Source organism: Promicromonospora panici (assembly GCF_900608595.1).
GTDB lineage: Bacteria > Actinomycetota > Actinomycetes > Actinomycetales > Cellulomonadaceae > Promicromonospora > Promicromonospora panici.
Genome location: NZ_UWYY01000001.1, coordinates 1 through 57671, shown reverse-complemented (window position 1 = coordinate 57671; position 57671 = coordinate 1). Strand labels below are relative to the sequence as shown.

General features: G+C 71.3%; 50 protein-coding genes (1 of these 50 running past the window's edge). 16 read left to right on the top strand and 34 right to left on the bottom strand.

Translation table 11 applies throughout. The annotated features are described in order from the left end of the window. From EW117_RS00250 to EW117_RS00240, 3 genes are all read right to left on the bottom strand, one after another. Nucleotides 1-879, bottom strand: partial view of an RNA polymerase sigma factor gene (locus tag EW117_RS00250; protein WP_129782722.1) — the 5' portion only. Its footprint begins 378 nt before the window's first position; only the first 879 of its 1257 coding nucleotides appear in the window; the start codon lies at nucleotides 877-879; its stop codon lies off the left edge, out of view. Further along, entirely contained in the window at nucleotides 867-1238 is a 372-nt protein-coding gene (locus EW117_RS00245) for a YciI family protein (RefSeq protein WP_129782721.1), read from the bottom strand. Before EW117_RS00245 ends, EW117_RS00250 begins: the two co-directional genes overlap by 13 nt. Before the next feature lie 184 nt (nucleotides 1239-1422). Continuing rightward, entirely contained in the window at nucleotides 1423-2127 is a 705-nt protein-coding gene (locus EW117_RS00240; protein WP_242503986.1) for a hypothetical protein, read from the bottom strand. 296 nt (nucleotides 2128-2423) lie between these two features. Here EW117_RS00240 and EW117_RS00235 point away from each other — a divergent pair, with 296 nt between their 5' ends. The 7 genes from EW117_RS00235 to EW117_RS00205 all read left to right on the top strand — a co-directional run bounded on the left by EW117_RS00235 (nucleotide 2424) and on the right by EW117_RS00205 (nucleotide 10564). Next, complete coding sequence (locus EW117_RS00235; RefSeq protein WP_129782720.1) at nucleotides 2424-2666, top strand: hypothetical protein; 243 nt, start codon at nucleotides 2424-2426, stop codon at nucleotides 2664-2666. A gap of 65 nt (nucleotides 2667-2731) precedes the next feature. Then, entirely contained in the window at nucleotides 2732-5761 is a 3030-nt protein-coding gene (locus EW117_RS00230; protein WP_242503985.1) for a helix-turn-helix transcriptional regulator, read from the top strand. A gap of 91 nt (nucleotides 5762-5852) precedes the next feature. Then, nucleotides 5853-8048, top strand: coding sequence for a SpoIIE family protein phosphatase (locus EW117_RS00225; RefSeq protein WP_129782718.1), 2196 nt, complete (start codon nucleotides 5853-5855; stop codon nucleotides 8046-8048). Nucleotides 8049-8137: 89 nt separating this feature from the next. Then, complete coding sequence (locus EW117_RS00220) at nucleotides 8138-9160, top strand: sigma-70 family RNA polymerase sigma factor (protein ID WP_129782717.1); 1023 nt, start codon at nucleotides 8138-8140, stop codon at nucleotides 9158-9160. Nucleotides 9161-9184: 24 nt separating this feature from the next. Next, complete coding sequence (locus EW117_RS00215) at nucleotides 9185-9646, top strand: universal stress protein (protein ID WP_129782716.1); 462 nt, start codon at nucleotides 9185-9187, stop codon at nucleotides 9644-9646. Between the two features lie 50 nt (nucleotides 9647-9696). Beyond that, the gene (locus tag EW117_RS00210; protein ID WP_129782715.1) at nucleotides 9697-10164 is read left to right on the top strand and encodes a fluoride efflux transporter FluC; all 468 of its coding nucleotides are present in this window, start codon (nucleotides 9697-9699) and stop codon (nucleotides 10162-10164) included. 4 nt (nucleotides 10165-10168) lie between these two features. Beyond that, complete coding sequence (locus tag EW117_RS00205; protein ID WP_129782714.1) at nucleotides 10169-10564, top strand: fluoride efflux transporter FluC; 396 nt, start codon at nucleotides 10169-10171, stop codon at nucleotides 10562-10564. Between the two features lie 57 nt (nucleotides 10565-10621). On the opposite strand, the gene EW117_RS00200 is transcribed toward EW117_RS00205, so the two are convergent. After that, nucleotides 10622-11020, bottom strand: coding sequence for a hypothetical protein (locus EW117_RS00200; protein ID WP_129782713.1), 399 nt, complete (start codon nucleotides 11018-11020; stop codon nucleotides 10622-10624). Nucleotides 11021-11159: 139 nt separating this feature from the next. Between EW117_RS00200 and EW117_RS00195 the strand changes: the two genes are divergently transcribed. Beyond that, nucleotides 11160-12092, top strand: a complete 933-nt coding sequence (locus EW117_RS00195; RefSeq protein ID WP_165362396.1) for a 5'-3' exonuclease — start codon at nucleotides 11160-11162, stop codon at nucleotides 12090-12092. Between the two features lie 61 nt (nucleotides 12093-12153). On the opposite strand, the gene EW117_RS00190 is transcribed toward EW117_RS00195, so the two are convergent. Beyond that, nucleotides 12154-12948 carry a sirohydrochlorin chelatase gene (locus tag EW117_RS00190; protein WP_129782712.1) on the bottom strand — a complete coding sequence of 265 codons (795 nt, stop codon included), beginning with the start codon at nucleotides 12946-12948 and terminating at the stop codon, nucleotides 12154-12156. 232 nt (nucleotides 12949-13180) lie between these two features. Then, nucleotides 13181-15868, bottom strand: a complete 2688-nt coding sequence (locus EW117_RS00185) for a phosphoenolpyruvate carboxylase (protein ID WP_165362395.1) — start codon at nucleotides 15866-15868, stop codon at nucleotides 13181-13183. A gap of 95 nt (nucleotides 15869-15963) precedes the next feature. Here EW117_RS00185 and EW117_RS00180 point away from each other — a divergent pair, with 95 nt between their 5' ends. Beyond that, nucleotides 15964-16839 carry a DNA/RNA non-specific endonuclease gene (locus EW117_RS00180; protein ID WP_129782711.1) on the top strand — a complete coding sequence of 292 codons (876 nt, stop codon included), beginning with the start codon at nucleotides 15964-15966 and terminating at the stop codon, nucleotides 16837-16839. 78 nt (nucleotides 16840-16917) lie between these two features. Here EW117_RS00180 and EW117_RS00175 read toward each other — a convergent pair whose 3' ends face one another. The 9 genes from EW117_RS00175 to EW117_RS00135 all read right to left on the bottom strand — a co-directional run bounded on the left by EW117_RS00175 (nucleotide 16918) and on the right by EW117_RS00135 (nucleotide 29437). After that, on the bottom strand, nucleotides 16918-17781 hold the full coding sequence (locus EW117_RS00175) for an NAD-dependent epimerase/dehydratase family protein (protein ID WP_129782710.1): 864 nt from the start codon (nucleotides 17779-17781) through the stop codon (nucleotides 16918-16920). 34 nt (nucleotides 17782-17815) lie between these two features. Continuing rightward, entirely contained in the window at nucleotides 17816-18601 is a 786-nt protein-coding gene (locus EW117_RS00170; protein WP_129782709.1) for a deoxyribonuclease IV, read from the bottom strand. A 50-nt stretch (nucleotides 18602-18651) separates the two neighbouring features. Further along, nucleotides 18652-20340, bottom strand: coding sequence for an outer membrane protein assembly factor BamB family protein (locus EW117_RS00165; RefSeq protein ID WP_129782708.1), 1689 nt, complete (start codon nucleotides 20338-20340; stop codon nucleotides 18652-18654). 71 nt (nucleotides 20341-20411) lie between these two features. Beyond that, entirely contained in the window at nucleotides 20412-22097 is a 1686-nt protein-coding gene (locus tag EW117_RS00160; protein WP_129782707.1) for an outer membrane protein assembly factor BamB family protein, read from the bottom strand. A 32-nt stretch (nucleotides 22098-22129) separates the two neighbouring features. Further along, on the bottom strand, nucleotides 22130-23773 hold the full coding sequence (locus tag EW117_RS00155) for an outer membrane protein assembly factor BamB family protein (protein ID WP_129782706.1): 1644 nt from the start codon (nucleotides 23771-23773) through the stop codon (nucleotides 22130-22132). A gap of 51 nt (nucleotides 23774-23824) precedes the next feature. Next, nucleotides 23825-25423, bottom strand: a complete 1599-nt coding sequence (locus EW117_RS00150) for an outer membrane protein assembly factor BamB family protein (RefSeq protein ID WP_129782705.1) — start codon at nucleotides 25421-25423, stop codon at nucleotides 23825-23827. An 83-nt stretch (nucleotides 25424-25506) separates the two neighbouring features. Beyond that, nucleotides 25507-27261 carry an outer membrane protein assembly factor BamB family protein gene (locus EW117_RS00145; protein ID WP_129782704.1) on the bottom strand — a complete coding sequence of 585 codons (1755 nt, stop codon included), beginning with the start codon at nucleotides 27259-27261 and terminating at the stop codon, nucleotides 25507-25509. Continuing rightward, nucleotides 27258-28496: an ABC transporter permease gene (locus EW117_RS00140; RefSeq protein WP_207211702.1), complete on the bottom strand. Its 1239-nt coding sequence runs from the start codon at nucleotides 28494-28496 to the stop codon at nucleotides 27258-27260. Before EW117_RS00140 ends, EW117_RS00145 begins: the two co-directional genes overlap by 4 nt. Continuing rightward, on the bottom strand, nucleotides 28493-29437 hold the full coding sequence (locus tag EW117_RS00135; protein WP_129782703.1) for an ABC transporter ATP-binding protein: 945 nt from the start codon (nucleotides 29435-29437) through the stop codon (nucleotides 28493-28495). Before EW117_RS00135 ends, EW117_RS00140 begins: the two co-directional genes overlap by 4 nt. 414 nt (nucleotides 29438-29851) lie before the next feature. Between EW117_RS00135 and EW117_RS29260 the strand changes: the two genes are divergently transcribed. Next, entirely contained in the window at nucleotides 29852-30604 is a 753-nt protein-coding gene (locus EW117_RS29260; protein WP_165362393.1) for a hypothetical protein, read from the top strand. 337 nt (nucleotides 30605-30941) lie between these two features. Here EW117_RS29260 and EW117_RS00125 read toward each other — a convergent pair whose 3' ends face one another. The 3 genes from EW117_RS00125 to EW117_RS00115 form a co-directional block, all read right to left on the bottom strand. Then, complete coding sequence (locus EW117_RS00125) at nucleotides 30942-31634, bottom strand: response regulator (RefSeq protein ID WP_129782702.1); 693 nt, start codon at nucleotides 31632-31634, stop codon at nucleotides 30942-30944. Further along, nucleotides 31631-33184, bottom strand: a complete 1554-nt coding sequence (locus EW117_RS00120; RefSeq protein ID WP_129782701.1) for a histidine kinase — start codon at nucleotides 33182-33184, stop codon at nucleotides 31631-31633. Before EW117_RS00120 ends, EW117_RS00125 begins: the two co-directional genes overlap by 4 nt. A 141-nt stretch (nucleotides 33185-33325) precedes the next feature. Then, nucleotides 33326-34495 carry a hypothetical protein gene (locus tag EW117_RS00115; RefSeq protein ID WP_129782700.1) on the bottom strand — a complete coding sequence of 390 codons (1170 nt, stop codon included), beginning with the start codon at nucleotides 34493-34495 and terminating at the stop codon, nucleotides 33326-33328. A gap of 252 nt (nucleotides 34496-34747) precedes the next feature. Here EW117_RS00115 and EW117_RS00110 point away from each other — a divergent pair, with 252 nt between their 5' ends. Together EW117_RS00110 and EW117_RS00105 are read left to right on the top strand one after the other, a co-directional pair. Then, complete coding sequence (locus EW117_RS00110) at nucleotides 34748-35563, top strand: MBL fold metallo-hydrolase (RefSeq protein ID WP_129782699.1); 816 nt, start codon at nucleotides 34748-34750, stop codon at nucleotides 35561-35563. Between the two features lie 77 nt (nucleotides 35564-35640). After that, on the top strand, nucleotides 35641-36591 hold the full coding sequence (locus EW117_RS00105) for a TIGR03621 family F420-dependent LLM class oxidoreductase (RefSeq protein WP_129782698.1): 951 nt from the start codon (nucleotides 35641-35643) through the stop codon (nucleotides 36589-36591). A gap of 65 nt (nucleotides 36592-36656) precedes the next feature. On the opposite strand, the gene EW117_RS00100 is transcribed toward EW117_RS00105, so the two are convergent. After that, a complete protein-coding gene (locus EW117_RS00100) occupies nucleotides 36657-37208 on the bottom strand; it encodes a TetR/AcrR family transcriptional regulator (protein WP_129782697.1) in 552 nt (183 codons plus the stop codon). 103 nt (nucleotides 37209-37311) lie between these two features. On the opposite strand from EW117_RS00100, the gene EW117_RS00095 reads away from it, so the two are divergent. Next, the gene (locus EW117_RS00095) at nucleotides 37312-38283 is read left to right on the top strand and encodes an aldo/keto reductase (protein ID WP_129782696.1); all 972 of its coding nucleotides are present in this window, start codon (nucleotides 37312-37314) and stop codon (nucleotides 38281-38283) included. A gap of 72 nt (nucleotides 38284-38355) precedes the next feature. On the opposite strand, the gene EW117_RS00090 is transcribed toward EW117_RS00095, so the two are convergent. Continuing rightward, nucleotides 38356-38601, bottom strand: a complete 246-nt coding sequence (locus EW117_RS00090) for a YbdD/YjiX family protein (protein WP_242503984.1) — start codon at nucleotides 38599-38601, stop codon at nucleotides 38356-38358. Next, nucleotides 38598-40781 (bottom strand): carbon starvation CstA family protein, encoded by a 2184-nt coding sequence (locus EW117_RS00085; RefSeq protein ID WP_242503983.1) that lies wholly within the window; start codon nucleotides 40779-40781, stop codon nucleotides 38598-38600. Before EW117_RS00085 ends, EW117_RS00090 begins: the two co-directional genes overlap by 4 nt. Nucleotides 40782-41042: 261 nt before the next feature. Here EW117_RS00085 and EW117_RS00080 point away from each other — a divergent pair, with 261 nt between their 5' ends. Next, nucleotides 41043-41861 carry a CPBP family glutamic-type intramembrane protease gene (locus EW117_RS00080; protein WP_129782694.1) on the top strand — a complete coding sequence of 273 codons (819 nt, stop codon included), beginning with the start codon at nucleotides 41043-41045 and terminating at the stop codon, nucleotides 41859-41861. 49 nt (nucleotides 41862-41910) lie between these two features. Here the strand turns inward: EW117_RS00080 and EW117_RS00075 are convergent, their stop codons facing one another. The 3 genes from EW117_RS00075 to EW117_RS00065 all read right to left on the bottom strand — a co-directional run bounded on the left by EW117_RS00075 (nucleotide 41911) and on the right by EW117_RS00065 (nucleotide 45917). Next, nucleotides 41911-42684 (bottom strand): DUF305 domain-containing protein, encoded by a 774-nt coding sequence (locus EW117_RS00075; protein ID WP_165362392.1) that lies wholly within the window; start codon nucleotides 42682-42684, stop codon nucleotides 41911-41913. Between the two features lie 200 nt (nucleotides 42685-42884). After that, entirely contained in the window at nucleotides 42885-44138 is a 1254-nt protein-coding gene (locus EW117_RS00070) for an LVIVD repeat-containing protein (protein WP_242503982.1), read from the bottom strand. Nucleotides 44139-44510: 372 nt separating this feature from the next. Next, on the bottom strand, nucleotides 44511-45917 hold the full coding sequence (locus EW117_RS00065) for an LVIVD repeat-containing protein (RefSeq protein WP_242503981.1): 1407 nt from the start codon (nucleotides 45915-45917) through the stop codon (nucleotides 44511-44513). A 224-nt stretch (nucleotides 45918-46141) separates the two neighbouring features. Between EW117_RS00065 and EW117_RS00060 the strand changes: the two genes are divergently transcribed. Further along, nucleotides 46142-46852, top strand: a complete 711-nt coding sequence (locus EW117_RS00060; RefSeq protein ID WP_242504022.1) for a DUF305 domain-containing protein — start codon at nucleotides 46142-46144, stop codon at nucleotides 46850-46852. Between the two features lie 62 nt (nucleotides 46853-46914). On the opposite strand, the gene EW117_RS00055 is transcribed toward EW117_RS00060, so the two are convergent. From EW117_RS00055 to EW117_RS00035, 5 genes are all read right to left on the bottom strand, one after another. Further along, the gene (locus tag EW117_RS00055; protein ID WP_165362389.1) at nucleotides 46915-49011 is read right to left on the bottom strand and encodes a hypothetical protein; all 2097 of its coding nucleotides are present in this window, start codon (nucleotides 49009-49011) and stop codon (nucleotides 46915-46917) included. Between the two features lie 218 nt (nucleotides 49012-49229). After that, nucleotides 49230-50384: an ROK family transcriptional regulator gene (locus EW117_RS00050; RefSeq protein ID WP_129782689.1), complete on the bottom strand. Its 1155-nt coding sequence runs from the start codon at nucleotides 50382-50384 to the stop codon at nucleotides 49230-49232. A 28-nt stretch (nucleotides 50385-50412) separates the two neighbouring features. After that, nucleotides 50413-51279, bottom strand: a complete 867-nt coding sequence (locus EW117_RS00045) for a carbohydrate ABC transporter permease (RefSeq protein WP_129782688.1) — start codon at nucleotides 51277-51279, stop codon at nucleotides 50413-50415. After that, a complete protein-coding gene (locus EW117_RS00040; protein WP_129782687.1) occupies nucleotides 51279-52172 on the bottom strand; it encodes a carbohydrate ABC transporter permease in 894 nt (297 codons plus the stop codon). The genes EW117_RS00045 and EW117_RS00040 overlap by 1 nt, the downstream gene beginning before the upstream one ends. Before the next feature lie 109 nt (nucleotides 52173-52281). After that, nucleotides 52282-53685 carry an ABC transporter substrate-binding protein gene (locus EW117_RS00035; protein WP_129782686.1) on the bottom strand — a complete coding sequence of 468 codons (1404 nt, stop codon included), beginning with the start codon at nucleotides 53683-53685 and terminating at the stop codon, nucleotides 52282-52284. Nucleotides 53686-53745: 60 nt separating this feature from the next. Here EW117_RS00035 and EW117_RS00030 point away from each other — a divergent pair, with 60 nt between their 5' ends. Then, nucleotides 53746-55080 carry an MGH1-like glycoside hydrolase domain-containing protein gene (locus EW117_RS00030; protein WP_129782685.1) on the top strand — a complete coding sequence of 445 codons (1335 nt, stop codon included), beginning with the start codon at nucleotides 53746-53748 and terminating at the stop codon, nucleotides 55078-55080. 200 nt (nucleotides 55081-55280) lie between these two features. Here EW117_RS00030 and rplI read toward each other — a convergent pair whose 3' ends face one another. From rplI to EW117_RS00005, 5 genes are all read right to left on the bottom strand, one after another. Next, nucleotides 55281-55730 (bottom strand): 50S ribosomal protein L9, encoded by a 450-nt coding sequence (rplI, locus tag EW117_RS00025; RefSeq protein WP_129782684.1) that lies wholly within the window; start codon nucleotides 55728-55730, stop codon nucleotides 55281-55283. A 17-nt stretch (nucleotides 55731-55747) separates the two neighbouring features. After that, nucleotides 55748-55984 (bottom strand): 30S ribosomal protein S18, encoded by a 237-nt coding sequence (gene rpsR, locus EW117_RS00020; RefSeq protein ID WP_108492916.1) that lies wholly within the window; start codon nucleotides 55982-55984, stop codon nucleotides 55748-55750. Between the two features lie 79 nt (nucleotides 55985-56063). After that, complete coding sequence (locus EW117_RS00015) at nucleotides 56064-56612, bottom strand: single-stranded DNA-binding protein (RefSeq protein WP_129782683.1); 549 nt, start codon at nucleotides 56610-56612, stop codon at nucleotides 56064-56066. Between the two features lie 110 nt (nucleotides 56613-56722). Then, nucleotides 56723-57013: a 30S ribosomal protein S6 gene (gene rpsF, locus EW117_RS00010; protein ID WP_207211701.1), complete on the bottom strand. Its 291-nt coding sequence runs from the start codon at nucleotides 57011-57013 to the stop codon at nucleotides 56723-56725. Between the two features lie 210 nt (nucleotides 57014-57223). After that, nucleotides 57224-57671, bottom strand: a 448-nt coding sequence (locus EW117_RS00005) for a PASTA domain-containing protein (RefSeq protein ID WP_129782682.1), incomplete at its 5' end; no start/stop codon positions are given.

The following is a 57671-nucleotide window of genomic DNA, read 5'->3' as shown; positions in this document are numbered from 1 at the left end:
GGGCAGCCCGGCGGGCCGGCCGTCGGGGCCCGTGAGGGCGCGCCGGAGCAACGCCTCGCCGCGCTCGATGAGCGCCGCGTCCCAGCGGGCGGCGTCCTGCTCGTCGAGGGGCACGAAGGCGCCGTCGACCTCGCGCGCGTCCGCGCGCGCCACGGAGAAGCACAGCAGTGCGACCAGCCCGAGCACCTCGGGCTCCGGGAGCAGGCGTGCCAGCAGCAGGGCGAGGGTGAGCGCGTCGCCGGTGAGCGACCCGCGCACCTCCGGCGCTGCGCCGCGCCAGTCGATCGCGTAGGCGCCGTACACGGCCTCCAGCACGGGTGGCAGCCGGTCGGGAACCTCGTCGCGGCCGGGGACCCGGAACGGGATGCGCGCGTCGCGGATGCGTCGCTTGGCGCGGACCAGGCGCTGCGCCATCGTGGGTGCGGGTACGGCGAACGCCGCGGCGATGTCGCGCGCCTCGACACCGAGCACGGTCTGCAGCATGAGTGGCGTGCGGATGCCCGCCTCGATGGCGGGGTGGGCGCAGACGAACATGAGCTCCAGCCGGCGGTCCCCGATGGCGTCGGGATCGGGCTCGTCGGGCGGGACCGCGGGCTCGGGCCCTTCGTCGGCGGGGGCCCTGGTGCGCTGGGCCGCGGAGCGGTACAGGTCGCGCAGCCGGTTGCGGGCCACGGTGAGGAGCCAGCCGTCGGGGTTGTCCGGTACGCCGTCGTCGGGCCAGTGCCGCAGGGCGCGCTCGAAGGCCTCGGCGAGGGCGTCCTCGGCGCGCTCGATGTCGCCGTCGCGCGCCGCGAGCAGGGCCAGCAGGCGGCCGTACGACGTGCGGGCCGCCGCTTCGGCGGCAGCCCGCACGTCCTGGCGGTCGGTCAGCTCGTCCACGCGCCGTTCTCGAAGTGGGTTGCCGACGGGCGCACCTCCACGGTGCCCCACTGGACCGACGGCGCCTTCTGCGCCCAGGCGAGCGCGGCGTCGAGGTCCGGCACGTCGAGCACGAACGTGCCGCCGAGCTGCTCCTTGGTGTCGGCGAAAGGACCGTCCTGGATGCGCAGCTCACCGTCGCGTACGGCCACGGTCGTGGTGGACGACGACGGCTGCAGCACCTCGGCCGAGATGAGCACCCCGGCCTGGTCGAGCGCCGTGGCGTAGGCGTCGAACTCGCGCTCGCCCTCTTCCCAGCCACCTTCGCCGAGGTCCTCCGGCGTCATCTCCGGGTAGTGCAGCAAGATGGTGTATCGCATGGTTCTGTCCTCCGGTCGGCGTCTGTCTGACACCGGGGTGACGATCTCGGCGGCGCTCGATCGACAGGTCCGCCGAACTCGCGGGACATGAGTCGCCGGACATGGTTCAGCCCGCCGGACATGGTTCGGGTCGGGGCGACCCCCTGGTGCGCCCCGACCCGTTCTCCCTTGTCCGGTCGATGTGTCAGGCGGTCGGCGCCGCCTTCACCACCGGTCCCCACGCCAGCGGGTCGAGCATGCGGGCATCGTCGTCCGCATTCCCGGCCCACTGGCGTGCGTCGGCGATAGTGGCTTCGAGCAGGTTGCGGAGGCGCGCGTCCACGTCGGGGACAAAGGCCTCGGAGATGCCCTGCACCGCTGTGGAGACGACGCTCGGCGCGGCGTCACGCACGAAGCGCTTGGGCCGCACGCTGGTGCCCGCGCAGAACCGCTCGGCCCAGGCCGCCGTCTTCGGCACGGCCGCCAGCGCGTCCTTGCTCTCCGGCGCGAGCGTCCCCGCCGGGCGGTCCTCCAGGACGTCGAGCATGCGCTCGGAGCCGAGGATCGCGACGGCCAGCGTCTGCTGCCGGTCGGCGGGCGAGACCGGCAGCGCCGTCTGCGCGGCGCGCAGCGCGATGCGCACGTCCCAGCGCGGGTCGGTGCTGGTCAGGCCGATGACCGACGGGATGAGTGGCGCGAGCTGCGGGCGGGCGTGGTCTGCCGTGAGGTCGTTCACCGCGCGGGCCAGCATCGCGATCAGCGGGTGCGTACAGGCGGGGTGGTCGCTCCACTTCTCGCCTGCGAGGAAGGAAGCGAGCTCCATGAAGCACGCGCCCTTCTTGGGGTTGCGGTGCTTCCCACGACCCAGCATGGGCAAGATGTCGTACGTTCCAGCTTCGGTTCCGGTCACGATTCCACCCCCGAATTGGGTCCGCTACTGGTTCCAGTGTGCGTCCGTTGTGACGTAGATCGCAATAGTGAGCCTGTGAACTGGCTGAATTCCGCCCGTCGCGGCGCCACACGCGAGTGCGTCACGGCACCTCAGGCCACCTCAGACCACCTCAGGCACCCCCTGAGGCACCGGTCTGAGGTACCCCGCCGCTCAGGACTGCCCGACCTCCCGATCCGGGCTCCCGCGCCTCAGGACGAGTGTCTTCCTCATCAGCCGGACGGGCACACGGCCCGCCGGGGACATCCGGAGGAATCATGTCGCTGTGGGGACCCGCGCTCGACGCGGAGATCGAGTACCGCCAGACCGAGGCCAAGAAGGCCTGGGGCGGCAAGCGGACGAGCTGGTCGGACCGCAAGGACCGCACCTCTCGTGACGAGAAGTCTCAGAAGAAGGCCCCGGAGAAGCACTCCGAGCGGCCGAGCCGGACCGAGCAGATCAGGAAGGGCATCGGGGGCATGCGTCCGGCGAGCAGCCCTCGGCACGGCCTGTTCGCATGATCGGGACGAGCGCCGGGACGCAAAAGGCTGGGGGGAGTGTCAGTGACCGGTGGCACGATGTGCAGGTGCGACGGTCCACGGCGATCCCCTTGGTCTCCCGGCAGGAGCAGGTTGCCTCCCTCCTGCTGGCAGTGGGGCGCGCCTCGGCGGGCCGTCCCGGCTTCGTCCTCGTGGGCGGCGACGCCGGCGTGGGCAAGACGCGTTTGATCAGCCATGTCGCCCAGGCCGCCGAACAGGCGAGGGCGAGCGTCGTCGTCGTGCACTGTGTGGACCTGGGGCAGGTGGGCATCCCGTACCTGCCGTTCACGGAGGCGCTGACCCAGCTGCAGGCCGGTGCGGCAGGGCCGGACGCCGCCGCGCGGGTCGCCGAGCTGGTGGCGGAGCGGCCGGCGCTGTGGCGGCTCCTGGAGCCCGGCGGGACCGGCGACGCCGAGCACGACGAGCGGCTACAGCTCTTCGAAGGCATCGGGCGCAGTCTCGCGCTCTCCGGTGCACCCGAGCATCCGCTCGTGCTGGTGATCGAGGACGCGCACTGGGCCGACGCGTCGACGCGCGACGTGCTGCGGTTCCTCGCGGCCCGCGCCCGCTCCGAGAACGTACTGATCGTGGTGACCTACCGGTCGGACGACGTCGACCGGCGCCACCCGCTGCGCCCGCTGCTCGCCGAGCTGTCCCGGCTGGAGCACGTCGAGCGGATAGACCTGCAGCCCTTCAACGAGGACGAGCTGCGCGAGTTCACCACTGCCCTGGCCGGCCGGCCGCTGGCGCCCGCGGGATTCGCCGAGGTGCTGGACCGGTCGGAGGGCAACGCATTCTTCGCGGAGGAGCTCCTGGACGCGGGCCCGGACTCGGCCAGCCTGCCCTGGACGCTCACCGAGGTGCTGCGTACCCGGCTCGAACGGCTGGACCCCGAGGTGCAGCAGGTGCTGCGCATCGCGTCGGTCGCCGGACGCCGGGTCCGTGAGGAGCTGCTCCGAGCCGCCGCCGCACGGTCGGGCGCGCTGGACGTCGACGCCGCACTGCGCGAGGCCGTGACCGCGCAGGTCCTCGTCGTGTCAGGCGCGCACCTGGAGTTCCGGCACGCGCTGCTCGCCGAGGCACTGTACGCCGACCTCCTGCCGGGTGAACGGTCCGCGGTACACCGCGCCTACCTCGCGGTGATCGAGCAGGACGGGCCCGACGGCATGCCGATCGGCAGCGCCGCCGAACGTGCACACCACGCCTTCGAGGGCCACGATCTACCCGCGGCGCTGAGCGCTTCCCGCGCCGCGGCGCTCCGGGCTCGTGAGCTGCTCGCCCCGGAGGAGGAGCTGCGGCACTGGGAGCAGGTGCTGGCCCTCTGGGAGTCGGTGCCGGACGCCGAGGAGCGGACCGGCCGTGACCGGGTCGCCGTCGCGCTCCTGGCGGGCGAGGCGGCGGCGCGGGCGGGTGACCCGAAACGCGCGGTCAAGCTGACACGGCGCGCGGTCGACGGCGTCGACGACCCCGTGCGGCGGGCAGGCCTGCAGCACGTGCTCGTGCACCGGTATCTCGACCTGCCGGACTGGGACGAGATACCAGGCCGGCTCGAGGCCGCCGTGGCGGACCTGCGCGCCGCGCTCGACGTGCTGCCGGAGCGCAGCCCGGACCGGATCTGGACGAACGCGCTGCTGGCCCGGGTCACGATGATCATCGACCTGGACGACGACGCCCGCGGGCACGCCGCCTGCGCCATCGAGGAGGCACGGGAGACCGGGCAGTCGGGCGCCCTCGCCGACGCCCTGTCCACGCTCGCCGTGCTCGACGTCGCCGACCCCGACCGGGCCGCGGCGCTCCTCGACGAGGCCCGCACCGCCGCCGCCGACGCCGGTGACGTGCTCACCGAGATGCGGGCGCTCTACAACGCCGCGGCCAACCGCTTCTACGCGGGCGACCTCGCCCCCGCCGAGCAGCGCGTGGGGCAGGCGCTCGCCCGGGCCGAGGAGCTGGGCCTGGCGTGGAGCACGTACACCGTCAACCTGCGGATCCTGCAGGAGATCATGCTGTACTTCCGCGGCGACCTGACACCGCGCTCGGCCGACGGCGTCCCCGCGACGTCCAAGCAGGTGATGGACGCGAGCCGGATGTACGCGGCGGTCGCCCGCGGCGACGACGACGTGATCGCCCGCGGCGAGGCCCTGTTCGACCACTGGAAGAGCGACGGCATGATCGCGCTCCTCGGCGGCGGCTGCCTCGTCGACGCCCTCACCTGGGCCGGCCGGTACGACGACGCGGCGGCGCTGGCCGAGCGGATCACCAGCCACCTCGGCGAGGTGTGGTCCGAGCTGTTCCTCGCCCGGATCTGGCTGTCCGCGCTGGCGATCGCCGCGCTGGCCGACGCCGCGGAGGCGGACCGGTCCGCCGGACGCGTCGGTGCCCCGGGCTCGGCCGCGGCCACGGCTGTCGAGACGCGAGCCGCCGAACGGCTGGACCGGGGCGACTCGCTCCTCGCGATCGCTCGGGAGACGGCTGACCGAGGACGCCCGCGCGGCGGCGTGCTCGGGCCTGAGGGCCGTGCCTGGCTGCAGCGAACTGCCGCGGAGAACGCCCGTCTCCACGCGGTGGTGGGGAACGCACACGGAGCGACAGGCGCCGAGAGCAGCGATCCGACGTCGGCCGCGCTGTGGCGGGAGGCGGCCGCCACCTGGCAGGACACGGTGAACGCGTTCGACTTCGGCTACCGCTACGAGGTGGCCCGCTCGCGCTACCGCTGGGCCGAGGCCCTGCTCGGCGCCGGCGAACGGCAGGCGGCGGAGGTCGAGGCGGCCGAGGCACTCTCGGAGGCGGAGGGGATGGGTGCGAGACCCCTGGCCGACGCCGTCCGTGCGCTGGCCCGGCGGGCCCGGCTCGACCTGCCCGGAGTACGCCGCGCGACGGCGTCAACGCTCACCGAACGCGAGGAGGAGGTGCTCGGTCTGGTCGCGCAGGGCCTGTCGAACCGGCAGATCGGTGAGCGGCTGTTCATCTCGACCAAGACGGTCAGCGTGCACGTGTCCAATCTGCTGGCCAAGCTCGGCGCCTCGGGACGCGCCGAGGCGGTGAGCCTCGCGCACCAGCGCGGCCTGCTCGAGGTGTGACCGCGAGCGCCGGAGACTATCTGCCCGGCGCAAAAGGGACACATCCGGTACATCTGTCGCGCACGCGCCCTTCTCTGGCAATACTGAGCAGATGCCGACGGACCTCCAGGCGTTGCGAGACCTCGAGCACGTCGGTCTCGGTTCACCCACTGCGGACGAGGCATTCGACCGGTTCGCTCGTCTGGTTCGACGCCACCTGCGCGTGCCCGCCGCCGTCGTGTACTTCGTGGTCCGCGAGGGGCAAGTGCTCGCGGGCGCGTCGGGGATGCCGGAGCCCATGCAGTCGAACCGGATGCTGCAGCACCCCGGCACGCTCACCAACGTCATCACTACTCGCGGCGAGCCGGTGGTGACATCTGACGCCCGCGAGGACCCCGTGCTGCGCGACAGCTACCTGGTGCGCGAGATGGGCCTGGTCGCGCTCGCCGGTTATCCGGTCTTCGATCTGCGGGGGCGCGCCGTCGGGGCGCTCTGCGCGGTGGTGGATGAGCCGCGCGAGTGGTCCCAGGACGACCGGGACTCGCTCGCCGACCTCGCCGCGGCGTGCACCGCCGAGCTACGCCTGCGCGCCGAGCGCGAGCGAGCGCGGCGCATCCAGGAGACCGCGGTCCGGGCCAACCGCCGCAGCCGGTTCCTGCTGTCCTTGAGCGAGGCGTTCGCCAACGCGAACACGATGGACCAGGTGGAAGAGGTCATCATCGAGGTCGGCACGGCGGGCATCGGCGCGCGGTACTGCGCGTTCGCCGTGGCCGACGCGGACGGCCGGGGCATCACCTACCGCTCCCTCGTTCACGCGGAGCCGCAGTTCCCCCAGCGGCTCCGGCAGGCCAAGCTGGACGAGCAGCGGCCGCTGGCCGAGGCGGCGCGCACCGGGCAGCCCTTGTTCTTCCGGACGGGCGACGAGATGTTCTCGGCATACCCCGAGGTCAAGGACCTGTGCGACCCGGAGATCGGCGCCCGGGCATTCCTCCCCGTCGTGACGGCCGGGGCCGTGGTCGCCGTCATCGCGCTGTCGTGGGACCACGACCGCGGACCGGACAAGGACTCGTACGCGCTCCAGACCGGCCTCGCGCACTACACGGGACACGCTCTCGAACGCGCACGCCTCCTGGAGGAGCGCCGCGAGTCCGCGAAGACCCTGCAGCGCGCGATGCTCAGCCGCCTGCCCGAGGTACCTCACCTCGACATGGCGGCCACGTACGCGCCGGCCACGCGCTCCGACCAGATCGGCGGCGACTGGTACGACGCCGTGGCGGTCGACGACGACGTGACCATGTTCATGATCGGCGACGTGACCGGCCACGACATGCGCGCAGCGGCCAAGATGGGCCAGCTCCGGTCCCTGCTGCGTGCGTTCGCATGGAGCCACGACGAGTCGCCGTCGGCCCTGCTGTCCCTGCTGGACAAGGCCAACTCGGGCCTGGGGCTGCTCGCCAGCGGGACCGCCGTGGTGGCCCGCCTGGAGCGGGTTCCAGGGGCTTACCACCTCACCTGGTCCACGGCCGGTCACCCGCCGCCCCTCGTGCTCCGGCAAGACGGGAACGTGGAGCGCCTGGCGGTGCTGCCGGACATGATGCTCGGCGTTCGCCCGACGTCGAAACGCACCGACCACGTCACCACCCTTTATCCCGGCGACACCCTCCTGCTCTACACGGACGGCCTCGCCGAGCAGCGCGGCACGACGCCCGACCAGTGGCTGAACCGCCTGCAGAAGACGCTCGGCGTGCTAGGCGACACGGCCACCGCCGCGCTGCCGGTCACCCTGGTGCGCCGCCTCGCATCGGACGACCAGCGGGACGACGTCGCCGTGCTCGCCGTCCGGGTGCGGGCCGCGGCGCCGTCGGGCCCGCCGTCGCTCGGGCGTCCCGCCACGGCGGAACGCAAGCTCGCCCCCTCGCTGTGCGACGTCGGCCCCGCCCGTATCTGGGTCGACGACGTGCTGGAGAGCTGCGGCGTGCCGATGCCGCTGCGCCGCACGGTGATGCTGCTGACGTCGGAGGTGCTGACCAACGCCGTCGACCACGGGCAGGCGCCGTTCACCGCGACCGTCGAGGTCGACCTGAAGCGGCTGCGGATCGGTGTGCGCGACTCGTCGACCGTGCAGCCCGAGCTGCGCGACCCGACGGTCACCGAGTTCGGCGGGCGCGGCGTGCAGTTCCTCGAGCGGCTCGCGTCCCGTTGGGGCGTGGACCGGCACGGTGAGCCTCCGGCGGCGCAGCGCCCGGGGGGCGTACGCACGAACCGGCGGATCGGCAAGACCGTCTGGTTCGAGCTCGACTTGGCGTGACCCGCACACCAGGGTGAACTTCGGCAAGCTGCTTCGGCCAGGGTCGAATCCCGGCCGGCGTGTCAGTGGTCCCGCGTACGGTGTGATGCATGGCACAGACAGCGTCACACCCAAAGCAAAGTACCGGCGGAGACCTCGCCCCGGACGAGCTATCGGCCGAACTTGAGGTCTACCGCCGGGAGCTCACCGGATACTGCTACCGGCTGCTTGGCGGCGCGTTCGACGCCGACGACGCGGTACAGGAGACACTCCTTCGCGCGTGGCGGTCGTACGAGCGGTTCGAGGGCCGCTCCTCGCTGCGCACGTGGCTGTACCGGATTGCCACCAACGTGTGCTTCGACCAGCTTGGCTCCAGCCGGGCCAAGCGCGAGCGGCCCATGGGCCTCGGCGCCTCCGTCGATCCGGTCGAGGAGAGCCTCGCGACGGTGCTGCCCGAGTACGCCTGGGTGGAGCCGGTGCCGACCGAGCACGTGCTGCCCGGAGCCAGCGATCCCGCCGACACGGCCGTCGCGCGGGAGTCGGTGCGGCTCGCGTTCGTCGCGGCCCTGCAGCACCTGCCGGCCAAGCAGCGCGCGGTGCTGATCCTGCGGGAGGTGCTGCGGTGGCCGGCCACGGAGGTCGCCACGCTGCTCGACACCTCGGTGGCCTCGGTGAACAGTGCGCTCCAGCGCGCACGGGCCACCCTCGCCGACAAGGCACCGGACCGGTCGGACACCTCGGGGTCGTCGGCGCCTACGTCGGCGGACGAGTCGAAGCTGCTGGAGCGGTACGTCGAGGCGTTCGAGCGTTACGACATGACGGCGCTGGCCAACCTGCTCCGCGAGGACGCGGTCATGAACATGCCGCCCTACGCCATGTGGCTGGAGGGCATCGAGAACATCCAGGCGTGGCTGCTCGGGCCTGGCAGCGCATGCGAGGGTTCGCGCTGCGTGCCCATCCACGTCAACGGCACGCCGGGGTTCGCGCAGTACAAGCAGGACCCGAAGGGTGGCCACTACCCCTGGGGTGTCGTGGTGCTGGAGAACGACGGCACGCACATCACCGGCATCACCACTTTCCTCGACACGGAGAAGTGGTTCCCCCGATTCGGCCTGCCGAGCCACCTCGACTAGGCATTTGGCAATACCCTCACGAGGGTGACTGTGCGATCCGTGGTGGTCGGCGTCGACCACAAGCACCCAGACCTGGCTCGGCGGGCAGCGTCGCTCGTCCAGTCGCTGGGTGGAAGCCTGATCGAGCTCGTATGTGTGTGGGTGGACGAGACAGCCGTCTCGGACTCACGAGGATTCACCGTGTCGGTGGACCCGGACATTGCCGTGTCCTCCGACGCGTACGGTGCCGACGTCCTGGACGGGCTGAACCGGGCGATGGCCGACGTCGGCCTGCCATGGAGCGCCCTGCGGGGCGCCGGTGACCCGGCCGCCGAGCTGGGTCGCGTGGCCGACGAGGTGGGGGCCGCGATGATCGTCGTCGGCGCCGCACGGCCCGGCCTGCGCGGCTGGGCGACGAACCTCGTGGGCGGGACCGTCGCCGGCCGGCTCATCCATAACCAGCCGCGCCCTGTCGTAGTCCTCCCCGAGACGACGTCGGCCCCGTGAACGATAGGTTCTCCCAAGACCTGTCGAGCGCTCACGAGGGAGCACGCCGCGTGACACGAGCACCGCACCGCGACTGGCGGTACGTCGGGCTGGTCGCGCTCGGCGGGGCCGGCGGCTCAGTTGCCCGGTACCTGCTGAGCATCTGGGCGGGCGTGCTCCTGACGCCGCTGACCATCCTGTTCCCGAGCACGGCCGAGACGGTGCTCTGGTTCCCGATCGGGACGCTCGTGGTCAACGTGGTCGGCGCGCTCGCCCTGGGATACCTTCTGGAAGCCCTCTCCCGCCGCGGCCGCGAGACCGTGCGACGTCGCAAGATCCGACTCGGCATCGGCACGGGCGTGCTCGGCGGGTTCACCACCTACTCGGCGTTGGCCCTGGAGACGCAGCGGCTGCTCGTCGATGTGTCCGCCTGGCTCGCCCTGCTGTACGTGGTGCTCACGCTCGTGGGCGGCACCGCTGCATGTCTCGGCGGGATCGCGATCGCGGCGCGCGCCGATCAACGTCGGAAGCGTAGGTGACGGGATGATCGAGCTGCTCGTGGTGGCCGTAGGGGGTGGCATCGGCGCCGCCGCCCGGTTCGTGGTCGACGGCGAGATCCGCTCCCGGCACAGCGGCGGGTTCCCGTGGGGGACGTTCGTCGTGAACGTCGTGGGCTCGTTCCTCATCGGGGTGTTCTCGACGCTGTTCTTCGCGCTGATGCGCTTCGGTGTGTCCGCCGACACCGCCACGGTGCTGCAGCTCGCCGTCACGGTGGGACTGTGCGGCGGGTTCACCACGTTTTCCACAGCCACCGTGGAGTCCGTGCGTCTGGCCCAGTCCGGCCGGATGCACCTCGCGGTGGCGAACACCCTGGGCACGCTGATGATCACCGTCACGGCAGCCGGACTGGGCGTGGCGGTGGGCAGACTGTTCGGCTGACCGGGCTCGAAGCGTCGCCTGCGATCGCCGTCATCCGTGTGCCGTGGGCACCGTCCCTCACACAGGCACCCCGCCGGGGTCGAGCGCGCCGAGGAAGAGCTCTGCGAGCTGCGTCCACTCCTCGAGCGGCCGATCGCCGACGAAGCGCGCCGCTTCCTCCGGCGTCCTGTTCACCAGCGTGACGTCGACGACGAACCGGCCGTCGACCTCCCGCCAGACGACTGCCGCGTTCGTCCGCCGGTTCGAGCCCTGGATCCCGGACCGGAGCTCGTTCTCCGGCTTCTGCACCCGGTCGATCAACGGGTAGTCGCTCGTGTGCGCCCAGCTCGACCAGGCGTGGCGCAGTGCGCGCTCGAGGTCCGCCCTCGCGGAGGTCACGCTCGTCTCGCCGGCCGCTGTCATGCCAAGGCCGAGGCCCTCGATGACCTCGGTCACCTGTTGTTCTTTGCTTGCCATGTTCGGACACTACGGGCACACCGGCCCGGAACCGGCTTTCGGCGCGTATTTCATCGGGATCAGTCCTGCAACGCGCCACGACGGCGGACGCCGGCGCCTCGAGCACACGCGTGTCAGAGGGTCGTGGCAGGCTTCCTGCATGAGCCTCATGCTCCTCGATACCGCCTCGCTGTACTTCCGCGCGTTCTTCGGCGTCCCCGACTCGCTGCGGGCGCCCAACGGCATGCCGGTCAACGCCGTCCGCGGCCTGCTGGACACCATCGCGTGGCTCACCACGACGCACGGTTCCGACCGCATGGTCGCGTGCTGGGACGACGACTGGCGACCCGCCTTCCGGGTCGAGGCCATCCCCAGCTACAAGGCGCACCGGGTCGCGCAGGAGGTGCCCGGCACCACCGGCATCGAGGAGGTGCCCGAGGTGCTGCTCGCGCAGGTGCCGATCATCGTGGACCTGCTCGCGGCGCTCGGCATCGCGCGCGTGGGGGTACCCGGCTACGAGGCGGACGACGTCATCGGCACCCTGACCACCCGCGCGGTCACGGAGCAGACCGGGCCGGTGGACATCGTCACGGGCGACCGCGACCTGTTCCAGCTGGTCGACGACGCCGCCGGCGTCCGGGTGCTGTACCCCGCGCGCGGCATCCGCGACCCCGACGTGGTGAACGAGAAGCGGCTGGCCGAGAAGTACGGCGTGGCCTCGGGGCAGGCCTACGCCGACATGGCGACCCTCCGCGGCGACCCGAGCGACGGCTTGCCGGGCGTACCCGGCGTCGGCGAGAAGACGGCCGCAAGGCTGCTCGCCCAGTACGGCACCCTGGCAGGGATCCTCGCGGCCCGGGACGCCGGAGACCCTGGCCTGACCTCGACCCAGCGTCGTCGCCTCCTGGAGGCCGACGCCTACCTTCAGGTCGCGCCCGTCGTGGTGCAGGTGGCGCGGGACGTGCCGCTGCCGGAGTTCGATCCGAAGGTGCCCACGGCGCCCGCCGATCCCGAGGCGCTCGCGGCGCTGACCGAGCAGTGGGGCCTGAGGTCCAGCGTGGAGCGGGTGCGCATCGCGTTCGGCTGGGCCTGAGCGCTCCCGGACCTGTCAGACCCACGGGTCACTCCGGTGACCTGTGCGTCTGACAGGTGGATCAGGAGCTGATCGCCGCGTCGTAGCGGTCCAGCACCACCTGGACCAGGCGCGGGTCCGCCTTCTCGGCTCCGGCCGGGCCGGCGACCGGTTCGGTCACGACGTCGGCGCCCGCCTCCAGCACGCGGTCCAGGAAGTATCCGGGCGCGAGCAGGTAGGACACGACGATCACGCGCGCCGCGCCTGAGACAGCGGTGCCGGCGGCAGCCCGTGCCGCGGCCACCGCGGCAGGGACGCGCGGCTCGGCGCCCGCCCCGTACGACGGCGTCACGGGCCGCCCCAGCCGCTGCGCCAGCGCGCTGGTGACCTCCTCGACGGCGATCGCCGCGGCCGCCACCGAGGAGCCGGCGGCGGCGAGCACGACGGCGTCGTCGGACCGGAAAGGGCCGTGCGCGGCCTCGGCGGCGGCGTACCGGTCGGCGAGGATGTCGACGAGCAGCGGGTGCGGCCCAAGTGGCTCGGCGGCGACCGCGACGCCCTCGCCCGCCGCGTTCACCGTGCCAACGGCCTGCGCGATGTCGTGCCGCACGTGATACCCGGTCGACAGCAGCAGCGGCACGACGACCGCCGTCGGCCCTACCGGGCCGGACCCGCCGCCGTAGCCAGCGGCGGTGTGTGCGTCCCGCACCGCCCTGGTCAGCACCTCATCGACCTCGGGCTGCTGCACGTCCACGAACGCCTCGCGCACGTCGAGCTCGGGCCGCGCCGCGCGGACGCCGTCGAGCAGTGCACGAACGGCGGCCTGACCTGCAGGATCGTCGGTCCCGTGGGACGTCCCGACCAGTACTGCGCTCATCGTCTTCCCATCGTTCGCTGGATCCTTCCGTGCCCGACGCTGCCCTGACGTCCGCGAGACGCCGCCAGTTCGGTCAGTTGCATCGCTGCCTCGTCGAGATCGGTCCGATGCTTCGAGATCGGTCAATCGTTGGACCGATCTCGAAGCAACCGACCGAACTCACGGCCGACACCCGCGCGACCGACCGAACTCACGGACAACGCCCGCGCAACCGACCGCACCCCACCTCAGCTCACCCCGTGTTCTGCAGGCCCGCCGAGACCCCGTTGACCGTCAGCAGCAGCAGATGCTGCAGCCGGCCGGCGTAGTCGCCGTCGACCGCGGATCCGCCGTCGGACCCGGTACGCAGGCCGCGCAGCGCGCGGACCTGCAGCAACGAGAGGGCGTCGACGTACGGCGACCGCAGCTGGACGGCGCGGCCGAGCACCCGCTTGGAGGCCAGCGGCCACTCGTTGCCGCTGATCCTCAGCACCCACTCGCGCGTGAGGCGCAGCTCGTCGAGCACCATCGCCGCGAGGTCGTCGCGCGAACCCAGCGCGAGGTACTGCGCGGCGATCCGCTCGTCGGTCTTGGCGAGCGACATCTCGACGTTGTCGAGCAGAGTCGCGAACAGCGGCCACTCCTTGCGCGCCGACTTCAGCAGCTCGACGTCGCCGACCGCGGCCAGCGCCGTACCCAGGCCGTACCAGCCGGCCAGGTTGATCCGAGCCTGGGACCACGAGAAGACCCAGGGGATCGCACGCAGGTCGTCGAGCGAGTTGACCGAGAGGCCGCGCTTCGCGGGGCGCGACCCGATGGGCAGCAGGCCGACCTCCTCCAGGGGCGTGACCTGCGCGAACCACTGCGGGAACCCGTCGGCCTTCACGAGCTCGTGGAACCGCTCTCGGGACGTGGCGTCCAGGGCCTTCGCGAGCGGGGCGAACTTCGCGGCAGCGCTCTCGTTGACCGACTCGACAGACGGCGCCGACGCCAGCAGCGTCGCCGCGGCGACCTGCTCGATGTGCCGGGACGCGATGACGGGGTCGCCGTACCGGGCGAGGATGACCTCACCCTGCTCGGTCAGCTTGAACCGGCCGTCCACCGAGTGCGGCGGCTGCGCGAGCACCGCCCGGTTGGCCGGACCGCCGCCGCGGCCGAGCGCACCGCCGCGGCCGTGGAACAGGGTGAGCTTGAGGTCGTTGTCCCGCGCCCACTCGGCGATGCGCGACTGGGCGTCGTGCAGGGCGAGCGTCGCCGCCACGGGGCCGACGTCCTTGGACGAGTCCGAGTAGCCGAGCATCACCTCGACGCGCCGGCCGTTCTCGGCCAGGCGCTTCTGCACGGCGGGCAGGGTCAGCATCGCGTCCAGGATCGGCACCGAGTTCTGCAGGTCAGCAAACGTCTCGAACAGCGGGATCGCGTCGATGACGGGCCCGGCCTCCGGGTCGTCCGCGAAGGCGTACGAGGCCAGCTCGTAGACGGCGGCGAGGTGCTCCGGCGCCTGCGTGAACGAGACGATGTAGCGGCGCGCGGCGCGCTCGCCGAACCGGCGCTGGATCGCACCGAGGGCCCGGTAGGTGTCGAGCACCTCGCGGGTCTTGTCGCTCAGCGCGCCGTCGACCCCCAGCTCACGGATCTCGGCGAGCGCCGCTGCGTGCACCTGGGAATGCTGCCGCACCTCGAGCTCCGCCAGGTGGAACCCGAAGGTCTGCACCTGCCAGACCAGGCGCTGCAGGTCGCCGTACGCGGCGCGGGCCGCGCCCGTCGCCACGAGCGAGTCCTGCACCACGAGCAGGTCCGCCTCGAACTGCTCGGCATTCGCGTACGCGAGGTCGGCGTTGCGCGTCCGGGTGGCGGCGAGGCGCTCCGCGAGCGCGAGCATGACCGCCCGGTGCGGCTCGTTGGGCGAGGCTTCCTGGGCCCGCCGGGCCACGTCCTCGGACATCTGGCGGATCCGCTGCCACAGGGCATTGAGGTCCGACGACGGCGCGGTGCCCTCGGCGTCGAGCGTCAGCTTGCGCCCGGTCTCGACGGCCAGGCGCTCCAGTGCCGCCAGCGCGTGGTCCGCCGCGAGGGTCGCGGCCTGGCGGGTGACCTCGGCGGTGACGTTCGGGTTGCCGTCGCGGTCGCCGCCGATCCAGGTGCCGAGCTTCACGAACGGCTTCGCGACGGGGGTGGCACGGCCGGCGTCGTCCGCCAGGAGCCAGTCGTCGAGGCGCCGGTACACGTCGCCGAAGACGTCCACCAGGACGGCGTCGAACACGCCCATGACCGTCTTGACCTCGTCGAGCACCGAGGGCTTGCTGGTCCGCACGGGCGCGGTGCGCCACATGGTGTCGATCTCGGCGAGGATGCGCCGCTCGTTCTCGGCGAGCGTCACGCCGCCGAGGCGGCGCGCGTCCCGCTCGGCGACGAGGTCCGAGATGCGGCGGATGGTCCCGCTGATGGCCCGACGGCGGGCCTCGGTCGGGTGCGCCGTCAGGACCGGCCGGAACTCCAGCTCGCCGAGCCGACGCAGGGCCTCTTCCCGTCCCACCTCCTCGGTGAGCCGGGCAAACGCCGCCGGGATCGTGTCCTCGAGGACGGCCGGGCCGGTGGTCGTCTCGGCCTCGCGCGACCGCAGCACGCGGACTCGGTGGTACTCCTCCGCGAGGTTCGCGAGGTGGAAGTAGCAGGTGAAGGCACGGGCGACCTGCTCGGCGCGCTCCACGGAGAAGGACGCCACGACCTCGGCGGCCTCGTCCAGGGCGTGCGGCGACGGGTCGCCGTAGGCACGGATGGTCAGCTCGCGGAGACGTTCGACGTCGTCCAGGAGATCCTGGCCGCCGTCCTCGCGGAGAATCCTGCCGAGAAGTCCGCCGAGCAGGCGCACGTCCTCGCGCAGCGGGTCGGGTACCTCGTGCCGGGCGTTGCCGCGGACGGTCTGAGTTGATTCACTCACGGGCTAGAGCCTAGGACCAGATTGCCATTCCCCGTTCATCGCGTCCGATTGTTGGTCTGGCCATGACCTGTCCGACTCTGGTTGGCTGTCTGTCTGTGACCGGCTACGACGCAGAGTTCCTCGGTTTCACCGTCCCGCTCCCCGTCTCGCCCGTCGAGGTACGTGTTCTGGATTACACCCACTTCTCGGTCCTGCTGGACCCGAGCCGGCGGCTGGCCGCGGCCACCGCCTGCATGGTCGACGGCTCCACACTGCTGGCCCTGCGCCGTACCGGCCGGTGGCGGCTGGACGGCCGCGTCCCGACCGGCGAGCAGTCGGGCAGCGAGCTCTACTCGGGCAACCCGCTCGACCGCGGTCACCTGGTGCGCCGTCTCGACCCCGTCTGGGGCGACGCCGAGACGGCCGCCCGGGCCAACCACGACACGTTCACGTATACGAACGCCGCGCCGCAGGTGAACAGGTTCAACCAGTCCAAGGAGCTGTGGAACGGGCTCGAGGACCACGTGCTCACCTACGCCGCCACGCACGACCACCGCCTCGCGGTCCAGACCGGCCCGGTCTTCACCATCGACGACCCGCTCTACCGCGGCGTCCGCATCCCGCGCCTGTTCTGGAAGATCGTCGCCTGGGTCGGGCCGGGCGACCTGCTGCAGGCGACCGGGTTCGTGCTGGACCAGACCCCGCAGCTCGACGACGCCCGTCTCCAGGAGATCACGGCACAGGCACTGGCCAGGGACGACATCCCGCCGCTGGGCCCGTTCCGGACCTACCAGGTGCCGGTGGAGGACATCGCCGCGCTGACCCGCCTGGGCCTCGGCCCGCTGCCCGGGGCGGACGTGCTCGCGGAGCCGCCCCCGACGCCGTCGGGCGTCCGGCCTCCTGACATCACCATCCACCGCCTGCCGCGGGCGCGCGCCTGGTCGGAGATCCGAACCCCCGACCAGATCACCCTCCCCCTCCCGCCGAACTAGCCCCCTTTCTTGTTGTGGGCGTGATCGTTGCGACTACCCGCCCGTTTTAGGCGCAACGATCACGCCCACAACAAGGCGTCAGAGGTTGTCCTGCCAGTGGTGTTGCGGGGTGTAGCCGAGGATGCGGCGGGCCTTGTCGATGCTCAGGAGCGTCTCGCGCCCCTGCAGCGGACGCTTGAGCGGCACGTCGGGGAACACCTCGGCCACCAGGTCGGCGGAATCCCGCCGCATCACGGTGTCCTCGTTCGCGATCACGAACGCCTCGAACCCCGTGAAGTCGGCCTCCAGGGCCCGGCGCACCGCCTGCGCGCCGTCGCGGCCGTCGATGTAGCCCCAGAGGTTCCAGCGTCGGGCGGCGGCGTCGTCCTGCCAGGACGGGAAGCTGGAGTAGTCGCTCGGCCGCATCACATTCGAGAACCGCAGCGCGGCGACCTTCAGCTCCGGGTCCCAGCGCGTGAAGTGCTTGCCCATCTCCTCCTCGAGCGACTTGCCGAGCGAGTAGGTCGACTGCGGCAGCACGTCGTACTCCTCGTCCACCGGGATGTATGGCGGCGGCACGTCGAACGGCAGGCCCAGCACCGTCTCGGAGGACGCCGTCACGACGTTCCGGATGCCGACCACCTGGGCGGCCCGCAGCACGTTGTACGTGCTGGGCACGTTGTTGCGGAAGGTCGCGGCGTTGGTCGCCAGCCCGGGTGCGGGGATCGCGGACAGATGCACGACGGCGTCGGCGGCCTGCCCCTCGTCCACGCCGGACAGCAGCTCGATCACCTGGCCGAGGTCAGTCAGGTCGGCGACCGTGAAGTTGCCCGGGCTGCCCTGCGGAGGCGCCACCCGGTCCGTCGAGACCACGTGGTAGCCCGAGTCCGCCAGGTGCTCCACCACGAACCGGCCGAGCTTCCCGCTCGCTCCGGTGACCACTACTCGCTGCGTCGTTGCCATGCGTCAGATCCTGCCAGTCATCCGGCTGAGAACATCAGCCCAGCCGCTCCCGCAGCCACGCGATGTCCGGCGCCATGTCGCCCTTGGTCTCACAGATGACCGGGGCGTCCGCCGCAGCGATCACGCCCACCAGCAGCTCCTCGGGGATCATGCCCTTGCCGAAGTTGATGTGCCGGTCGGCGCCGGACCCGGCGGCGTCGCGCGAGTCGTTCGCGTGCACCAGGTCGATGCGGCCCGTGATCGCACGGATGTCGTCGACGGCCGTCGCGAGGTCGAACCCACTGGCCCAGGCGTGGCACGTGTCGAGGGTGAACCCGACGTTGTCCCCGCCGTTCGCCGTGGTGACCGCCGCCCACAGCCCTTCGATCCGCTCCAGGCGGCGCGACATGGAGTAGTCGCCGCCCGCCGTGTTCTCGATGAGCACCGGGACGTCGGTCTCCAGGGCGTCGATCGCCTTGCGCCAGTTGTCGAAGCCCTTGGCCGGCTCGTCCTTGGCGGTCACGTGCCCGCCGTGCACCACCACGCCCTGGGCGCCGATCGCTTCGGCGCCGTCCATGATCTGCTGCAGCAGCTTGCGGCTCGGGATGCGGATGCGGTTGTTGGTGGACGCCACGTTGATGACGTACGGCGCGTGCACGTAGAGGTCGATGCCGGCCGCGGCGGCGTCGGCCCGGAGCGCCTCCGCGCCGCCCTCGTACGGGAGGTCCGGGACCTTCCAGGCCTGGGGGTCGCTGAGGAACACCTGCACCGTGTCCGCGCCGAGCGTCTTCGCCGCACCGATCGCGTCGGTCAGGTCCACGTGCGCGCCGATCTTCACCATGGCCCCACCCTAGGACGACCCACTGACACGCACGATGGCGGACGGCGCGGTCAGCCCAGCCCGCTGATGCCCTCCGATGTCATGGCGACCAGGCGACCGCCGACCGCGAGCAGCATGGCGCCCGGGGGCAGGTTTTCGTCGCCCGCCGGCCTCCCGTCCCAGACGAGCTCTCCCGACGTGGCGTCGAGCGACGCCAGCCCCATCGTGCCGTCCCCGCCCTGCAGCACGAGAAGCACGAACCGGCCGTCGGTGAACGCCTGGACCGCGTACTCGCTCCCGTAGGACGAGCTGCCCTCGACCTCGCCGATGTCCCATGACCACTGCTCCGCACCGGTGGCGAGATCGAACCCTCGGACACTCCCGGTCCAGGTCGCGGTCACCGCGATGCCGGCCACCTGCGCGAGGAAGCCCGAAGAGCTGCCCGCGCTGTCGACGTTCCAGCGTTCCGCCCCGTCCGTCGCCGCGTAGGAACGCAGGCCATATCCGGACTCGTCGGACACGAGCAGGGTCAGCGCTTCGCCCTCGTCGGTGGTCTGCGGAACGCTCGCACTCCCGGGAATCTCGCGGACGACGTCGCCGTCCGGCCCGAACAGGATGGTGCGCGGCGGACCGCCGGACTCGATCACCGCCATGGTCGTCGCCTGCCCGGCATGCCGGGCGGTGCCGAGGCTGAGCACCGTGGCCGGCCCTGCCTCTTCGTGCACCCTCACCAGGGCACCACCGGTGGTCACAGCAGCCGCCGTGCCACAGCCCCACAGGTCGATGAGCCCGGTCCCGAAGTAGGCACCGAACACGTCGGGGGCCAGTGCCTCGTCGGCAGGCACGTCCTCCCACCCGTTCCACGGCTCACCGAACCAGGGGTTGCACTGCTGGGCGGCCGTCGCCCGGAACGGGATCGTCACGCTCCAGCGCTCCTCGCCGGTGGTCGCATCCTCCGCACGGAGCTGGAGGTCCCGCCCGGCCTCGACGGTCCCGCTGCATTCCCCCGTCGTCTCCGTGCACCGGGCGTCTCCCACGTCGATCGCGGACTCGAGGCCGATCCGCTTGGCCCGCAGCACCATCCCGTCGGGGCCGGGCCGCGCCCTCCCGTAGCGGCGGTCGTCCGCCGTGTCGAGCGCTCGGGGCTCCGACGCGACACCGTCCGGCCCTACCGTGAAGGCCTCCCGCGCCGCGCCCGCATCCTGGACGCAGACCAGGACCGACGTCGCGAGCCCCGTCCCACCCGGGTAGCCGAGCGGCCCGCACTCCGAGTCCTCGCGGAGCCGCACGGACCACGCCCGCTCGCCCGACGCCGGGTCCAGCCCGATGAGCTCTTGCTCCGAGCGGAAGGCGAGCATGCCCTCGAGATCAGCTACCCCGAACCACCCCATGGCGTCGGCGGCATCCATCGGCGCTTCCCAGGCCCAGGCCTCCTCGAGCGGCGCGGACACGTCCACGACGCCGCCGGGCACCTCGCGGATCCGCTCGGTCCGCGCGGCGTCCCGCATGCTGTCGACGGCGAACCCCGTGCCCAGGACGACGGCCAGCACCGCCGCGACCGGCGCCAGCGCGCGCAGCCTCAGGCCGAGCGCACCGTGAGGCAGCGGCCCGCCCGCCTCAAGCCCGGCGCCATCCGGCCCGACGCCGTCCACGTCACCCTCCGCGCCGGCGTCAGGGCCCAGCGGGGACGTGGGCACATCCCCGTCGTCGTCGACGAGGTCGAAGACGAACGCCTCGCCCTCGCCCGGATCGCGTGCCATGCGGCTGAGAGTATGCCCACGCGGGCCCGCATTTCCTCCAAAAGCGACGCAGGCGCCGGCCTGCCATCCGCTCAGCCGAGCCCGCGGACGCCGCCCGGCGCGACCTCCAGCAGGTTGCCGTCGACGGCGACCAGCCCCGAGCTGGGTCCCAGGGCCTTGTCGGACGAGCTCACTTCGAAGCCGTGCTGCTCCCAGGCCACCTCGCCGGAGACCGCGTCGAGCGCCACCAGCCCTTTCCCGCCGGCCGAGGTCTCGACGACCAGCAGCACGAACTGCCCGTCGGTGAAGGCCCGGGTCACGTACAGATCGTTCGGGTACGCCTCGTCGGGCTCCGCCGGGTCCCAGGTCCACTGTTCCGTCCCCGTCGCGAGGTCCAGCGCGCGCACCTGCCCCGCCCCGGTCTGGAAGATCGCCGCCCCGCCCACCTGCGCCAGGAACAGCTGCATCTCCCCCGGGGCCGCGTCGTCCCAGCGCGAGGTGCCGTCCAGGGCGTAGGACCGCACCGACGGGCCCGACGCCCCCGAGGCGAGGAGCGTCTCCGGCTCCGACCCGTCGACCGCGGTCGGTTCGAGCACGTACCCGTCGATCTCGCCGACGAGACCGCCGTCGGCGTCGTAGAGGGTGCTGCTGACCGCGCCGTCGAAGGTGTACAGCATGTACCCGCCGGTGCGAAGGCTCTCCACGCCGCGTGTCCCCGGTTCGCTCTCCGCGCCGAGCAGCACCCCGTCGCCGGTGACCGCCGACTCGACGCCGCAGCCGTACAGCTGCACCACGTCGGCGGTGATCCGTGCGCCGAAGCCGTCGTCGTCGACCATGTCGTCCAGGTCCATCATGTTGCTCGACCCGTCCCAGTGCGTGGCGTACCAGTTGGTGCACTGGTCGGCGCGCGTGGACCGGAAGGGAACGGTCACGCGCCAGCGTTCCTCGCCCGTGACCGCGTCCTCGGAACGGATCCGCACGGCCCGGCCCACCTCGACCGTGCCGGTGCATTCACCCGGGCTGGTGCACACGCCGTCGTTCGCGCCCGACGGCGGCTCGGGACCCACGCGCTCGGCGCGCAGCACGGTCCCGTCCGGCCCGGGACGGGCCGCGCCGTACCGGCGTGCGTCCGCCGCGCCGAGGGTGCGTTCGGCGGAGGCGACACCGTCCGGCCCGACCACCACCGCCACCCGGTCCGGTCCGGCGTCCGCCAGGCAGACCAGCTGCGACGTCACGGCCTCGGCCCAGCCCACCGAGCCCTGCGGCCCGCAGTCCGGGTCCTCGCCGAGCCGGAGCCGCCACGCCTCGTCACCCGTCGCGGGATCCAGGGCCACGAGGTCTTCGCCCGACTGGAACGCGAGCAGGTCGCCGAGCACGGCCACCTCGTTCCACCGCCCCTCGTCCGCGACCCCGACGGGACCGACCCGGCCGTCCCACTCCCACGTCTCCCGGAGCGGTGCGGACACGTCGACGACGCCCCCGTGGACGTCGCGCATCCGCTCCATGCGCGCTCCGTCCCGCACGCCGTCGACCGCGAAACCCGTGCCCACCACGACCGCCAGGACCGCCAGGACCGGCGCGAGCACACGCAGCCCCCGGCCCAGCGTGCCCGACAGCACCTCACCGGGCGCCAGGTCGACGCCGTCGGGATCACCCTCGCCGTCCGCGCCGGACGGGCCGTCCGCGCCGGACGGAGTGAGCGGCGCCTCGAGATCGGCCACGTCGTCGTCGACGAGGTCGAAGACGAACGCACCACCCTCGTCCGGATCACGTGCCATGCGGTCGAGCGTATGCCGGGTGCGTGTCGGTTTCATCCGAGGCCACGGACGCCGCGCGGGGTGACTTCCAGCAGGTTCCCGTCCACCGCCACGAGGCCTCCGACGATCCCCTGCTCGACGAGGCCGCGGTCCGTCGGGTCGAACGAGGTGACGGTTCCGCCGCCGGCACGCTCCCAGACCACGGCGCCCGAGGACGCGTCGAGCGCGACGAGGCCCTGAGTGCTGCCGGTCTCGCCCTCCGTCAGCAGCAGGACGACCTCTCCGTCGGTGAAGGCCTGGACGACGTGGGCGCTCCCGAAGTACCCGACGTCGTCCTCGGCCGACGGGTCCGAGCCGTCCCAGACCCACCGCTCCTCGCCGGTGGCGAGATCCAGGCCGCGCACCTTCCCCGCCCCCGTCGTGATCACCGCCGTGTCGCCCACCTGCGCGAGGAAGTCCTGTCCGCCCGACTGCAGCGTGACGTCCCAGCGCGGCGTGCCGTCCGCGGCGTAGGCCCGCAGACGGCGCCCGGGCTCGTCCACCCCGAGCACCGTCGCCGGCTCGGACTGGTCGGTCGCCCGGGGCCGGCGCGGGTACCCGGTGATCTCGCCGACGACGTCGCCGTCGGCGGCGTACAGGGTGGCGCCGGCCGCGCCGTCGAAGCTCGTGCCGGCGTAGCCCCCCTCGCGGAGGCTCATCACGAGGCTCGTGCCGGGTTCGAGCTCGGCGCCGAGCACCGTCCCGTCGGGCGTGACGGCAGCCTGCACGCCGCAGCCGCTGAGGTCGATGAGGTCGGCGGTGACGCGCGCGCCGAAGGCATCGGGGGCGAGCTGACCGCTCAGCACCAGGCGGGTCTCCGAGCTGCCCCACGACGCGCCGTACGTGCGGGTGCACTGCGTGGCGTCCACCGTCCGGAACGGGACGGTGACGGTCCAGCGCTCCGCGCCGGTCGCCGCGTCCTCGGCCCGGAGCACGAGGTCCCGGCCCTCCGTGATCATCCCCGTGCACTCGTCGGCGCTCGTGCACACGGCGCCGCTCAGGTCGACCGCCGACGCCGGCCCCACCCGTCTCGCACGCAGCACGGTCCCGTCCGGACCGGTATGGGGCACCCCGTACCGGCGCGCGTCCGCGGCGTCGAGGGCCCGCGGGGCCGACGTCGGACCGTCGGGTCCCACCGCGACGACCTCCCGGTCGCGGCCCGTTCCCTGGAGGCAGACCAGCAGCTCCGTCGTCGGGTCCAGCCACGCCGCGGGGACCATCGGGCCGCAGTCCGCCTCCGCGCGGAGCGGGACGGTCCACGCCACGTCGCCCGTGGCCGGGTCGAGCGCCACCAGCCCGTCGTCCGACTCCACCGCCAGCACGTCCCCGAGCACCGCCACGTCGGTGGTGCTCTCGCCCGGGCCGACGGCGTTGCTCCACGCCCACGTCTCCGCCAGGGGTGACGACAGGTCGGCCACTCCCCCAGGGATGTCGCGCATCCGCTCCATCCGCTGGTGGTCCAGCGCGCCGTCGACGGCGATGCCCGTGCCGAGCACTATCGCCAGGATCCCCGCGACCTGGGCGGTGAGCCGCCGCTTCCGGCCCGGCATGACCGGGCTCGCCGAGCCGTCCTGGACCTCCGGCGCGTCACCGGTGGGCGCGTCGTCCTCGACCAGGTCGAAGACGTACGCGTCGCCCACATCCGGGTCGCGCGCCATGCGGCCGAGCGTAGTGCCGGGCGTCGCGCGGATCAGCCCCTCGCGGCCACCTCACCCCAGGCCGCGCACGCCGTCCGAGGTGAATTCGACCAGCTGCCCGTCGACGGCGACGACGGCGCCCGTCAGCGGGACCTCCCAGAGCTCCTCTCCCGTCCCCAGGTCGATGGCGACCAGCACGCCCTCGCCGACGCCGTCCTGCGGCAGGAGCTGCACCGCGATGGCCTCCCCGTCGGTGAGCGTCCGGAAGTTGGCCAGGCCGCGCGGGTCGTCGTCGGCCCAGCCCCACATCTTCGCGCCGGTCGCCCGGTCCAGACCCAGGAGCCGGTTCTCCCGGTTCACGACCACCACGTCCCGCGCGGCGAGCGCCACACGCGACTCCTGCAGCGCCGTCCAGGCCTCCGAACCGTCCTCGCGGACGGCGGCGAACCCGACGCCGGACGTCCGCGTGACGAACCACAGGTCGTCGGGTGCGTCGGGCGCGGCGGGGCCGGAGCTCATCCGGCCCTGCACGGTACGCAGGATCTTCCCGTCAGCGTTCACGACGACGGTCTGCGCCGCGTCGCCCTCCACCGCGAAGCGGCCCGAGCCCAGCTCCGTGACCCAGACCTGTGCCGGATCGAGGAGATCGCCGGCCAGGTCCAGCCGCGTCCCGTCCACCGACAGCGTCGCCGCCAGGCCGCACCCGGCGACGACGACGCTCTCGGCTCCTACGCTGACCGTGGTCAGGTCCGGGTCGTACGTCGGTTCGTCCGGCGTGGAGTCGATGTCCGCGGGCCATGTCTGGCAGCTGTCCGAGATCGTCGGGTCGAACTCGATGACGCTCGTCCAGCGCTCGGCGCCCGTCCCGGCGTCCTCCGCGGCGACGCGCAGGCTGCGACCCTCGTCCAGGATCCGGGGCGGGCAGTTCCCCGCCTCGTCGCACGCCAGGTATCCGATGGGGTCTCCGGTCCGCACGGTCCGGACGACCATGCCGTCGGGCCCGGGGAACACACGCTCGCCCTCCACCAGGTCGAGGGGCCGCGACCGGGTGGTGCCGTCGGGCGTGATCGTCAGCACCTGCCGGTCGACGTCCGGGCCGTGCACGCAGACGAGCACCTCGGTCGAGATCGACGCGTCGTAACCCGACGGGCCGCACTCAGGGTTCTCGTCCACGGGGATTCGCCACGCCACCTCGCCCGAGCCCGGGTCGACGGCCACGACGCCCGTGAACCGGGGCGGGGCCTCGAACACCCCGGTGGCGGAGTCGGCCGGGTAGCCCGGTGTGCTCGTCGGCGGGAGCACCAGCAGCCCGTCCATGACCACGAGCTGCTGGCCCAGATGGGCGTCCGAGGCGCGTCCGGTGGGGACGTCGAACGGCACGGTCCAGGTCGGCTCGGGCGGATCGGCGAGCGACGCCACGCCCACGGACGAGGTCCGCATCAGCTCCGCCCGGCGGTGGTCCCGCACCAGGTCGACCGAGACCAGCGTGACCGCCACGGCGGCGACCACCGCGGCCGCGATCACCCAGGTGCGTCGCGACGGCCTGGGCAGCCGGGACAGGAGCGAGGGTTCGGTGCCGGCGGCGTCGGGCCCGCCGTCGGCGGCATCAGCCGGCCCGTTGTCCTCGACCAGGTCGAAGACGACGGATTCCTTTTTGTCCGGCCGCGGCATGGCGGGAGCCTACCCGCGTGACCTGCGAGCTCAGGGGGCGCCCTGCCGACGAGGGCGCTCTGCCGACGAGGCGGGATCGGCTGTCAGCCGAGGCCCACGACCCCCTGCTGCGTGATCTGCGCCAGGTATCCGTCGACGCTGACGAGCTGGGTGTACGGGGTCTCCTGCTCGATCTCCCAGCGCACGGAGCCGTCGCGGAGGTCGATCGCGAGCAGCCGCAGGCCCGACGCCTCGCTGTCCGGGCTCGCGGACACCGGAAGCAGCAGGGTGTCACCGTCCGTGTAGGCCCCGAAGACGAGCGACTGCGCGACCCACGCCATGTCGCCGAGCGAGAGGACCTCCGGGTCGAGGGTCCAGCGGTCGGCACCCGTGCCGAGGTCGATGGCGCGTACCGCGCCCTCCTCGTCCACGACGACGGCGGTGCCGGACACGCGGGCCAGCAGCGTCGTGGCCGCGAGGCGGGGGGCCGTCCAGAGGCGCGCGCCGGCGTCGCCCTCGTCGGTGGACCTGGCCTCCGTCCCCGGACCGACCCGCTCCAGCACCAGCCCTGGGTCGCGGCCGTCCGAGACCCACGGCACGAGGACCTGGCCGTCGAGGGTCACGCTGCCGCCGTCCTGCAGGTGCACCACATCGTTGGGCACGCCCGAGTCGGCCGACCCGCTGCCCGGCTCGACCCAGCCGCCGTCCGGCAGCGGCGCGAACGACGCGACGTCCATGCCGTCGGCCGGCGGGTCGTCCGGGTCTTTCGGGTCGTCGAGCCGCGTGCCGTCGCGCAGGAACGCCGCCGAGACACCGCAACCCTGCACCTCCACGACGGCGTCCCGCACGTCCCAGGCGAGCGCCCCGGCGACGTCCAGCATCGGTTCGTTCTGGTCGTAGCTGACGCAGCTCTCGGGCCGCGGGGCAGCGAACGGGACGGTCTCGCTCCAGCGCTCCGCGCCGGTCCGGGCGTCCTCGGTGCGCACCACGAGGTCGGGCCCGACGAAGCCCTTCGGGAGGTGAGGGACGCCGAGCTTGTCCACCACCACGGGCCGCCGCTCCTGATCGCCGCCGGCCAGCTCGAAGGAGACCAGGCCACCGCCGGCGGCCGGGACGACCACGCCGGAGTCGACCTCGCGGGTCTTCGCGGCACCGTCCGGGTCGATCACCGTGACCTCCTGCTTGCCCGCACCAGCCTGGCTGACACAGACCAGGGGGTCCGCCGGTTCCACGGCGCCCGGCCCCGCGCTGCCCAGGCCCGCCACCGGGCCGCAGCTCGCGTCATCCCCGACGTCGGCGGTCCACCGCACCTCGCCCGAGGCGGGGTCCACACCGCGGACCTCTCCCCCGCCGGCGACCGCGAGCACACCCGGCATCCGGACCAGGGTCGCCGAGATCGGGTCGTCGAGGCCGATCGACCACTGCTCGGCGGGCTTCTCCGCCAGGCTCCGCACGCCGCCGGGCGTGGCGAGGAGCGCCCGGTGCCGGAGCTGCGTGTCCACCAGCACCCCGGCCGCGACCACCAGCACGACGACGGCCGCCGTCCCCACGGCCAGCATCGCCTTGCCGCGGCGCGTCGCGGGGATCCGCCGTCGGACTGCCGCCGCACCACGCCGCGCCGTCCGCCCGACGGCGGAGCGGGCGCCCGCGAGCGCCACCGCGAACCGGCCGGGCTCGCGGGGGCCGGGCTCCTCGGTCGGGGCGGGCTCGGGGTCGGGTGCGTCGCCGTCGCCGCCGCCGTCCGGGCCCTGCGCGCTGTCGGACACCCCGGGCACCTCGTCGATGAGGTCGAAGGTGTGCACCTTCTCGGGATCGGGGGTCCTTGGCCCGGTGGCATCGTGCTGGGTGCGTTCGGTCACGCCCCGAGGGTAGTGCCCCGCTCTCCGGCCATGGCAGTCCTCCAGGTAACCCGGCCGCCCGTCTGCATGAGCGCCCCGCGGTAGGCGCGCTCGCTGAGAAGCACGGCCCCGACCGTGGCCGCCACGAGGACGAGGAGCGACACGAGCGGCTCCCACCACAGGGCGTCCCCGTTGAGCACCCGCACGGGCATCGACACGATCGACGCCGGCGGGATGTACGACAGGACGCGTTCGAGCACGCCGTCTGCCGAGAACGTCACGATGTACACGCCCATGAGCAGCATCATCAGGGGGCTGGTCGTGTACTGGAGGTCCTCCGTGCGCGACGCGAGGGAGCCGGCGACCGCGTACAGGGCTGCCACCGCGACGAACCCGACGGTGAAGAAGACGACGAACCAGACCATCGTGGCCGTCATCGCGGGCAGGATCGCCGAGAGGTCGGTGAACGAGACCCCGACGAGCCCGACTCCGGCGAGCAACAGGTTCTGTCCCAGTGCGATCGCCGAGCTGCCGATGATCTTGCCCGCCAGCAGCTGCCGCAGCGGCACGGCGGTCGCGATGATCTCGACGAGCCGGGACTGCTTCTCCTCGATCACGCTGCCCGCGATCATCGCGCCCGACCCGACGGCGCCTATGAAGAACAGGAACGCGAGCACGAACCCGGCCATGAACACGATCTGCGGGTCCACCGGGTTGCCGTCGAGCCGTTCGGTCTCGACCTCGCTGCCCGCGGTGAGGGCGGACATGGTGGTCCCGGCGTCGGACGCGTGGCCCGCCAGGACCTGGTCGCGCACCGTGGTCTCGATGAGCTGGGCGAGGTCCGAGTCGGGGTCCCGCCAGCCGGACAGGGTCCAGCCGTCGGTGCCGGTCACGCCGGCGCCGGAGCTGAGCCACGCGTCGGCGGTCTCGTCCTCGAGGGCGGCCTCGGCTGCCGCCGCGTCGTCCACCCGCACCACGGTGAGCTCTACCCGGTCGTCGGACGCCGACGCGGCGCCCCGCCCGTCGGCCGCCGACTCCAGCGCGGTCGCCGCCGACTCGTCCCCGGCGACGACCGCGACGTCGAACGACTGGGTGCGGCTCTCCATGTAGGACGTGAAGCCGATCAGCCCGCCGATCATCGCGATGGTGACCGCGAGGCCGATCAGGAAGCCCTTGTTGAGCGCCCGCACCACGATCTCGCGGGTCGCCACCACCATCCAGGCGTTGCGCACGCCGTCTCCTCTCTCGCGGCTCACACCGTCTCCTCGTCCGCGTGAGCCTGCGGCTCCGCTCCGGCTTGCGCGGTCATCTCCCGGTAGATCTGGGCCAGCGTCGGCCGGACGGGGGAGAACTCGTGGACGGCGCCCCGCTCCAGGGCGGCCGACAGGAGGCGGGTGGCCGCGCCGTCGTCCCGCACCTCGACCAGCGCGGACGGGCCGTCCACGTCCACGGCCAGGACACCCGGTACTCCGCGGACGAAACCCGCGTCGCCCGACAGGATGAGCCGGTGCCGGGTCACGCCCTGGGCGCGCAGCTCGTCGGGGCTGCCGTTCGCGAGGACCCTGCCCCCGCCGAGGATGACCAGCCGCTCGCACAGGCGCTCCACGAGGTCGAGCTGGTGCGAGCTGAACAGCACGGGCACCCCGCGCCGCGTGTGCTCGCGCAGCAGGTCGACCATGGCGTCCACGGCCGCCGGGTCGAGGCCGCTGAACGGCTCGTCGAGGACGAGCGCCTTGGGCTGCCCCATGACCGCCGCGACGATCTGCACGCGCTGCTGGTTACCGAGCGACAGCTTCTCCACGTGCTCCTTCGCCCGGTCCGCGAGCCCCAGCCGGTCGAGGTGCTCCAGCACCTCGCGGCGCGCGGCCGACGCGGCGATGCCCCGCAGCCGCGCCAGGTAGACGAGCTGGTCCAGCACGGGCTGCTTGGGGTAGAGGCCGCGCTCCTCGGGCATGTACCCGAACTCGCGGCGGTCCTGCCGGGTGACCGGGGCGCCGTCGAACAGCACCTCGCCGCTCGTGATCGCCAGGACACCCATGATCATCCGCATGGTCGTCGTCTTGCCCGCTCCGTTGCTCCCCACGAACCCCGTGAGCAGGCCCGACGACGCCGTGAAGCCCGCGCCGTCCACGGCTCGCCGGGGTGTGCCGCCCGACACGAACACGCGGGTGAGATCCCGCACCTCCAGATCGCTCATGGCGGCCACGCTAGAGGCCGGCCTCCGGCCGCGGATCCACCGAGAGGTGGAACCCGCTCCCCCTCTCGAATGGGCCGCCCCGGGCCGCCCACCTGGTGCGTTCGGCAAAATGTCAGGAGATCGGCATTTCGAGTTGCCGATGTCCTGACATTCTGCCGACCACTCCGGCTTGCCCTCCGCACCCCCACCGGGGTTGACCTGGTATTACAGGTTCCGGTTGCCAATGGTGTTCTGCCACGTATTGTCCCGTCCGGAACGCCGCACGAACAACAGCGGCGCTGAATGGTTCGACAGTCCGTCCACGGAGAGATGAGCACTGCGCTCCGGGGGATGTTTCGAGTTTCGATCACGAAGACCGAAGCGTCGCCGCAGATGGGCACAAGGCAGTATCTGAACCCGCAGGGGGAGCTAAGCGTGCGCAACCGTTTGATCGTCACTGGAACAGCCGCGGCCTTCGTGCTGACGGCGGGCATCGTGGGTGCCGTGGCGGTGCAGCCGCCCGGGCCCGAGCAGGACCGGGACACGACGGCAGCGCCCGCCGTGCCGGACGCCCTGCAGGGCCTGCCGCCCATGATGCTGAAGCGCGAGCCGGTGCCGGGGGAGAAGGGCACGGTCGACGTGCACTCGAAGCCGGCGCCGCAGAGCAGCCCGTTCACGTACACGCCGGCGCCCAAGCCGGCGTACACGCCCCGGCACATGGCCGACCCGGGCGCCGGTCAGCCGACCGGGAACTTCACCATGGCGCCCCTGCCGGGCATCGACTTCGGCCAGGGTTCAGGGCCCAGCAGCCCGTCCAAGCCCTCGGTCCAGCCGACACGGCCGCCTTCGCAGAGCCCCACGCCGCCGCCGTCGCAGAGCCCGCGGCCGACGCCCGAGCCCACGCCTACCCCGACGCCGACACCTACGCCGTCGCCGGATCCCACGCCGACGCCGACCCCGACGCCCACGCCGGAGCCGACGGACCCGCCGTCCGAGGAGCCGACCAACCCGCCGTCGGAAGAGCCCACTACTCCTCCGCCGTCGGAAGAGCCGACCGAAGAGCCGACGGAAGAGCCGACAGAAGAGCCGACGCCGGAGCCCACTGAAGAGCCCACGGAGGAGCCGACCACGGAACCCTCACCGGAACCGACAACGGAGCCTTCGCCCGAGCCCTCTCCGAGCAATTAAGCAGATTCCACCTAATAGTCCGTTTCTCCCGTCGCATTTCCGCGGACGATGAGAAGCGGGGCCGCACCAGCCCCGCTTCTCGCGCATATCCAAGGAAGGCAAAGAAGCGGACATCCCGCCAGGGACACATTCGCCAGAGCGGATAAAGGCCAACTTCTCCATGGCACGCCAGCCGATGCGCCGGATCCCGTACTGGTCACCGAATTTCATCGCGAGCTTGCCCTGGTAGAAGGCCTCCTGCTCGTCCATGACGAGCGCAGCGGACTAATGTCACCGATCGCTGACATTGGCTCTCGGTGTCGACGATCGTTGACACCCGCGGGCGCGCTGGCCGACCTCAGACGAGGCCCACCCTGTGCGCGAGCACCACCGCTTGGACGCGGTCTCGCAGGTGCAGCTTGGACAGCACGTTCGAGACGTGCGTCTTCACCGTGGCCTCGCCGAGGTACAGGGTCGAGGCGATCTCCGCGTTCGACAGCCCCGTGCCCACGAGCTCGAACACTTCGCGCTCGCGCGGTGTGAGGAGGGCGAGTCCGGCGGGGGCCGGGTCCTGAGCGGGCCGGGTCTCGACGGGCTCGACCAGCGGGTTCCGCTCGGCCGACGACAGCCGCTCCCCCGCCACCATCTGCTCGATTACCCGCCGGGTGATCTGTGGTGCGAGCAGCGCGTGCCCGGCCGCCAGCGTCCGCACCGCCTCCACGAGGTGCTCCGCGTCCGAGTTCTTCAGGAGGAACCCGGACGCGCCGGCCGCGAGGCCGTCGAACACGTACTCGTCGTGGTCGAACGTCGTCAGCACCAGCACCTTCGCGAGGTCCTCGGCGACGATCCGGCGGGTGGCCTCGATGCCGTCCATGACGGGCATCTGGACGTCCATGAGCACGATGTCGGGCCGGAGCTCGCGGGTCAGCTCGATCGCGGCGGCGCCGTCACCGGCCTCGCCGACGACCTCGAAGTCGTCCTCCACCGACAGGATGAGCGAGAAGCCGGAGCGCACCAACGCCTGGTCGTCGACCAGCAGCACGCGCGTCATCGAGCCGCCTCCGGACGGATGGCCGACAGGGTCTGGGCGGGGGCCTCCGGCCGGCCCTCCGCCGCCTGTTCCGCCGGAGAGACGGCGGGGACCGGGCCCGGGTCGGGTGCGGGCAGCGGCAGCCGCATCCTGACCCGGAACCCGCCGGTCGCCCGCGGCCCGATCTCGACGACGCCCTGGTGGGTCACCGCGCGTTCCCGGATCCCGAGCAGTCCGAGTCCGGAGCCGGACGTCCCGTGGCGGGCGCGACCGTCGTCGAGCACCTCCACCTCGGCGAAGCCGTGTGCGAACTGGTCACCCGCCGATATCGCGGCGTCGCGCACCACGCGGAGCGTGACCGTTGCCGAGCGGGCGGTCGAGTGCTTGCGCACGTTCGCCATCGCCTCCTGGGCGGTGCGGTAGAGGCTCAGGCCCATGGGGGCGGGCACGTCGGCTGCGGCGCCCGCCGGCTCCTCGACCTGGTGGAAGGTGGTGTCGAGGCCGTCGTAGTCGGCGGCGGTGAGCGCCGGGAGGTCCGCGAGCCCTGGCTCGGGCGCCCGGGAGGCGCCGTCCGGCCCGGCCTCTGCGCCCGAGGCGCCGCCGTCGGGCACCGAGCGGAGCGTGCCCACCAGGTTCCGCATCTGCGCGACACCCTCGCGCGACTCGCGTTCGATGGTGACGAGCGCCTCCGCGGCCAGGGCCGGGTCGCGGCCCAGGACGCGGCGGGCGGCGGCCGCCTGGATCCCGATCACCGACACGTGGTGCGCGACGACGTCGTGCAGCTCGCGTGCGATCCGCACCCGCTCGGCGACGATGGCCTGGTCCGTGAGGGCCGCGGCCTGCTTCTCGATGGTGACCGCCTGGTCAGCGAGCTGCTCCCGCCGCCGGGCTGCGTTCCACTGCATCTGGCCCGCCACGACGGCGCCGCCGAAGAACGCGATGTTCATGATGAGCTGGTAGACGGCGTTCGCGAGATACGGCTCCATCAGGCCTGGCCAGTCCGCAGGGGTCGGAAACTCCTCGAGGAGCGTCTCGATGCCCTGCTGCACGGCGAACATCCAGATGAGCCACGTGAACATCATCAGCACGCAGGCGCTGACCACGATCAGCATCGCCCGCCGGTCGCGCGCCCAGGCCACCGCCGTGAAGAGGGCGACGAAGTACAGGATCTGCATCGGCATGAGCACCGTGATGGCACTGATGGTCAGACCGATCGCGAGCCACATCCCATAGACGAGCACGAGCGAGACCAGGGGGTAGCGGCGGCGCCAGGCCAGCGGGAGCATGCTGACCACCGCCAGCAGCATGATGAGCCACAGCGGCTCCGGGGTCTCTTCGAAGATGCCCATGCTGCGGCCCAGCTCTACCGAGATCGCCGCGAACACCCCGAAGCACGCCCCCAGCAGCAGGTCCCGGCGGTATGCGACACGTCCTGCGGGCACTCGCTCCCAGTCGGAGTCGACGCCGAACCAGTTCAGCACGCGCCCGGCCACGCCCTCGGCGGAACGGGGCGCGGCGGGCTGCGGCTCGTCGGGCTGCCGGACGTCGGACGGGGGTAGAGCATCGGCCATGTCCCCAGAGTAGGAACTCGGACCCTGTCCCCGCTTCCGCCTCAAGACGGAGACTGACCAGGCAGACGAGAACGGGTTGTGTCCCGGCTGAGCCCGGTCCGGGACACAACCCCGTTCTCGTCGCGCCGCATGGCCGGGCTGTCAACAGATGTTGCGGGAGCCGTTCCCGGAGAGGTACCAGTTGGTGTTCTCCCCGCACGGCGACTCCCGCACGGAGGTGTTGTCCACGCGGAGCGTGATGTTGATGTTCCGGTTGTTCGGGAACTCCGTGCGCGCGGCGAGCCGCACCTCGCCGCCCCCGTTGACCGTCCCGCCGGCGATCGTGATGTCCGAGCAGTTCTCGATCAGGATCGAGTTGTTCCCGTTGTTCGCCAGGTCGACGGAGTTGATGCGCGCGCCCCGCGAGTTGGACACGCAGAACACGCCCCGCCCGCCGCCGCGCGACCGCACACGGTCCACCGTGATGTTCGGCCCGTTGGCGTTGGCCATGCGGAAGGTGGCGTATCCGGTGCCGGTGGCGACGTTCTCGCCGTCGACCGTCCCGATGGTCGCGTTGCTCGTGCCCTGGATCAGCAGCCCGGACTCGCCGACGTTCCGCGCGGTGACCGTACCGATCCGCAGCCCGTTGATGTGCCAGGTCTCGATCGCGTGGCCGGGCATGCCGGAGGCGTAGACGGAATCCATGCTGACGTTCGAGCTACCGGGCAGGTCGCGTTCGAAACGGATGCCGATGCCTCCGGTCATCCGCAGGTCGATCTGGCCCAGGTGCAGGCCGTGCACGTCGGCGAAGCGCATCCCGAAGTACGGCGCCCCGGTCATCTTCAGGTGGGGGATGGACACGTCCTCGACCCCGACGGCCTGGATTGCGCCCCGTCCGGCGACGTAGCCGGTGTCCAGGGTTCCGCAGACCTCGAACGCCGTGTGGCTCGGCAGGTCGATCGTGTTGTTGCCGATCCAGGCGCTGGCCATGACCGACACCTTCTCCTGGCTGGTGCGGCCCGGGGTGAGCGCGCCGATCCCCTCCCAGATCGCGTTGATGTAGTACTGGCCCTGGTAGACGGTCCGGCCGCGATACGTCGTGGTGAACCCCGACGACTGGCTCCCGGTGACGACGGCGTCGGCGCCGTCGCCGCAGGCAGCGGCCTGCGCCAGGGTCGACGTCGGGCCGCTGGATGCGGCCGCGACGTCCACTGCTGGTGCGTTGCCCGGGGCGGCAGCAACTCCTGGGGCGGCGAGCAGGGAGACGACTGTCGACAGTGCGGCGACCCCCGCGGCGAGAAGCCGCGGGCGACGGTATGACGTTGGTGCCATGGTCACTCCTCCTGGAGTACTCGAGTCCTACATCGTTGTAGATCCACGGGGTCACGAGGGTATGGACCGAGCGGTCGGGACACCAGAGCCGGCCGTGATCCGAAACGATTCACATGCGGACGCGCCGGTGCGACGCGCCGGACGGGCCGCACGACCGCCGGAACTTTTCGCAGCCCGCGGAGATTTGCTGGACACGACCGGAGTGTTGACGCATGGTGACGAGGCACCTGCCCGACGAAGGGAAGCTGTCGCATGACGTTCTGGATCTGCCGCACGTGCGGCGTGGAGCACGGGTCCCGGCCCGACGTCTGCGCCATCTGCGCCGACGAACGCCAGTGGGTGCCCGCCGATGGCCAGCACTGGACCACGCTGGAGGAGCTCGCGGCCCAGGGGGAGCGCATCTCTGTCGAGGAGCTGGAGCCCGACCTGTTCGCCCTCGACACCGTGCCCGACGTCGGCATCGGCCCCACCGCGAAGATCGTCCGGACGGTGCACGGGAACCTCATGTTCGACGTCCCCGGGTACGTCGATGACGCCGCCGTCGCCGCCGTCCAGGAGCTCGGCGGGCTCGCGTTCATCGTGGCGAGCCACCCGCACATGTACGGGGTGCAGGTCGAGTGGAGCCGCCGGCTGGGCGGCGTCCCGATCCTAATCAGCGAGCCGGATGCCGGCTGGCTCGCCCGGTCCGACGACGCCGTCGAGCTGTGGAAGGGCGACCGCGAGGTCCTGCCCGGCGTGACGCTGAGCCAGCCCGGCGGGCACTTCCCGGGCTCCTCGGTGGCGTACTGGGCGTCCGGCGCGGCGGGGAAGGGCGTGCTGCTGAGCGGCGACACGATCTTCGCGAACCCGGATCGTACGTCGGTGTCCTTCATGCGCAGCTATCCGAACCGGATCCCGCTGTCGGGGCCTGTGGTCCAACGGGTCGCACGCCATGTGGGGCGGTTCGAGTTCGACCGGCTCTACAACAACTTCCGGGGCGTCATCCCGGTCGACGCCCGGGAGATCGTGCTGCGTTCCGCGGAGCGCCACGCGGCGTGGACGCGCGGCGACTTCGACCACCTCACGTAACTCCTCGCACACGTCTTGGTTTACGCCAGGCGCAGAGTACGGGTGCGACGCCCGGCCGGCTCCGGCACGGTGGTCCCATGCATCCCTTCCGGTTCGGGACCAATATCCGAGACGCCGCCGACGTCGCCGGGTTTGCCCGGTGGGCCGAGGACGCCGGCTACGACAGCCTGCTGCTGCCCGACCACCTGGGCGTGCGGCTCAGCCCGTTCGCCACGCTCGCGGCGGTCGCCGCCGCGACCGAGCGGGTGCGGGTGGGCACGTGCGTGATCAACGTGCCGTTCTGGAACCCGGCGCTGCTGGCGCGCGAGGTCGCCACGCTGGACGTGCTGTCCGGGGGCCGGGTCGAGCTGGGCCTGGGCGCCGGACACATGAAGTCCGAGTTCGACATGGCCGGCATCCCGTGGCAGCCGTTCGACGAGCGCTGCGCCCGGGTCGAGTCGTTCGTCGGCAACCTGGACCGGCTGCTCGCCGAGGCCGGCGGCGAGGACGGCGCGGCGGGCGACGACGGCGCGGGCGACAGCCGCGCGACGGGCGGCGGCGCGCCGCGGCGTCCGCCCGTGCTCATCGGCTCGTCGAGCGACCGCCTGATCCGGCTGGCCGTGCGCAGCGCCGAGATCCTGGGACACACCGGCCTGCGGCAGGTGCGGGGCGCGAAGCTCGGCACGTTCCGCGTCATGTCCGACGACGAGTACGACGAGCGCACCGGCTTCGTCCGGGCGGAGGCCGAGGCGGCCGGGCGCTCGTTCGGCGACATCGAGCACGCCGTGCTGCTCCAGCATGTCGAGGTGACCGACGACCGGACGGGCACGCTCCGCCGCCTCGCGGAACAGTTCGGGGACGCCGGGCGTGCTGCGGAGTTCGGCCGCACGCCGCTGATCGCCGTCGGCACCGTCACACAGATCGTCGACCAGCTCCTGGCGAGCCGCGAGCGCCACGGGTTCACGTACCTCACCACGCACAACCCGTCCGCGAAGGAGCTCGCGCGGCTGATACCGGTCCTGCAGGACGCCGACCCGGCGCGGGCCTGACCGGCAGTCTGGCCGTCAGGCGCAGCGCTGCATCGGACCCGGCGCCGCCGACAGGCAGCTCGCCCTCAGGCCGCCGCGCCGTCGAGGAAGAGCGACGCGACGGTGGCCGCCGCCGTCTCGGCCGGGACGCCGCCCTCGACGGCGAGGTGAACGCCCATCTCGAGCAACGCGGAGAGCGCCGTGAAGTGGATGGCGACGGGAACGTCGTCGCGTAGGGTGCCGTCCGCGACGCCGCGGGCCAGGAGAGCCCGTAGGGGCTCGGCGACGCGCGCGTCGAAATCGGCCTCGTCCTCGGCGTCCTTGACGTTCGTGCGCGCCAGCACGGTGAACGCGCTGCCCGTGACGACGAACGACCGCGCCACGCGCGCGATGCCCTCGCGGACGTCGACCCGGTCGAGGTCGGAGTCCTGGACGCGCTGGGCGACCCGGTCGATGGCGACGGCGACGACGCCGCGCAGCAGCGCCTCCCGCGTGGGAAAGGAGCGGTAGAGGGTCGCGCGGCTGATGCCGGCGGCGCTGGCGATCTCGGTCATGCTCGCGGTCGCGAGCCCGACACCGAGGGTCTGGGCCACCGCTTCGACGAGGGCGGTGGCGGGGCGGGACAGCTGTGCGGGCATGTCCCGACCCTAAACGAGAGCGGGGGCGGGCTGTCGCAAAACCGAGACACACGGGTATGGTTGTGAGACAGGATTGTCTCAACCCGACGAGCACGAGGTTCCCATGACATCCACGCGCCGCCTCGGCACCCGCCAGATCACGCCCATCGGACTCGGCTGCATGCAGTTCGCCGGCCGGGGCGTCAATCTCTACCCGCCGGTCCCGCAGGAGGAGGTCCAGGCGATAGTGGCCGCCGCGCTCAAAGGCGGCATCACCTGGTTCGACACCGCCGAGATGTACGGCGGGGGTGGCTCCGAGCGCGCGCTCACCACCGCCCTGCACAACCTCGGTGTGCGGCCCGGGGAGGTGCTGGTCGCGAGCAAGTGGACGCCGTTCGGCCGGACCGCCCGCAGCATCGAGAAGACGGCCCCGCAGCGTGTCGCCGCGCTGCAGGGATACCCGCTCGACCTGCACCAGATCCACGCGCCCGGCGGCAGCTTCTCGTCCCTGGCCAGGCAGGTCGACGCGATGGCCCGGCTCTACCGGGCGGGCACGATCGGCGGCGTCGGCGTCTCCAACTTCGGAGCGGCGGCCATGGAGCGGGCGCACGCGCTGCTCGCCGCGCAGGGTGTGCCGCTGGTCTCGAACCAGGTGCAGATCAGCCTGCTGCACCGCTCCGTCGAGCGGGACGGCGTGCTCACGGCCGCCCGCCGGCTGGACGTCACCCTGATCGCGTCCTCGCCGCTGCGGTCCGGCGCACTCACCGGCAAGTTCCACGACAACCCCGGCAGCACCGCGTCGCTGCGCGGCATGCGGCGACTGCTCGGCGGGCGCTACGGGTACTCGCGCCGGGCCCTGGACCGCACGCGGCCCCTCATCGACGAGCTGCGCGCGGTCGCCGTCGTGCACGGGGCCACGCCCACCCAGGTCGCCCTCGCCTGGCTGGTCGGCTACTACGGCGACACCGTCGTGGCGATCCCCGGCGCGTCCAAGGTGCGGCACGCCGAGGAGGCGGCCGCGGCGGTCGATCTGGCCCTGAGCGGGCGGGAGCTCGAGACGCTGGCCGAGGTCTCTACCCGCGTCCTGCGCGGATGACCTTTGTTGTGGGCGTGATCGTTGCGACTACGTGTCCGTTTTAGCCGCAACGATCCCGCCCACAACCAAGAGTCAGCAGCAGCGGGCGCCCGGGTTGGCGTCCTGGGCCGCGTGCCGCTCCCGCCAGTACTCCCGGACGGTCGGTACCTCGGCGTCCGGGTGGACGCGGCGCAGGTGCGCCACGTATCGCGCATAGTCGCTCTCGCCCAGCACGCCGGTGACGTACCAGGCGACAGCGCGCCAGCCCCGGCGGACGACGGCGAGCACGCCGCCGCCGTCCGCCACCGGAACTGGTACCGGTCCGGGAAGCGAGCTCACGCGTGCGTCCCCGCCCGGAGCTTGTCCGGGTTCTCGTCGTAGTAGGCGGTCCACTGGGCAGCCACCTCCCGTTCGGTATCCGTGGACACGAGGCCGGACGGTGCGAACATCGCCGACTTGGTGTCCGGCTCCTCCGTGGTCGGCAGGCCGCCTGCCCGGATCGCCTTGACGCACACCCACAGCGCCACCAGGGCAACGGTCAGCACGAGCACCGCGAACACGATGGACAGCGTGCCCTGCAGGAACGTGTTGCGGATGACGGCGTCCATCGCCGTCGTGTCGGTGGCCGTCCCGAACGACGTCTCGCCGGCCGCCCGCGCCTCGCGGAACGCGTTGTGCTGCGCCCAGTACCCGAGCGTCGGCTCGGGCGAGAAGATCTTCTGGTACGACGCCGTCATGGTCACGGCGAGGTCCCACACGAGCGGGACCGCAGGGATCCACGCCCACTTGAGGTAGCCCTTCTTCACCACGACGACCGTGACCAGGGCGAGCGCCATGGCGGCCAGCAGCTGGTTCGCTATGCCGAACAGCGGGAACAGGGTGTTGATACCGCCCAGCGGGTCGGTCACGCCCATCAGCAGGATCGCGCCCCACAGACCGCACACCACCACCGAGCAGATCCACGCGCCCACGCGCCAGGACGGGTCCCGGAACCGGCGCAGCGGGCCGCCGAGGTTGCCGAGCGTGTCGGACAGCATGAAGCGGGCGACCCGCGTGCCGGCGTCGACGGTGGTGAGGATGAACAAGGCCTCGAACATGATCGCGAAGTGGTACCAGAACGCCTGCAGGCTGGCACCGCCCAGGAACGAGCCGAGGATCTGGGACATGCCGAAGGCGAGCGTCGGCGCGCCGCCCGTGCGGGAGATGATCGATTCCTCGCCGACGGCGTCGGCGGCGCCCTGGATCTCCGCCCCGGTCGCGGGCGGGCCCGCCAGCCCGAGGCCGTTCACGTAGTCCGCGGCGGTACCCGGCTCGCCGCCGGTGAGCGTGGCGGGGGCGTTCATCGTGAAGTACAGATGCTGGTCGATCGAGATGGCCGTGACCAGCGCCATGATCGCCACGAACGACTCGGTGAGCATGCCGCCGTAGCCGATGAGCCGGAGCTGGCTCTCCTTCTCGACCAGCTTGGGGCTCGTGCCCGACGAGATCAGGGCGTGGAACCCGGACAGCGCCCCGCACGCGATGGTGATGAACAGAAACGGGAACAGCGCGCCGGCGAAGGCCGGGCCGTTGCCCTCGATCGCGAAGCTCGACACGGCGGGTGCCTGCACCGCGGGCTGCGCGATGAGCACGCCGACGGCGAGCAGCACGATCGTGCCCACCTTCATGAACGTCGACAGGTAGTCGCGCGGGGCGAGCAGCAGCCACACCGGCAGCACGGACGCGAGGAACCCGTAGCCGACGATGAGCCAGGCGACGGTCACCGGCTCGAGCGTGAACATCTCGGCGCCCCAGGTGGTATCGGCCACCCAGCCACCCGCGACGATCGCGAGCACCAGCAGCACGACGCCGATCACCGACACCTCGGACACCCTGCCCGGCCTCAGGAACCGGAGGTACACGCCCATGAACAGCGCGATCGGGATCGTCATGCCCACGGAGAACACGCCCCACGGCGACTCCGCCAGGGCGTTGACCACCACCAGCGCGAGGACGGCCAGGATGATGATCATGATGACGAACACGCCGATCAGGCCGGCGGCGCCACCGATCGAGCCCATCTCGTCGCGGATCATCTGGCCGAGCGACCGGCCGCGGCGTCGGGTGGACAGCCACAGGACGAGGTAGTCCTGGACACAGCCGGCCAGGACGGCACCGATGATGATCCACAGGGTGCCGGGCAGGTAGCCCATCTGGGCGGCGAGCACCGGGCCGACGAGCGGGCCCGCGCCCGCGATGGCGGCGAAGTGGTGCCCGAACAGAACGCGGCGGTCGGTGGGCGCAAAGTCCCTGCCGTTCTCGTGCTCCTCGGCGGGCGTGGCGCGGTCGTCCCGCGGACGTACCACCTTGTACTCGATCAGCCGGGCATAAAAGCGATACGCGACGATGTACGTGCCGACGGCGGCGACGACGAAGTACGCGCCGTTTACGTCCTCGCCGCGCACGAACGCGACGAGGGCCCATGCGACCGCCGCGACGATCCCGATCGCGGCGAACGTCAGTTTCTTGCCGGTGGTCATGGGTCTGCGGTCGATGATCGCGACCGGGGGGAGGTCCGGATCGGTCCGAACCAGCTCAACGTGCTCGGGTGAGCGCACGGCGGCCTCCTTGCCGAGGTGGCCGGCCCATCGAGGGGGCCGGATCCTGAATAGTTCCTGACTGCCCCCAGACTCTAGTTGCCCCGGAACACGAAGAACACACACCTATCCGACCTGTCGGACGTACAGGTCAGGGGAGTGACTGGTACATCTGACGCGTTCGGATGTGGGAGCCTCGACTCCGTGACCCTCACTCTGCCCGCCCCGGTCATCGCTCCGGCGCGCCTCACGAGCGCCTTTCTCGTGTGCGCGTCGGCGATCCTGCTGTTCGCCGTCCACGTGCGGCCGATCGCGTACGTGCCGCTGGTGCTGGGCATCGCGCTGGGCCTGTGGGCCGACCGCGCGCTGGGCCGCGACCTCGCGCTGATCGGCCTCGGGATGGGGATCATCTCGATGATCTCGCTGCAGGCGGACCTGTCCAACGCCGGGATGCTGCGCTTCACGCTCGCCCTCGGTGGGTCGGTGCTGGTGCCGTGGGCGCTGTCCCGGTTCGTGCTGAAGCAGGACACCATCCAGTTCCCCGTCGCGACCGGAAAGCGGTGGGGCCCCGGGCAGTGGACCTACCTCGCCCTCGTGGTGATCATCGGATACTTCCTGCTGCCGTTCTACTTCCTGGGCTCGGGCGCGTACCTGAACTGGCCCGACCTCGAGGGGACGCAGGACATCTGGCGGCTGTTCGTCGGCGTGAACGCCGTCGGCATCTGGGACGAGCTGTTCTTCATCTGCGTGGTGTTCGCCCTGCTCTGCCGGCACTTCCCGATGTGGCAGGCCAACTTGCTGCAGTCGATGATCTTCGTGTCGTTCCTGTGGGAGCTCGGCTACCGCGAGTGGGGCCCGCTGCTGACCATCCCGTTCGCGCTGGTCCAGGGCTGGATCTTCGCGAAGTTCAAGTCGCTGAGCTACGTCGTGGCGGTGCACCTGCTGTTCGACGCCGTCGTGTTCGCCGTCCTGGTGCACGGGCACCACCCGGAACTGTTCGACATCTTCGTGACGGCGCCCTGACCGGACGGGCTCTCGGCCGGACCACAGGCCGCACAGCCGGCCGCTCGGCTCAGGAGTCTGAACCGTCGTTGGAGCCCGGGCCGCCGATCGAGGCCAGCAGGTCGCGGACGTCCTCCACCTCGACCCGGATCGCGTCCGCCTCCGCCTGCGCCAGCGCCTTCGCCTCGGCGTCCTTGCCGCCCGAGATCTCCTCGTCGGCCGGCTGCAGCCCGCCGTAGTGGTGCTCGACGAGCGCGGCCAGCAGCGCGATGTCGAAGTCCCGCGCGTGGAGTGCGGCGATCCCGTTCACCTGCGCGTCGGTGAGCATGCCGTGGTTCCCGCCTTCGTGCGAGTGCGCGGTGGCGCCCGCGCGGGGGCCGCTGCCGTCGTCGGGCAGCTCGGTCGTCAGGCCGTCCTCGGCGAGCGCGAGTGCCTCCTGGCCCGCCACCGGCACCGGGATGTCACGCGCCTCCAGCCAGCCGGCGAGCTCGCCGACCCGTCCCGCCGACGCCTCGCCCACCTCGACCGCCAGGGCGAGCACCTCGTCGTCGGTGGACCGTCCGGGGGCGAGCGCCGTGAGCTGCACCGCCTGCGCGTTGTGCTCGATCGCGACCGCGGCGTAGGCGGCGTCCGCGTCCGAATACCCCGCGGCCTCCTGCTTGGCCGGGACCAGCACACCCAGCCACAGCAGCAGCGCCAGCACGACGGCGAGCCCCCCGGCGAGCACGGCCCCCATGATCCGCAGCCGTCGCCCCAGCCCGTAGGCCGACGCCGTAGCCTCCGGTTCCGGCACATCGCCCGATGGCGGGGTGGTCTCCTCGATCGTCGAGTCCTGGGGCGTCATGTCCGGGAGGCTCCCATACAAACCACCGTCCGCGCCATCACGGAAACCCCTCATGCGCCGACCGTCCCCTACGCCGAGGTAGAACCAGGGCGAGGTAGAACTCTGGCTGGCTGCGGTTCTACTTCGCCAGAGTTCTACCTCGCCCCAGTTCTACCTCGCCAGAGTTCTACCTCGCCAGAGTTCTACCTCGGCGGGGTGGGTCAGCGGCCGAACCGCTCCTGCATCTGCGGGTTCAGGCTGTTCTGCCGGACCTTCTCGGCCGGACCGTCGATCGAGTCGTCGATGTCGAACGTGTCGAAGCCGATGCCGAGGTCGTTCGAGTACGCGTACCCGTTGTAGTAGTACGTCGACCAGGTGCCGCCGCTGCTGACACCCTCGCCGCGATCGAACCAGGCCACCTCACGCGGGTTGTCGGAATCCGTGAAGTCGAACACCGAGACGCCGCCCTGGTACCAGGACTGGACCATGAGGTCCTTGCCCTTGACCGGGATCAACGACCCGTTGTGCGCCACACAGTTCTCAGCGGCGGTGTTGATCCGCGGGATCTTGTAGTACGACGCGAGCTCGAGCTTCGTCTTGCCGAACGGCGAACGCTTGATGTCGTAGATGCCGTTGGCACCCAGCTCCGGCGCGTACTCACCGGTGCAGGTCGCGAGACCGCCGCCGCCCAGCTCGTCGGTGAAGACGATCTTGGTGGCGTCGTTGTTGAACGTGGCCGAGTGCCAGAACGCGAAGTTCTCCGTGTCCCGCACCCGGCTGATCACCCGGGGACGCTCGCGGTTCGAGATGTCCATCAGGATGCCGTCACCCATGCACGCACCGGCTGCCAGGTCGTACTTGGCGTAGGTGGTGACGTCGTGGCAGCCGCTCGTGGTGGATGCCCGACGGTCGGGGTCGCCCTCGTAGCCGCCGTCCGGGAACAGGTTCGGCGTGGCGACCAGCGCGGCCGCCGTCGGGCGTTGCACCGGGATCTTCACGATCGAGACGAAGTCGTGCGGCGGCTGGCAGTCCGGGTAGGTCGTGTTCGGCGAGTACGACGACACGTAGGCATAGAGGTTCCGGCCGTCCTTGGCCGGGGCCAGCGAGTGCGTGTGCGACCCGCACTCGGTCTCGATCGACTTGACGTACTCGGGGGCGAGCGGGTTGGAGATGTCCCAGATCTTGATGCCCTCCCAGGCCGCCTTCTCGGTGGCCGGCATCGACGTCGACGCGCAGGAGTCGTCGCTGCGCGACGAGTCCGTCGACAGCACGAGGATGTCCTTGTACACCGAGACGTCGTTCTGCGAGCCCGGGCAGGACACCTGAACGACCTGCTCCGGGTTCTCCTTGTCCGTCAGGTCGTAGACGGTGAAGCCGTCGTAGTTGCCGGCGAACGCGTACTTGCCCTGGAACGCGATGTCCGAACCGGTGCCGAGCAGGGCGCCGTTCTTCGGCTGGTTGCTCAGGTGAGTCATGTTCGAGGACGCGGTCTCACCCGGAGGGACGTCCGGATCTGCGACAGAAGCGGCCACTGGGCCCGCGAGCGCCACTGCCGCGGCGGCGAAGAACGCCGTCAGGGCGACACCAGCGGCGCCCCGCGCACGAGATCGAGTAAAGGTTGAACGACGCACGGGCGCCACACCTCCAAGGTCGGTTGAGGCAGTTTCGCTCACAGCAACCTCCCAGCACCAGGACCATTGGTGATTATTTACATAGTGGTGACAAATGCCCCGAGCGACAGCAAGCTGCCCGACGGCGTCCGGGGCACCTTCCGTACGGAAAGCACCCCGACCGCCGTCGGGCAGCCAACTGCGCCGGGGCCGACGCGCCCTGCTCGTGCGGACGCGTCAGCGGCCGAACGACTCCTGCATCTGCGGGTTGAGCGACCTCAGCCGGACCTTCTCGGCCGCGCCGTCGATCGAGTCGTCGACCTCGAACGTGTCGAAACCGATCGAGAGATCGTTCGAGTACGCGTACCCGTTGTAGTAGTACGTGGACCAGGTACCGCCACCGCTCACGCCCTCGCCGCGGTCGAACCAGGCGAGCTCGGTCGGGTTGGACGAGTCGGTGAAGTCGAACACCGAGACGCCGCCCTGGTACCAGGACTGGACCATGAGGTCCTTGCCCTTGACCGGGATCAGCGAGCCGTTGTGCGCCACGCAGTTCTCGTTCTCCGTGTTGATGCGGGGAATCTTGTAGTACGACTTGAAGACGAGCTCCTTCTTGCCGAACCACTTCCGCTTGATGTCGTAGATGCCGTTGGCGCCCAGCTCCGGCGCGTACTCAGCGGTGCAGGTCGCGAGACCGCCGCCGCCGAGCTCGTCAGTGAAGACGACCTTGGTGGCGTCGTTGTTGAACGTCGCCGAGTGCCAGAACGCGAAGTTCTCCGTGTCCCGCACCCGGCTGATGACCTTCGGACGCTCCCGGTTGGAGATGTCCATCAGGATGCCGTCACCCATGCACGCGCCCGCGGCCAGGTCGTACTTGGCGTAGGTGGTGATGTCGTGGCAACCGGTGGTCTCCGTGTACGAGCCGCGGTCGTCACCGCCGTACCCGCCGTCCGGGAACAGGTTCGGCGTGGAGACGATGCGGGCCGACTCCGGCGAACGCAGCGGGACCTTCACGATCGAGACCGTGTCGTGCGGCGGCTGGCAGTCCGGGTACGTCTCCGACGGGAAGTACGAGGAGACGTAGGCGTAGACGTTCCGGCCGTCCTTGGACGGCGCCAGGGAGTGCGTGTGCGAGCCGCACTCGGTCTCGACGGACTGGACGTACTCCGGCTCCAGCGGGTTGGAGATATCCCAGACCTTGATGCCTTCCCAGGCTTCCTTGTTGGTGGCCGCGAGCGGCGTCGACGCGCAGGAGTCGTCGCTGCGCGACGAGTCCGTCGACAGGACGAGGACGTTCTTGTAGACGGAGATGTCGTTCTGGCCGCCGGGGCAGGAGACCTGCACGACCTGCTCGGGGTTCTCCGGATCGGACAGGTCGTAGACGGTGAAGCCGTCGTAGTTGCCGGCGAACGCGTACTTGCCCTGGAACGCGATATCCGAACCGGTGCCGAGCAGGGCGCCGTTCTTGGGCTGGTTGCTGAGGTGGGTGATCTTCGACGACTGGGTCTCGCCCGGGGGTACGTCGGGATCGGCAGACGACGTCATTGTCGAGTTGGTGGTCGCGGTGAGCTCTGACTCACCGTCACCGGGGGATGCAAGGCTCGGCGCCGCGACGGCGAGCGTGCCCGCCGCGAGGACCGCCACGAGTGCAGCGGCGCCAGCACCACGTACTTGCGATCGGGTAAAGGTTGGACGACGCAAGGGCGTCACACCTCCTAGGTCGGTGGACGCATTTTGACTCACAGCGTTCTCCCAGCACCAGGGAAATGGGGTGCTATTTACACAGCGGTGACAAATCACCTGAGAGGATCCTGGCTACGGTTCGCCGACGACGCCGCGACAGCCCGTACGAGAGGACACCCGTGGAGATGCTGACAGGTACCGCACGGCGAGCACGGATCCGGGCCCTCGCGCTCGGTGTGGTCGTGCTCGCGCCCGCCCTCGTGCTGTCGGCCTGCACCCCGGACGAGGAGCCCGAAGCCGTCTCGACTCCGAGCTCCGTCGTGCTGCAGCCAGGAAAGCCGGGGGAGAAGGCCGAGACGATCGCGCCCGAGGACTACGAGGGTGCGCCTGCCCAGGCGCCGTTCTCGAAGGCCGACGCCGACTTCCTGAGCGACATGATCCTGCACCATGGGCAGGCCATCGAGATGTCGGGCCTGGTCCCGGACCGCAGCGCATCCGACCAGATCAAGAAGTTCGCAGCCCGCATCGACGTCGTGCAGGACAGCGAGATCGACCTCATGTCCGGCTGGCTGGAGGAGAACGACTACCCCGTGCCCCTGGACGTCGACGGCGGGGACGGCTCCGGCCCGCGGGCGCCCGAGCACGAGCACGACACCGCAGGCATGCCCGGGATGCTGACCGACGTCGAGATGGCGGCTTTGGAGGCGGCCGAGGGCGCGGAGTTCGACCGGCTGTTCCTCGAAGGCATGATCAAGCACCACGAGGGTGCGCTCACCATGTGCGAAGAGGTAGCGGGATCCGGCAGCGAGGAGCGGGTCATCGAGCTGGCGACCAATATCGCCGCCGACCAGATGGCGGAGATCGACCGGATGTCGAACATGCTCGCGGAGCTGTGAACGCACGATCGCCGGGGTAGAGCGATGTGCTCCACCCCGGCGATCCCAGTGATCTGCGTGGATCAGGCGCGGCGCCTGTTCAGCAGGATCAGGCCGGCGAGGGCCGCCAGCAGACCGAGCGCGGCGCCGATGATGATGACGATGCCGGCCACCCCAAGCGGCGCGCCGTCGACGTCAGTGCGAAGCTTCTCAGTACCCCCGGAGAGTCGCATCGTCCCGGACGCCAGGTCCGTGGTGCCGGTCGCCAGCTCGCCGGAACCATCAGCGAGCAGCTGCGTGCCGGCAGCGAGGTCGGTGGCACCGGCCGCCAATGTCTGCGTGCCGTCGTCGAGGGCGCCGGTGCCGGCGACGAGGGTGCGCGCGCCCTTGCGAGCGTCCTTGAGGCCGTCGCGGACCTTGACCGAGCCGTCGGCGAGGCGCTGCGACTTCTCGACCTTCGGGACCACGCGGTCGCGCACCTGGATGATGCCGTCGACGAGGCGTCCGGAGCCGTCCACCAGCTGCCCGGTTCCGTCGACCAGCTGCCCGGATCCGGTGTGCAGCCGCCCGACGCCGGAGACGAGCGCGGGCGTCTTGGAGAACAGCGCAGCGTTGCCGTCGGCCACTCGCGCTGCTCCCGAAAGCACCTCAGGCATCTTCTCCTTGAGCGCGCCGGCCCCGCCTGCGACCTTCGCACTGCCGCCAGCCACCTTCTCGGCCCCTGCGACAAGGGTCGAGCTACCTTCATACGCCGAGCCAACGCCAGCGACGTACTCCTGGATGCCGGGTGCGAGCCTCCCAACGCCACCCTGCAACGCGACGCCTCCGTCCTTGACCTTCTCCGAGCCGACGGCAGCGGCGTCCGCACCGGCCGCGAGGGCCCCGACGCCTGCGGCGACCTGCTGAGCACCACCGGACACCTGCGCAGAGCCTCCAGCCACGGCCGCCGAACCGCTCGCGACGGCCGAAGCGCCAGCCGACAACTTGCCGAGCGAACCGCTGAGACCGGCAGCTCCTTCCTTTGCTTGACCGGCTCCTTCCACGACCTGTCCGGCTCCGGCAGCCAGGCCGCCAGCTGATGCCGCGAGCCCTTCGAGCTGCTGCTTCAGCGCGGGGTCGTCGGTGGCCCCAGCGAGCTCAGTCAACTTCGTCTGGAGAGCCTGGGTGCCGCCCTGGACCTGCTGCGCACCCGTGACGAGGCCGCCGAGCTTTGTGGCGAGCACGTCCGCGCCGGCCTCCGCCGCAGCAGCGCCGTCCGCCACCGGTGCGGCGCCTGCCGCGACCTTCTGCGCCCCTGCCGCAGTGTCTGCCGCGCCCTGCACGAGCGTGGGCGTTGCTGCGTCGAGCTGCTGCAGTCCGGCGTTGAGTTGATCGACGCCGTTGTCCAAGGCAACGGCGCCAGCAGCCAAGGTCCCGGCGCCGGACTGGAGATCGCTGGTCCCGTTCAGGATCGCTCCGTTGTTTGCCGCGAGCTGCGACAACCCACCGTTGAGTGCCGTATTGCCTGCATACACCCGGGCAGACCCGGACGCGACGTCCTTGGCTCCGTCCGCAAGTGGGGTCACGCCCTCGTCGTTGAGTCGTTCGACGCCGCCCTGCAGCTTGAGAGAACCGTCTGCGAGCTTCCCAGCCCCGTCTGCGAGCGCGGGCGCCGCGGCATTCAACTCGCCGAGACCGTCGTTCAGCCGCTTCGAGCCATCGTCGAGTTGCTTCGAACCATCGTTCAACTTCGTCGAACCAGCCGTCAGCCGCAGCGACGCGTCCGCCAGGTCAGCGACGTCCTCCGCCGTCTCGGCAGTCCCGTCCGCGATCTTCTTCGACCCGTCATGCAGCTTGATCACGCCCGCCCGCAGCTCAGCGGCCCCGGAATCGAGCTGCCCCGCGCCATCAGCGAGCTTCTCGACGCCAGGCACCACGTCGTTCTGCACGCCGTCGTTGAGCTCCGTGGCCCCGGCACTGAGCTCGCCGACGCCGGAGACCAGGCTGGTCTGGACGCCGTCGTTCAGCTCGGCTGCGCCGTCGTCCAGCCGGTCCGCACCGGACACGACCTCGCCCTGGAACAGGAGCATGAAGGCCGTGGCCACGATCGCGCCGATGAGCAGGAGGGCAACGCCCACCGCCATCAGGATCGTGGGTGCTGGTCCCGGCCCTGGTGTTCGTGCTGCGTGAAGCTGCGTCATCGGTTCACCTCTCGTTCCGCGGGCGTCCCTGCCCCGCGAAAAGTTGTCCGACCGGCGCCCCTGTTCGCCGGGCCCGCCGCCGTTGGCGAGCACGAAGCCCGTCATATCGGGCGTCTGCGCTGAAGGTACCGGCGGGTGTGGCCTGGCGGAACGTTCTACTGATCACAACTCAGTAAAGAGTCGCAAGATCACCCGCTCCCGCCAACCGGCGAAAGTCATCAACCCAGCCGGGCGTCGACCGCCTCCGCCGAGAACCGGTCGTCGACGACGACCCGCGCGAGCCCGATCAGGACGGCGTCCGGCCCGAGCACGGCCGGACGGATCCGCAGCCGCGCCGTCGCCCGGGGCTGCGCGCCCGTGTAGATGCCGGCCCGGATCCCGGCGATCACTGTCGGCACCGCCAGCTCCCCGGCCACCACGAGGTCGGCCGGGTTGAGCACGCCGACCACCACGGCCAGCACCCTCCCGATCAGCCCGGCGGCCCGATCCAGCTCCGCGGTCACCAGCGGATCGCCACGCTCGGCGAGCGCGCGCAGCTCGGCGAGCGAGCCGACGTCGGCCCCCGCCTCCCCGAGGCGCCGCAACAGCGCGGCACCGCCCGCCTCGGCGGCGAGGCACCCTCGGCGGCCGCACCGGCAGACGGCGTCGCCGCCCACGTCGATGTGCCCGATGTCGCCGGCGCCGCCGTCGGTCCCACGATAGGTGCGGCCGTCGATGACGAGTCCGGCCCCGAGGAACTCCGACACCTTGACCAGCACGAACGGCTGCGGGCGGCCCTCCCGGCGCGCGCCGAGCTCGGTGAACTCGCCGTATGCCATCGCGTCGGCGTCGTTCTCGAGGTGCACCGGTACGTCGAACCGCTCGCGCACGGCCTCCACGACGGGCCACGCGCCCCACCCCGGCATGACCGGCGGATCGGACAGGCGGTGGCTGTCCGGGTCGACGGGTCCCGGCACGGAGATCGCCACGCCGCCGACGGCGTCCGGCTTGATGCCGAGGTCGACCAGGAGCGTGTCGAAACCATCCAGAACCTGCGGCACGACGGCGTCCGGCCCGGCCGCGAGGTCGACGGCGAGGGACGCCCGGGCCAACAGGGCACCGTGCGGGTCGACGACGGCGAGCTCCCCCTCACCCAGCTCCAGGGCCGCCACGAGCACGAGCGAGTCGGTCGGGTCGAAGACGAACCGCTCGGCCCGCCGTCCGCCCGTCGCTCCGGCGTCACCGGCCGCGCGGATGACGCCGCCCGCCACCAGGGCATCCATCCGCTGGGCCACGGTGACGCGCGACAGCCCCGTCGCCTCGAGCACCTCGGTGCGCGTGGTCGCTCGTCCGCTCCTGATGAGCTGCAGGATCTCGCCCGCGCCTGCTGCCACGTCTTTCCTCAGTTCTCCCCTCGGCCCATTATCCCTTGTCGGCCCCGGCCGTCAGCCCCTCGGTGAGTGCCCGCTCCGCTATTCCGTACAGAATCACGATCGGCACCGTGAGGAGCACGCTGCCCGCCATGAGGACGGTCTTCGACACCTCCTGACCGTCGGCGAGGCGGGTCAGCCCGAGCGAGACGGTCCACAGGTCCTGCTTGGCGGAGAGGAACAGGAGCGCGAACAGGAACTCGTTCCACGCGATCATGAACGAGTACAGCGCCGTCGACATGATGGTCGGCATCGCGAGGGGCACGGTGATCCGGGTCAGGATCTGGAAGCGGGACGCGCCGTCGATCACCGCTGCCTCGTCGATCGACTCCGGGATGCCCGCCAGATAGTTGCGCAGCATGTGCACGGAGACCGGCACGGTCAGCGCCACGTACGCGATGACGAGCCCCACCAGGGACGACCCGAGCCCCAGCACCTGGAATCCGACGAACACCGGCACCGCGATGATGATCGTCGGGAACAGGTACACGGCCAGGAACAGCCACGAGATCTGCGTGCGCCCCGCGAACCGCAGGCGTGTCAGCGCGTACGACGCCGGGACGACCAGGGCGACGGTCAGCGCCGACGCCGACACGGCGACTACAGCGGAGTTCCGCATGAACCGCGCGAACCCGTACCCGCCGTCCTCCTCGGAGGCCAGCACCTCCCGATAAGTCTCCGTGGTGATCCGGTCGAGGGCGGGCAGGACGCGCAGTGGCTCGCGGAGCAGGTCGTCGATGCGGACGAAGCTCAGCGACAGCATGTAGACGAACGGCAGCACGGTGGCCAGCACGAACGCCACGATCACGACGACGCGCAGCACCCTCAGCACGCTGCCCTGGACGGTCACCGCGCTCATCACGCCTCCCTCTGCCGGGCCGTCAGGCGCAGGTAGAACGCCAGCGCGACGCCCAGGAACACGGCCATCACCGCGGCGGTGGCACTCGCGCCGCCGATGTCGCTCGAACCGGTGAGCTGCTCGAACACCCGCACGGAGGCCACCTGCGTGCCGGCGGCGCCGCCGGTGAGCAGGTAGACGTCCTCGAACTCGTTGAAGGCCATCACCATGCGGAACAGCACCAGCAGAGCGACCGTGGGCAGCAGCTGCGGCAGCACCACGAACCAGAACTTCTGCAGCGGCGTCGCGCCGTCGACCACCGCGGCCTCCTCGATCTCACGGCTCAGGCCCGTCAGGGCCGCCCCGAGGAACAGGAACGCGAACGGGAAGTACCGCCAGATGTCGTAGACGATGACGGTCAGGAGTGCCGTCGGCGCCGACGCCAGGAAGTTGACCGGGTGCTCCCAGCCGAGCATCTGCGTCCCGATCGCGTTCACGACGCCGTACTGCGGATTCAGCGCGACCTGCCAGACGAAGGTCGTGGCCACGACCGGCGCGACGTACGGGAGCAGCATCACCGCGCGCAGCGGCGCGCGGAACCGGAACCGGTCCCGGAACGCGAGCGCCGCCACGAGACCCACCGTGATCGAGCCGACGGTGGTGGCCACCGAGTACTCGACGGTGGTGAGCAGCGACTGCCAGAACGCGGGGGCGGTGAGCACGTTCGCATAGTTCTCGAGCGTGACCTCGTTGAAGAGCCCGTTGCGCGCCACGTCCACGTACCGCGCGTCCTGGAACGACAGCACCACCGTCCACACGATGGGGACCACGATGATCGCGGCCACCACCAGGGTCACCGGCGCGACAAGCGTGATCCCGTCCCGGTTCTCGAACCCCCGCAGCTTGGACGCCATCCCAACCTCCCTCCTCCTGCTTTGTTGTGGGCGCTGCTCTGTTGTGGGCGTGATCGTTGCGCCTAAAACGGGCGCATAGCCGCAACGATCACGCCCACAACCAACAGGTTCAGTCGCGGCCGGCTATGTCCGACACCGCGTCCTGCATGGTCGTCTGGGCCTGGGCGGCGTCGATGCTTCCGGACCCGAGGTCGGCCGCGGCCTTGGCCAGCGGCAGCTCGCTCGTGATCGGGCCGAGGATGGCGCCCTGCCCCTGCGGCAGCGCCCAGCGGTCCGCGGCTTCGGGAGCCGCGGCGAGCGTGTCGGTCACCTCGGTCGGCCAGACGTCGGAGAACGTCTTCTTGGAGTCGACGCCGATCTCCAGCTCGGACCACGCATCCGTGTACTCGGTGGGGCTGTCGGCGGTTCCCGTGCGTACGGGCACCTTGCCCTCGGGCGCCATCGACAGCCAGTCCACGTACGCGTCGGACATCATGTACTCCACGAAGTCCGTGGTCTCCGGGTCCGCGCCATCGGTGATGCCCCAGGACACGAACTCGACGTACCCGGCGGCCTCCCCGCCCGAGGACGGTCCCTCCACCACGGGGACGACGGCGGTGTTCTCGGCGAGCCAGCCCGGGTCGTCGGCGCACTCGTCGCACGACGGCGTGAACTCCTCGCGCAGGCCCGCCATCTCGTCCAGCAGGAACGACGACCAGACGGCCATCGCGGCCTGCCCGGCGAAGTAGGAGGACCGTGTCGACTCGACGCCCTGCGTGCCGTCCGGCGAGAGCTCGCCGACCAGGTCGGCGTAGAGCTCGATCGTCTCGGTGCACTCGGGGCTGTCGAGGGTCGCTTCGCCCGCGTCGTCCACCAGCTCGCAGCCGTTGCCCTGCGCCAGGAACTCCAGCGTCTGCTGCGTGAACGGATCGGCCGCGTCGGTGGCCAACGTGATCCCGTACCGTCCGTCGGTGGTGAGCTGCTCGGCCGCCGCGCGCAGGTCGTCGTACGTGGTGGGCGGCTCCAACCCGGCCTCCTCGAAGAGGTCCGTGCGGTAGTAGACCATCATCGGCCAGGCATCCGACGGCACGGCGAGCAGCTCGTCGCCGTCCGAGGTCAGCTCCAGGGCCTCCGGCGTGAACGTGTCCTCGCCGAGCGCCTCGACCACCTCCGCCGCGGCGTCGCGGTCGAGGTAGCCGTCGCGGTCGAAGGACCGGACCAGCCCGGGGCTGATCGCATTGACCACGTCTGGCATGTCGTCGCCGGAGAGCGCCGCGGCGGACAGGAGCTGGGAGACCTGGTCCTCCTCGACCGGCACCAGATCCGTCTCGACGCCGGCGTCCTCGGCCCAGGCGTCCATCGCGGCCTGCTGGATCGCGAGGCGTTCGGGCTGGGTCTCGACGGTCCAGACGGTGATGATCCCGTCGGACTCCGGGCCGCCGCTGCCGCAGGCGGTGAGCGTCAGGGCCGTGGCGGCGGCCGCTGATGCTGCGATCGTCAGGCGACCCACGGCCGCCCGGTTCTGCCGGAACATGGCATCTCCTCGTCATCGAGTGAGTGGATCTGGCACTTATGTCTAACCTATTGTCGAAAGATGCACAAGGACTTTGAGGAAGACGCCGTCGATGCCGCCGCGCGCGTCCTCGAGACCAACTGGACCGGCCGCTACACCGTCCCCGCCACCGGGCTGTACCCGCACCAGTGGAGCTGGGACTCGGCGTTCGTCGCGATCGGCACACGGCACCGGACGCCGGGACGCGCACGGGCGGAGCTCGTCACGCTCCTCGACGCCCAGTGGCCCGACGGGCGCGTGCCGCAGATCGTCTACGACGTCGGGCGCGACGACGACTACGCGCCCGGCGCGGAGTTCTGGCGGTCCGCCACCTCGGGGCTGGTGCAGCCGCCCGTACACGCCTGGGCCGCGTGGCTCGTGCACTGCTCGGACCCTGCGGGTTCGGCGCGGGAGGGGTTTCTCGCGCGGCTATATCCCCGGCTCGCGCGCTGGCACGAGTACCTGCACGGCCCGCGAGCGGGCGCCGTCGGCCTGCCGGTGACGAAGCATCCGTGGGAGACCGGTACGGACAACTCGCCGCTGTGGGACGCCGCGCTCGAACGCGTGCCCCCGGAGGCGCGCACCGCCATCCGACGGCCGGACCTGCGGCACGCCGGGACCGGCGAGCGGCCGGGCAGCCGCGACTACCGTCGCTACTACCGCCTCGCCGAGGCCTACCGCGACGCCGGCTGCGCCGACGACGTCCCGATCGGCTTCGCGATGGTCTGCCCCTTGTTCGCCTCGGTCCTGGCGGTCTCAGAGCTCGCCCTGGCCCGGATGGCGGGAGCGCTGGCCGACGCCGGAGGCGGCGCGCCGTGGGGCGTCAACGGCAGTGCTGGGACTGGTGCCGACGCCGGTGCGCACGAGACGGCTGCCGAGCGCGTGATCACCGCGATGGACGCGCACCTGTGGAACGACGACCTCGGACTGTATGTAGCGCTGGACGACACGACCGGGGAGCGGGTTCGGCGGGCGACGGTGAACGGGCTGGTGCCTCTGCTGCTCGCCAGAAGCCTGGCTCAGGGCCGGACTGCGCGTCTGCTGGCGACGCTCGCCGGTCCCGGATTCCTCGGCGGCGGGCCGTTCCTGCCAAGCACGTCGCGTGAGGACCCGACGTTCGACCCCGCCCTGTACTGGCGCGGGCCCGCCTGGTTCAACATGTCGTGGCTGCTGCTGCGCGCCGCCCGCGCGCTCGGCCGCGACGATCTCGCCGCCCGTCTGGGAGAGCATTTCACCGTCGCCGCACCGGAGGGATTCCCCGAGTACGCCGACCCCGACACGGGAGCGGGCCGGGGAACCCGCCGATTCTCCTGGACCGCGGCGCTGACCCTGGACGCGCTGCTCTCGAACGAGTCGGAGGTACTGCCCGTCCCGTAATGCCGACCGAGCGAAGTCCGCTTCGACCACACGGTTACGCATGCAGATCGCCCCGGATCCATGCGCAACGTGTGCTCGAGGCGGACCTTGGCCAGCTACCCGGCGTCCGCACACCGCACCTCCGCACAGCAGAAGGCCCCGGCTCCCCACGAGGGGAAGGCCGGGGCCTCTCGCGATCAGACGATCGGCTCAGCGCTAGCTCAGCCGGCGACGACCTTCACGCCGATCTTGGCCGACACCTCAGGGTGCAGGCGGATCGCGACGGTGTACTCGCCGGTCGTCTTGATGGACTGACCAATCTCGATCTTGCGCTTGTCGACGGACGGGCCACCGGCGGCGGCAACCGCACCGGCGATGTCCGCCGTGGTCACCGCACCGAACAGACGACCACCGGGGCCGGCGTTCGCCGTGACGGTCACCGGCTTCGCGGACAGCGAGTCGGCCAGGGCCTTCGCGTCGTCCAGCGAGGCGATCTCGCGGCTCTTGCGAGCCTTGCGGATCGCGTTGATGTCGGACTCGGCGCCCTTGGTCCAGGGCGTCGCCAGCGAACGCGGGATGAGGAAGTTACGGGCGTACCCGTCCTTGACCTCAACCACGTCGCCGGGCTCACCCAGGCCGGTCACCTCGTGGGTCAGGATCAGCTTTGCCATTGTTCTCGATCCCTTCCTCAGCGAGCCGTCGACGTGTACGGCAGCAGGGCCATCTCGCGGGCGTTCTTCACGGCCTTCGCGATCTGACGCTGCTCCTGCACGGAGACGCCGGTGACACGACGAGCGCGGATCTTCCCGCGGTCGGAGATGAACTTGCGCAGCAGCGCCGTGTCCTTGTAGTCGATGTTGTTGATCTTCGCCGACTTCAGCGGGTTGATCTTCTTCTTGGGCTTGCGCACCACAGGCTTCGCCATGGTGTTGCTCCTTCGTCAGGTGCTGCCCGCTCGGCCTGGCAGGCCGCGCGAACAAAAAGTGTGAACTGGGGGGTGCCGATCAGAACGGCGGGTCGTCCGAGAACGAACCACCGGACGACGCCGGGCCTGCCGTGGCCCACGGGTCGTCGTTGCTCTGACCGCCACCGGAAGAACTGAATCCTCCGCCGGAGCCGCCGCCCTGCTGGGCGCCGCCACCGTTGAAGCCACCGCCGCCGCCACCGAAGCCGCCGCCACCGCCGGACCGCTGGGCCCGGGTGACCTTGGCCGTGGCGTAGCGCAGGGACGGACCGATCTCGTCCACCTGCAGCTCCACGACGGTTCGCTTCTCGCCCTCACGGGTCTCGTAGGAGCGCTGGACCAGGCGACCCTGCGCGATGACGCGCGTGCCCTTGGTCAGCGACTCCGCGACGTTCTCCGCGGCCTCGCGCCAGATCGAGCAGCGCATGAACAGGGTTTCCCCGTCCTTCCACTCGTTGCTCTGGCGGTCGAAGGTACGCGGGGTCGACGCCACCGTGAAGTTGGCGACCGCAGCACCTGAAGGGGTGAAGCGCAGTTCCGGATCCCCCGTGAGGTTCCCGATCACTGTGATGACAGTTTCACCAGCCATGCCAATTCCTCGATTCAGTCGACGTTCCGTACGCGGTATCCGGGTTCGCAGTGAATGCAACCACGAGCCACTGACACTCGCGCGGGCGTAGAGAGTTCAGTTCGGACGACTCACTTGTCGCCGGTGCGCAGGATCTTGGTCCGGAGCACGACCTCGTTGAGGCCGAGCTGACGGTCCAGCTCCTTGGCGGTGGCAGACGTCGCGGTGAAGTCGACCACGGCGTAGATGCCCTCGGACTTCTTCGCGATGTCGAAAGCCAGACGGCGGCGCCCCCAGATGTCCACCTTGTCGACGGAGCCACCCTCGGTCGTGATGACCGACAGGTACTTGTCGAGCGACGGGGCAACGGTGCGCTCCTCGACCTCCGGGTCCAGGATCACCATCAGTTCGTACTGACGCATGTGTATACCCACCTCCTCTGGTCTCAGCGGTCACGGTCTATCCGTGACAGGAGGGTTCACAGCAGTGGCCAAGCCTACCCGCCATGTGCGAAACGGCGGAATCGAGCGCGCGAGAGTCCTCTCACAGAGCTGCCTCCGCCGTCCGACAACCGGCAGAGGGGCCGCCTCCCGCAGAAGGCGGCCCCTCAACGGGCATCGCGGACGACGGCGCTAGCCGTTGCCGTTGCCGTTGCCGCCCCCGGGGTTGCTCGGATCCTCCGACGGCTCCGGGAACCCGATCGCGGGACCGGACGACACGATCACCTGCACCTGGCTGTTCGGCTGCACTTCGGCGCCCTCGTCCGGGTTGACGTCCATGACGATCCCTTCAGCGACGTCCTCCGACGCCTGGTACTGGACGGCCGCCTGCAGCCCTTCACGCTGAAGCGCCCGCCGCGCGTTGTTCTCGTCGCCGCCGACCAGCCCCCCGGGCACCTGCGTGGTCTCCGGCTCGGCCGGGCCTGTCGAGACCTCGACCCGGATGTCCGAGCCTCGGTTCACCTCTTGGCCCTCGTGCTGCACGCTGAGCACGATCCCCTGCTGCTGATCGCTCGGGACCTCGACCAGCACGGGATTCAGCCCGGCGGTCGCCAGGGCCGACATGACGGCCGTGATCTGC

Excerpts from the sequence above, each read along its gene's own strand:
- EW117_RS00235 (WP_129782720.1), top strand. The coding sequence starts at position 2,424 with ATGTCGCTGTGGGGACCCGCGCTCGACGCGGAGATCGAGTACCGCCAG.
- EW117_RS00160 (WP_129782707.1), bottom strand. The coding sequence starts at position 22,097 with ATGGCACGTGATCCGGACGAGGGTGGTGCGTTCGTCTTCGACCTCGTC.
- EW117_RS00150 (WP_129782705.1), bottom strand. The coding sequence starts at position 25,423 with ATGCCGCGGCCGGACAAAAAGGAATCCGTCGTCTTCGACCTGGTCGAG.
- EW117_RS00135 (WP_129782703.1), bottom strand. The coding sequence starts at position 29,437 with ATGAGCGATCTGGAGGTGCGGGATCTCACCCGCGTGTTCGTGTCGGGC.
- EW117_RS00070 (WP_242503982.1), bottom strand. The coding sequence starts at position 44,138 with ATGACTCACCTGAGCAACCAGCCGAAGAACGGCGCCCTGCTCGGCACC.
- EW117_RS00195 (WP_165362396.1), top strand. The coding sequence starts at position 11,160 with ATGAGCCTCATGCTCCTCGATACCGCCTCGCTGTACTTCCGCGCGTTC.
- EW117_RS00125 (WP_129782702.1), bottom strand. The coding sequence starts at position 31,634 with ATGACGCGCGTGCTGCTGGTCGACGACCAGGCGTTGGTGCGCTCCGGC.
- EW117_RS00105 (WP_129782698.1), top strand. The coding sequence starts at position 35,641 with ATGCATCCCTTCCGGTTCGGGACCAATATCCGAGACGCCGCCGACGTC.
- rpsF (WP_207211701.1), bottom strand. The coding sequence starts at position 57,013 with ATGCGTCAGTACGAACTGATGGTGATCCTGGACCCGGAGGTCGAGGAG.
- EW117_RS00035 (WP_129782686.1), bottom strand. The coding sequence starts at position 53,685 with ATGTTCCGGCAGAACCGGGCGGCCGTGGGTCGCCTGACGATCGCAGCA.
- EW117_RS00055 (WP_165362389.1), bottom strand. The coding sequence starts at position 49,011 with ATGACGCAGCTTCACGCAGCACGAACACCAGGGCCGGGACCAGCACCC.
- EW117_RS00165 (WP_129782708.1), bottom strand. The coding sequence starts at position 20,340 with ATGGCACGCGATCCGGGCGAGGGCGAGGCGTTCGTCTTCGACCTCGTC.
- rpsR (WP_108492916.1), bottom strand. The coding sequence starts at position 55,984 with ATGGCGAAGCCTGTGGTGCGCAAGCCCAAGAAGAAGATCAACCCGCTG.
- EW117_RS00155 (WP_129782706.1), bottom strand. The coding sequence starts at position 23,773 with ATGGCGCGCGACCCGGATGTGGGCGACGCGTACGTCTTCGACCTGGTC.
- EW117_RS00015 (WP_129782683.1), bottom strand. The coding sequence starts at position 56,612 with ATGGCTGGTGAAACTGTCATCACAGTGATCGGGAACCTCACGGGGGAT.
- EW117_RS00225 (WP_129782718.1), top strand. The coding sequence starts at position 5,853 with ATGCCGACGGACCTCCAGGCGTTGCGAGACCTCGAGCACGTCGGTCTC.
- rplI (WP_129782684.1), bottom strand. The coding sequence starts at position 55,730 with ATGGCAAAGCTGATCCTGACCCACGAGGTGACCGGCCTGGGTGAGCCC.
- EW117_RS00060 (WP_242504022.1), top strand. The coding sequence starts at position 46,142 with ATGCTGACAGGTACCGCACGGCGAGCACGGATCCGGGCCCTCGCGCTC.
- EW117_RS00110 (WP_129782699.1), top strand. The coding sequence starts at position 34,748 with ATGACGTTCTGGATCTGCCGCACGTGCGGCGTGGAGCACGGGTCCCGG.
- EW117_RS00030 (WP_129782685.1), top strand. The coding sequence starts at position 53,746 with ATGCACAAGGACTTTGAGGAAGACGCCGTCGATGCCGCCGCGCGCGTC.
- EW117_RS00075 (WP_165362392.1), bottom strand. The coding sequence starts at position 42,684 with ATGACGCCCCAGGACTCGACGATCGAGGAGACCACCCCGCCATCGGGC.
- EW117_RS00175 (WP_129782710.1), bottom strand. The coding sequence starts at position 17,781 with ATGGCAACGACGCAGCGAGTAGTGGTCACCGGAGCGAGCGGGAAGCTC.
- EW117_RS00120 (WP_129782701.1), bottom strand. The coding sequence starts at position 33,184 with ATGGCCGATGCTCTACCCCCGTCCGACGTCCGGCAGCCCGACGAGCCG.
- EW117_RS00100 (WP_129782697.1), bottom strand. The coding sequence starts at position 37,208 with ATGCCCGCACAGCTGTCCCGCCCCGCCACCGCCCTCGTCGAAGCGGTG.
- EW117_RS00095 (WP_129782696.1), top strand. The coding sequence starts at position 37,312 with ATGACATCCACGCGCCGCCTCGGCACCCGCCAGATCACGCCCATCGGA.
- EW117_RS00190 (WP_129782712.1), bottom strand. The coding sequence starts at position 12,948 with ATGAGCGCAGTACTGGTCGGGACGTCCCACGGGACCGACGATCCTGCA.
- EW117_RS00170 (WP_129782709.1), bottom strand. The coding sequence starts at position 18,601 with ATGGTGAAGATCGGCGCGCACGTGGACCTGACCGACGCGATCGGTGCG.
- EW117_RS00115 (WP_129782700.1), bottom strand. The coding sequence starts at position 34,495 with ATGGCACCAACGTCATACCGTCGCCCGCGGCTTCTCGCCGCGGGGGTC.
- EW117_RS00040 (WP_129782687.1), bottom strand. The coding sequence starts at position 52,172 with ATGGCGTCCAAGCTGCGGGGGTTCGAGAACCGGGACGGGATCACGCTT.
- EW117_RS00245 (WP_129782721.1), bottom strand. The coding sequence starts at position 1,238 with ATGCGATACACCATCTTGCTGCACTACCCGGAGATGACGCCGGAGGAC.
- EW117_RS00085 (WP_242503983.1), bottom strand. The coding sequence starts at position 40,781 with ATGACCACCGGCAAGAAACTGACGTTCGCCGCGATCGGGATCGTCGCG.
- EW117_RS00205 (WP_129782714.1), top strand. The coding sequence starts at position 10,169 with ATGATCGAGCTGCTCGTGGTGGCCGTAGGGGGTGGCATCGGCGCCGCC.
- EW117_RS00220 (WP_129782717.1), top strand. The coding sequence starts at position 8,138 with ATGGCACAGACAGCGTCACACCCAAAGCAAAGTACCGGCGGAGACCTC.
- EW117_RS00045 (WP_129782688.1), bottom strand. The coding sequence starts at position 51,279 with ATGAGCGCGGTGACCGTCCAGGGCAGCGTGCTGAGGGTGCTGCGCGTC.
- EW117_RS00200 (WP_129782713.1), bottom strand. The coding sequence starts at position 11,020 with ATGGCAAGCAAAGAACAACAGGTGACCGAGGTCATCGAGGGCCTCGGC.